This is a genomic window from Kitasatospora sp. NBC_01560 (genome assembly GCF_045208415.1).
Lineage (GTDB): Bacteria > Actinomycetota > Actinomycetes > Streptomycetales > Streptomycetaceae > Kitasatospora.
In genome coordinates this window covers 6,170,102-6,227,772 of record NZ_CP109364.1, presented here as the reverse complement: position 1 = coordinate 6,227,772, position 57,671 = coordinate 6,170,102, and the positions used below count along the sequence as shown (strand labels likewise).

Here is a 57,671-nt window from a genome sequence, read left to right as displayed (position 1 = left end):
ATCGACGGGTGGCGCTCGGCCAGCTCGCGCAGGCCGGGGCCGAGCACGTTCTCGCCGATGTGCTTCGCGTGCTCGACGATGCCCTCCTCCGCCATCGTGGTGATGGTGGCCACGGCCGAGGCGCAGGCCAGCGGGTGACCGGAGTAGGTGAGCCCGCCGGGGAACGGCCGCTCGGCGAAGGTGGCGGCGATCTCCGCGCTGATCGCGACGCCGCCCAGCGGCACGTAGCCGGAGTTGACGCCCTTGGCGAAGGTCAGCAGGTCCGGGGTGACACCCCAGTGGTCGGCGGCGAACCACTCGCCGGTGCGGCCGAAGCCGGCCATCACCTCGTCGAGGATGAAGACGATGCCGTAGCGGTCGCAGATCTCCCGCACCCCGGCGAGGTAGCCCTGCGGCGGGATCAGGATGCCCGCGGTACCGACCACGGTCTCCAGGATGATCGCCGCGACGGTCCCCGGCCCCTCGAAGGCGATCACCTCCTCCAGGTGCTGCAGCGCGCGCTCGCACTCCTGCGCCTCGTTCTCGGCGTGGAAGTTGGAGCGGTACGCGTACGGGCCCCAGAAGTGGACCACGCCGGACACCCCGGTCTCGTTGGCCCAGCGGCGCGGGTCGCCGGTGAGGGCGATCGCGTTGGCGGTGGCGCCGTGGTACGAGCGGTAGGTCGACATGATCTTCTGCCGGCCGGTGTGCAGCCGGGCCAGCCGGATGGCGTTCTCGTTGGCCTCGGCGCCGCCGTTGGTGAAGAAGATCTTGTCGAGGTCACCGGGGGTGCGCTCGGCGATCAGCCGGGCCGCCTCGCTGCGCGGCTCGACGGCGAAGCCGGGCGCGATGGTGCAGAGCTTCGCGGCCTGCTCCTGGATCGCCGCGACCACCTTCGGGTGCTGGTGCCCGATGTTGGTGTTCACCAGCTGCGAGGAGAAGTCCAGGTAGCGGTTGCCCTCGTAGTCCCAGAAGTACGAGCCCTCGGCGCCGGCCACCGCGAGGGGGTCGATCAGCGCCTGGGCGGACCACGAGTGGAAGACGTGCGCGCGGTCGGCGGCCTTGACGGCCTGGCCGGCAGCTGAGTCAGCGGTGGGGATGCTCATGCGGCAAGGCTAGGGAGTACCGCCCCTGAAATGCAGGTTCATCTTGTCAGGCGGTCACGCGAACGGCCGACAGGGTGACAAGACACAGGGCCCGGGTCGAGAAGACCCGGGCCCATTGTCAGATCACACGACTTACTACTAGTTAGTACTAGATCGCCGTCATACCCCGCTCGACGGTCACAACCTGCTAGATCGCCGTCATGACGTGCTTCACACGGGTGTAGTCCTCGAAGCCGTAGGAGGAGAGGTCCTTGCCGTAGCCGGACTTCTTGAAGCCGCCGTGCGGCATCTCGGCGACCAGCGGGATGTGGGTGTTGATCCACACGCAGCCGAAGTCCAGCCGGCGCGACATCCGCATGGCGCGGGCGTGGTCCTTGGTCCACACCGAGGAGGCCAGTGCGAACTCGACGCCGTTGGCGTAGTCGACGGCCTGGTCCTCGTCGGAGAACTTCTGCACGGTGATGACCGGGCCGAAGACCTCGTTCTGGATGATCTCGTCGTCCTGGTTCAGGCCGGAGACGACGGTCGGGGCGTAGAAGTAGCCCTTGTCGCCGACCTGGTGGCCGCCGGACTCGACCTTGGCGTGCGCGGGCAGCCGCTCGATGAAGCCGGCGACCTGCTTCAGCTGGTTGGCGTTGTTCAGCGGGCCGTAGAGCACGTCCTCGTCGTCCACGCCGCCGGTCTTGGTCTCGGCCGCGGCCTTGGCCAGCGCCTCGACGAAGGCGTCGTGGATCGACTCGTGCACCAGCACGCGGGTGGCGGCCGTACAGTCCTGGCCGGCGTTGAAGAAGCCGGCCACCGAGATGCCCTCGACGGCCTCGGCGATGTCGGCGTCCTCGAAGACCACGACCGGGGCCTTGCCGCCCAGCTCCAGGTGGACGCGCTTGACGTCCTTGGAGGCGGACTCGGCGACCGAGATGCCGGCGCGCACCGAGCCGGTGATGGAGGCCATCGCCGGGGTGCGGTGCTCGACCATGGCCCGGCCGGTCTCGCGGTCGCCGCAGATCACGTTGAAGATGCCGGCCGGCAGGTCCAGGTCCTTGAGCACGCCGCCGATGATCTCGGCCAGCAGCACGGTGGAGGCCGGGGTGGTGTCGGAGGGCTTCAGCACCACGGTGTTGCCCGCGGCGATGGCCGGGGCGAACTTCCACACGGCCATCATCATCGGGTAGTTCCACGGCGCGACCTGGGCGCAGACGCCGACCGGCTCGCGGCGGACGATCGAGGTCATCCCGTCCATGTACTCGCCCGCGGCCTTGCCCTCCAGCAGGCGGGCGGCTCCGGCGAAGAAGCGGATCTGGTCCACCATCGGGCCGATCTCCTCGGAGAGGGTCAGCGCGCGGGGCTTGCCGGTGTTGCGCACCTCCACGTCGACGATCTCGTCGGCGCGGGCCTCGACCGCGTCCGCGATCTTGAGGAGCAGCTTCTGCCGGGTGCTCGGGGTCGCGTCGCGCCAGGCCGGGAAGGCCGCGGCGGCCGAGGCCATGGCGGCGTCGACGTCGGAGGCGCCGGACAGCGGAGACGTCGCATAGGCCTCACCGGTGGTGGGGTCCACGATGTCGAGCGTGCGGCCGTCCGCCGCGTCGACGAACTCACCGTTGATGTAGTTGCGCAGCGTGCGAAGGTCGCTCACGGGTCTCTCCTCGGTCTGGGCCTGCGGCGTTGCAGATTCCGGCGCCATGGTACGTCGGCGGGTCCGACGGGCGAAGGGCGTCGAGTGGCCGTGCCGGTGGCGGCGCGGTCCACTGGTTTGGCGGAACGCGCGGTGCTGCGGGGCGGCGCGCGTACCGTGGCCAGGGTACCGGGATGACTGCCGTTATCGACAGGCCAACTCAACGAACACAATGAAATCCGCATGCGATTTCCAAGATCACGACGAAATCAGCAGCAACCTCGCTTGCGAACACGGGAACGATCAGGCACAGTTGCGGCGTGGCCAACCGCGACCGGAACGCCAGCGTTCCCCTCGACGCCGCCTCCAAGGCGATCATCGAGCAGCTCCAGGAGGACGGGCGTCGCCCGTACGCCGCCATCGGCAAGGCCGTCGGCCTGTCCGAGGCAGCCGTACGACAGCGCGTCCAGAAGCTGCTCGACCAGGGCGTGATGCAGATCGTCGCCGTCACGGACCCGCTCACCGTCGGCTTCACCCGCCAGGCGATGGTCGGAATCCGGGTCGAGGGCGACATCGAGCCCGTCGCCGACGCGCTGGCCGCCCTCGACGAGGTCGACTACGTCGTCTGCACCGCAGGATCGTTCGATCTCCTGGCCGAACTGGTCTGCGAGGACGACGAGCACCTGCTCGAAATGATCAACAAGCGCATCCGCGCGCTTCCCGGCGTGCGGAGCACCGAGAGCTTCGTTTACCTGAAGCTCCGGAAACAGACCTACACCTGGGGCACCCGATGACAGCCGACCCGGCGCAGAAGGACCTTTCCAAGACCGCCTACGACCACCTGTGGATGCACTTCACCCGCATGTCGTCGTACGAGAACTCCCCCGTGCCGACGATCGTCAAGGGCGAAGGCACCTACGTCTGGGACGACAAGGGACGCAAGTACCTCGACGGCCTCGCCGGCCTGTTCGTCGTCCAGGCCGGCCACGGCCGCGAGGAGCTCGCCGAGGCCGCTGCCAAGCAGGCCAAGGAGCTCGCCTTCTTCCCGGTGTGGAGCTACGCCCACCCGAAGGCCGTCGAGCTGGCCGAGCGCCTGGCCAACTACGCCCCGGGCGACCTGAACAAGGTCTTCTTCTCCACCGGTGGCGGCGAGGCGGTCGAGACCGCCTGGAAGCTTGCCAAGCAGTACTTCAAGCTGACCGGCAAGCCGACCAAGTACAAGGTCATCTCGCGCGCCGTCGCCTACCACGGCACCCCCCAGGGCGCCCTGTCGATCACCGGCCTGCCGGGCCTGAAGGCCCCGTTCGAGCCGCTGGTGCCGGGCACCCACAAGGCCCCGAACACCAACATCTACCGCGCCCCGGCCTTCCTGACCGGCCCCGACGGCACGGTCGACCCCGAGGCCTACGGCCGCTGGTGCGCCGACGAGATCGAGGTGGCCATCCTCAACGAGGGCGCCGAGACCGTCGCCGCCGTCTTCGTCGAGCCGGTGCAGAACGCCGGTGGCTGCTTCCCGCCGCCGCCCGGGTACTTCCAGCGCCTGCGCGAGATCTGCGACCGCCACGACGTGCTGCTGGTCTCGGACGAGGTCATCTGCGCCTTCGGCCGCCTGGGCACCATGTTCGGCGCCGACAAGTTCGGCTACCAGCCCGACATGATCACCTGCGCCAAGGGCATGACCTCGGGCTACTCCCCGATCGGCGCCACGATCATCTCGGACCGCCTCGCCGAGCCGTTCTACAAGGGTGACAACACCTTCCTGCACGGCTACACCTTCGGTGGCCACCCGGTCTCCTCCGCGGTGGCGCTGGCCAACCTCGACATCTTCGAGCGCGAGGGCCTGAACCAGCACGTCCTCGACAACGAGGCGAACTTCCTGGGCACCCTGAACAAGCTGCGCGACCTGCCGATCGTCGGCGACGTCCGCGGCAACGGGTACTTCTACGGCATCGAGCTCGTGAAGGACAAGGTCACCAAGGAGTCGTTCAACGACGACGAGGTGGAGCGCGTGCTCTACGGCTTCCTGTCGAAGGCGCTCTTCGACAACGGCCTGTACTGCCGCGCCGACGACCGTGGCGACCCGGTCATCCAGCTGGCCCCGCCGCTGATCTCCGACCAGTCGACCTTCGACGAGATCGAGCAGATCCTGCGGACCAGCCTGACCGACGCGTGGGCGAAGATCTGACGACCTGATCCTCCTTCCCCACCCTCCGCCGAAGGGCGGTCCCGCTTCCCGCGGGACCGCCCTTCGGTGTTTTCTGATGATCACCCCGAACAAACACGCCTGATTCCGGGTGATTTGCCCCTGATGGGCCAGTGCGCCGCAACCGCGCCCGGTCCCGATCGTTCTAATCTGACGACTGTCATATCCCTGCGGCCACCCAGGATGGAACCTCATGTCAGCGGCCCCGCCTGACAACGACGTGCTGTGGGCCCGGGGGATCGTCAAGTCCCATCACGGCACGCCCGCCCTGCGCGGTATCTCGCTCGGCGTCCGGGACGGCGAGGTGCTGGCCGTCACCGGCCCGCGCGGCTCCGGCAAGAGCACGCTGCTCGGCTGCCTCTCGGCGCTCCTCCCCGTCGACGAGGGCGAGGTGTGGTTCAACAGCGCCCCCGTCCACACCCTCGGCCGGGCCGGCCGTGAACGCCTGCGCCGGGACCGCTTCGGCTTCGTCGGCTCCGAACCGCACCTGGTGCCCGAGCTGACCGCCCGGGAGAACGTCGCCCTGCCGCTGCTGCTCGCCGGAGCCGGCAACAAGGCCGCCTACACCGCGGCCGACGAGTGGCTGGAACGGCTGGACGTCGGCGAGATCGCCCGGGTGCGGCCCGACCGGCTGGTCCAGAGCCAGCGGCAGCGGATCGCCGTCGCCCGCGCGCTCGCCCCGCTGCCGCCGGTCGTCTTCGCCGACGACCCCACCGCCCCGCTGCACCGCGAGGCCGCCGACCAGGTCCTGCGGATACTGACCAGCGCGGCCCGCTCCCACCAGCTCACCCTCGTCCTGGCCACCCACGACCCCGAGCTCGTCCGGTACGCGGACCGCGCCGTCGCCCTCGTCGACGGCCGGCTGGCGGCCCCCGCCGCACCCGTAGCGCGCGGCGCCGCGACCGGAACGGCCGGCGCCGCAACCGCTCCGGGCACCATCGCCCCGGGCTCCGCCGTGCCGGGCACCGCCGGGGCGTCCGCCGTGTCGGCCACCCGCCGCTGACGCCGCCCTGCCGCTGAAAGAGTCGACGTGTTCTATCTCCGTCTGGCCCGGGGCTACCGGGTGCTCGACCTCGGCCGCTGGCTGCTCACCGCAGCGGCGAGCGCCGTCGTCGCCGCCTTCCTCCTGCGGGCCCTCGGCCGGGCGATGAGCGCCCCGGCCGACGGTGCCGACACCGTCGCCCGTCTGCTCTGGTGCCTGCCCCCGCTGGCCGCGGTCGCGTGGTTCGCCGCCGTGGCCGCGCGTGCGGTGCCGGCCCGGCGCCCCGAGCGGATCACCGGCCTGACCACCGCGGGGGCCGGATCGGCCCGGATCCGGACGCTGATCGCCGGCGAGATCTCGCTGGCCTGCACGCTCGGCTCCCTCGTGACCCTGCTGCTCTTCCTCGTCCTGCGCAACGACATCGCCGGGCCGTCGCTCGCCGCCGACCTCGGCATGGGCGTGCGGCTGCCGGCCGCCGCACCGGTCACCCTGCTCGCCCTGGTGCCGGTCACCGCCGGGATCGCGGCGGCCGGCGCGGTACCGCTCGCCGAGACCCTGCCCGGTCGGGTCCGACCGGGCCCGACCGGCTTCGGCCCGCTGCGGATCGCGCTGCCGGTCGGCCTGGCCGTGATCGGGCTCGCGCTGGAGCTGATCGCGCTACGGCCCGGCGCCGCCGCCGACGGCCGCCCGGTCCACCTGCCCGCCGGGCTCGGCACCACCAGCACCGCCGCCCTCGGCGGCTGGGCGGCGAGCGCACTCGGCCTCGCCCTGCTCACCGGCCCGCTGCTCGCCTGGGCCGGGCGGCTGCTCGCCGTCGGCCGGCCGACCCCGCTGCGGCTGCTGGCCGGGCGCGGCCTGACCGCGCAGGCCCGTCGGCTCGGCCCGCCGCTGGCCGTGCTCACCCTGGCGCTGGCGCTGGCGCTCACCACCATCCGCTACTGGATCGGCACGCCCGACAGCGCCGACGCGCTGCCGGCGATCGAGGCCTGCCTGGTGCTGGGCTGCACGGCGGCCGCCGTGGCGTCCCGGCTGGCCGAGCTCCGCACCGCCCGCCGGGACGTCGCCGACGCGCTGCTGCGGCTCGGCGCCTCGCCGCGGCTGCTGGCCGGGGCGGTGGCGCTGCGGACCCTGGCGGTCGGCACGGTGCTGCTCGTCACCGGCGGGCTGACCGCCGTTCTGGCGGCCGCCGGGCTGCGCTGAGCCGGCCCGTAGCTGCACGCGCCGACGCGGCCCGGGCCGGGGACGTGCCCCGGGGCCCGGCCGCAGTCACGGTCGCAGTCACGGTCGCGGTCGCTGCCGCAGTCGCGGTCGGTCAGCCTGCTGCGGCGAGCTGACCGCAGGCGCCGTCGATCTCCTGGCCACGGGTGTCCCGGACGGTGGTCGGCACGCCGTGCGCCTGGAGCCGGCGGACGAACTCGCGCTCGTCCTCGGGCCGGGAGGCCGTCCACTTGGAGCCGGGCGTCGGGTTCAGCGGGATCAGGTTGACGTGCACCCGGTGATTCTTGATCAGCCGGCCGAGCAGGTCCGCCCGCCACGCCTGGTCGTTGATGTCCTTGATCAGCGCGTACTCGATGGAGATCCGGCGACCGGACTTCTCCGCGTAGTTCCACGCCGCGTCGAGCACCTCGGCGACCTTCCACCGGGTGTTGACCGGCACCAGCTCGTCGCGCAGCTCGTCGTCCGGGGCGTGCAGCGACAGCGCCAGCCGGCAGGAGAGGCCCTCGTCGGCGAGCCGGTTCATCGCGGGGACGAGACCGACGGTGGAGACGGTGATGCCGCGCTGGGAGAGGCCGAAGCCGTCCGGCGCCGGGTCGGTGAGCCGCCGGATCGAGGCCAGCACCCGGTTGTAGTTGGCCAGCGGCTCGCCCATGCCCATGAAGACGACGTTGGAGAGCCGCGCCTCGCCGCCCGGGATCTCGCCGTCCTTGAGCGCGCGCATGCCGGCGGCGATCTGCTCGACGATCTCGGCGGTGGAGAGGTTCCGCGTCAGCCCGGCCTGCCCGGTCGCGCAGAACGGGCAGTTCATGCCGCAGCCGGCCTGCGAGCTGATGCACATCGTGACCCGGTCCGGGTAGCGCATCAGGACCGACTCGACGAGCGTGCCGTCGAACAGCTTCCAGAGCGTCTTGCGCGTGGTGTCGTCGTCGCAGGACACGTGCCGGACCACCGACATCAGCTCGGGCAGCAGGCCCTCGGTGAGCTTCTCCCGGCTGGCCGCGGGGATGTCCGTCCAGCTCGCCGGGTCGTTCGACATCCGGCCGAAGTAGTGGTTGGAGAGCTGCTTCGCGCGGAACGGCTGCTCGCCCAGCTCGGCGACGGCCTCCTTGCGCTCGGCGGGGCTCAGGTCGGCGAGGTGTCGCGGGGGCTTGGCGCCACGCGGCGCGACAAAGGTGAGTTCTCCGGGCTTAGGCATGATTCATCCAGTGTCTCAGACCCCGCGGGGTGGACCGGCGGCGTGGACGCGCGACGTGGACCGACGGCGTGGACCGACGACGTCGACGCACGACGTGGACCGACGACGAAAGCCCCGGACGCCGGGCGTCCGGGGCCCCGTACGGGCCGTGCCTTGCTCAGCTCCCGACGAAGGCCGCCAGCAGCAGCCAGACCACGGGGGCGGTCGGCAGGAGCGAGTCGAGCCGGTCCATGATGCCGCCGTGGCCCGGCAGCAGCGTGCCCATGTCCTTGATGCCGAGGTCGCGCTTGATCATCGACTCGCCCAGGTCCCCCAGGGTCGCGACGACCGCCGCGCAGCCACCCAGGATCAGGCCCTGCCACCAGCTGCCGTCGTCGATGATCAGCTCCATCAGGAGCGCACCCGCCAGCATCGACAGGCCGATGCCGCCGGCCAGGCCCTCGCGGGTCTTGCCCGGGCTGATCGCCGGGGCCAGCTTGGTCTTCCCGAACTTGTAGCCCACCGCGTAGGCGCCGGTGTCGCTGCAGACCGTGACGATCAGGAACAGGACGATCCGCTGCGGTCCGTCGTCGGCCGCCAGCATCATCGCCACGAACGTGGCCAGGAACGGGACGTAGAAGGCGGTGAAGATGCCCGCCGTTATGTCGCGCAGGTAGTTCTCCGGCGGCTCGGCCATCCGCCAGACCATCACCGCCAGCCCGGTCAGCGCCAGCGAGGCCGCCGCCCACTGCACCCCGGACCAGTAACCGGTGGCGATCATCGCGATGCCGCCCGCGACCAGCGGGATCAGCGGCGCCTTGATCTGCTTGCGCTCCGCCAGCCGGCTCGTCAGCTCCCAGACGCCGACCGACACGGCCGCCATCACCACGACCAGGAAGAACGCCTTGACGACGAACAACGAGGCGATGATCACCGCGCCGAGGCCGACCCCCACGCCTATCGCGGCCTGGAGGTTGCGACCACCACGCTGCTTGCGCGGCTGCGGCTGCGGGTCGGGCTGGGCCACTGGTGTCTCCTGCCCTGGGTGGGACGACGGCACAGGGTGGGGCTGCCCGGCCGCCGGGTGGCTCTGCGGCGGCGCGGGGTACGCCGGGGCCCCCGGGTACGGCCGGCCGCCGGGGGCGGGGGTGGGTGCGGAAGCCGCGTCGTCGGTGATCGCGCGCAGCACGACCGTCTCGGCCGCGCCCGGCACCCCCGTCCGGGGCTGCTCGTCCCGGAACAGCGGGCCGCTCAGCCGGCCGGCCTCCCGGGCCTGCCCCTCGGCGGGGGTGGGGCCCGGGTCGGCCGGTACGGGACGCATGACCTGAGTCTCCTCCGCATCGCCGCCCCAGTACACCGGAGGCTGCTGCGAGTGACCCGTTCGGTGGCCGGGGTCACCCGCAGCGGCACCCGGCACGGGCTGCTGCCGCACCGGCGGCTGCTGCGGCTGCGGGTGCTGATAGTGCTGTGCCGGGGGCTGCTGCGGCTGCTGGTGCACGGGCTGGTGCGGTGCCGACGGCTGGTGCTGTGCCGACGGCTGCTGGTGGTGCTGTGGTGCCTGCGGCTGCTGCTGCACCGGCTGCGCGGGCCGGTACGGAGGGTGCTGCTGGTGCTGCTGGTACGGCGGGAACTGCTCGTCGGATGGGCCCCAGTAGCCAGGGGCGTCAGGGGCGTCGTTCATCAGACTTCGAGCAGCTCGGCTTCCTTGTGCTTCAGCAGCTCGTCGACACCGGCCACGTACTTGGCGGTGACGTCGTCGAGCTCCTTCTCCGCGCGACGGCCCTCGTCCTCACCGATCTCGCCGTCCTTGACCAGCTTGTCGATGGCGTCCTTGGCCTTGCGGCGCACGGAGCGGATCGAGACCTTGGCGTCCTCGCCCTTGCCGCGGGCGACCTTGATGTACTCGCGGCGACGCTCCTCGGTGAGCTCGGGGAGCATCACCCGGATGATGGAGCCGTCGTTGCTCGGGTTGACGCCCAGGTCGGAGTCACGGATCGCCTGCTCGATCGCCTTCAGCGCGGTCTTGTCGAACGGCGCGACGACCGCCATCCGCGGCTCCGGCACGGAGAAGGAGGCCAGCTGGTTGATCGGCGTCACGGCGCCGTAGTACTCGGCCACGATCTTGGCGAACATCGCCGGGTGGGCACGGCCGGTGCGGATGGCGGCGAAGTCGTTCTTGGCGACCTCGACGGCCTTCTCCATCTTTTCCTCGGCCTCGAGGAGGGTCTCTTCGATCACTGTGTACTCCCTGTCCGGTTCGTCTGCTGGTGTCCCGACCGGTGACGGCGTCGAAGCCGGTCGCGGTGTGGAGGGCGCCGGTCGCGCTGCCGGTGCCCTCCGGTACGGCTGACTGCTGCTCAGGCCCGGACAGAATCCTGGCTGATGAGTGTGCCGATCTTCTCACTCTTCACCGCGCGCGCGATATTGCCCTCCGCCAGCAGCTCGAAGACCAGCATCGGGAGGTTGTTGTCCTTGCACAGCGTGATCGCGGTGAGGTCGGCGACCTTGAGGTCGCGGGCAATGACCTCGGAGTACTCCAGCGCGTCGAACTTCACCGCGTCGGGGTTGGTCCGGGGGTCGGAGTCGTAGACGCCGTCCACGCCGTTCTTGCCCATCAGCAGCACGTCGGCGTGCACCTCCAGCGCACGCTGGACGGCGGTCGTGTCGGTGGAGAAGTACGGCATGCCCATACCGGCCCCGAAGATCACCACGCGGCCCTTCTCCAGGTGCCGGACGGCGCGCAGCGGCAGGTACGGCTCGGCGACCTGGCCCATCGTGATGGCGGTCTGGACCCGGGTCTCGATGCCCTCCTTGACCAGGAAGTCCTGCAGCGCCAGGCAGTTCATGACGGTGCCGAGCATGCCCATGTAGTCGGAGCGGGCCCGGTCCATGCCGCGGACCTGGAGTTCGGCGCCGCGGAAGAAGTTGCCGCCGCCGATGACCACCGCCACCTCGGTGCCGGCGCGGACGACCGTGGCGATCTCGCGGGCGATCGCGTGCACGACGTCCGGGTCGACGCCGAGCCCGCCGCCACCGGCGAAGGCCTCACCGGACAGCTTCAGCAGCACCCGGCGGCGCGAACCGCCCTGGGGGCCCTGCGCGGTCTCCTGCGTCTCCTGCATGGACTTCTCCTTCTACACCTACTGGTTCACAGACACGGGGGTGCGGAGCCCAGGCCTGCGCGTACACGCGAGGAGGCCACTGCCGCGGGAACCGGTACGGTGTCCTGCACGGCAATGGCCTCCTCGTCGTTCATGGTGCCGACGCGGCCCGCCCATAGACGGATGACGCTGGGTGAGCCCGTTCGGCGCGTCCCACCGCCCTGGTCAGCGGGCGGGGGCGGTTCCTCCCAGCCTAAGGCCGGGAGTCCGGTGGAACGTGGCTCAGGCGCCGACGCGGAAGCGGGCGAAGCGCTTGAGGGCGACGCCGTTCTCCTCGAGGACCTTGGCGACGCTCTTCTTGTTGTCCTTCGCGAAGGCCTGCTCCAGGACGGAGTTCTCCTTCACGAAGCCGGTGACGCGACCCTCGACGATCTTCGCCAGGGCGGCCTCGGGCTTGCCCTCCTCGCGGGCGGTGGCCTCGGCGACGCGACGCTCGTTCTCAAGCGCCTCGGCCGGGATCTCCTCGCGGGACAGGTACTTCGGCGCGAAGGCGGCGATGTGCTGCGCGACGTCCTTGGCGACCTCGGCGTTCTCCTTGTCCAGCTCGACCAGGACGCCGACGGCCGGCGGGAGGTCGGGGCTGGTCTTGTGGAGGTAGACCGCGACGAAGCCGTCACCCGAGAACTGGGCGAAGCGACGGAAGACGATCTTCTCGCCCAGGGTGGCGTTGGCCTCGTCCACGAACTGCTGGACGGTCTTGCCGGCCTCGATCTCGGAAGCCAGCGCGGCCTCCAGGTCGGCCGGGGCGGTCGCGGCGACGTGGACGGCGATCGCGTCGGCGACCTTGACGAAGTTGTCACCCTTGGCGACGAAGTCGGTCTCGCAGTTGAGCTCGACCAGCACGCCGGACTTCTTGTCCTCGGCGATCAGCGCGGCGACGGCGCCGTTGGAGGCGTCACGGCCCTCGCGCTTGGCGACGCCCTTCTGACCCTTGATGCGCAGGAGCTCGACGGCCTTGTCGACGTTGCCCTCGGCCTCGTCCAGAGCCTTCTTGCAGTCCATCATGCCGGCGCCGGTGAGCTCACGGAGCTTCTTGACGTCCGCGGCGGTGAAGTTCGCCATGGTGTGAATCTCTTCTCGCGTCTCGCGTGTCTGCGTGGGGTTGCGCCGGGACCGATGATTCGGTCCCGGCGCGGGAGAGAGGGGCACCTACCGGTGTCGTACCGGCGGGTGCCCCTCACCCTGGGTACGTCAGGCCTGCTCGGCCGGAGCCTCGTCGGCAACGACCTCGGCGGCCGGGGCCTCGACGGCCGGGGTCTCGTCGGCAGCAGCCTCGGCAGCGGGGGCCTCGTCGGCAGCAGCCTCGGCGGCCGGGGCCTCCTCGGCCTTCTTCTCGCCCTCGAGGATGTCCTTCTCCCAGTCGGCCAGCGGCTGGTCGGCGCCCGGCTCGGCCTTCGCGTCGCCCTTGGCGACACCCGCGCGGGACTTGAGGCCCTCGGCGACGGCGTCGGCGATCACGCGGGTCAGCAGGGTGACGGAGCGGATCGCGTCGTCGTTGCCCGGGATCTTGTAGTCGACCTCGTCGGGGTCGCAGTTGGTGTCGAGGATGGCGACGACCGGGATGTTGAGCTTCCGGGCCTCACCGACCGCGATGTGCTCCTTCTTGGTGTCCACGATCCAGACAGCGCTGGGAACGCGCTGCATGTCGCGGATACCGCCGAGGGTCTTCTCGAGCTTGGTGTGCTCGCGCTCCAGAACCAGGAGCTCCTTCTTGGTGAGACCGGAGCCGGCCACATCCGAGAAGTCGATCTCGCCGAGTTCCTTCATCCGCTGCAGACGCTTGTAGACGGTCTGGAAGTTGGTCAGCATGCCGCCGAGCCAGCGCTGGTTCACGTAGGGCATGCCCACGCGGGTGGCCTGCTCGGCGATGGCCTCCTGGGCCTGCTTCTTCGTGCCGACGAAGAGGACGCTGCCGCCGTGGGCAACGGTCTCCTTGATGAACTCGAAGGCGCGGTCGATGTAGTTCAGCGACTGCAGGAGGTCGATGATGTAGATGCCGTTGCGCTCCGTGATGATGAAGCGCTTCATCTTCGGGTTCCAGCGGCGGGTCTGGTGACCGAAGTGGACGCCGCTCTCCAGCAGCTCCCGCATCGTGACGACGGCCATAGCCGTACTCCTAAGGTGTTGCGCCCGGCTCCCGCGCAGCGGCTCTCGTGGTTCGCGCGGTGGCGCTCCCCGTCAGGGCGACTGCATGCGGCCGGGTCAGGCTCGGTTTTGTCCGTGGCAGCCAGGTGACAGCCACGCCTGACGCCCCGAACGTGCCGAGCCGCTTCGGCCCGAAGGGTCCGGAGACCGCGTCGGGCTCGGCGGACCGAGCGGCACTCGCACCTGGCGGGGGCGGCGGCTGAGCCGCTTCCGACCACCGGTGGCGGGGCGTGCGAAGTCGACCCGGCGGACCGGGTCGCGTGTGAAGTGTACGGGAAGCCCCGAGCAGCGGGCGACTCCAACGGGACGGGTGGGGCGGGGGTGGGGGTGGGAGCAGGGGTGGGAGCAGGGGTGGGAGCGGGGGTGGGGGGCTCGGGCGGGGCTTGGGTCGGGGGCCTTTGTGCGGGCTCGGGCTGAGTGCCTTGTGAGGGCGGGGCGGAGCTCGGTCGGGGCGCGGGTGTGGGGGTGCGGGTGTGGGGGTGCGGGTGTCGGGGTGCGGGTGTCGGGGTGCGGGTGTCGGGGCTCGGGTGCGGGTGTGCGGGTGCGGGTGGGTGTGGGGGTGGTTGTCCACAGGGGTCGAGTTGTCCACAGGAACAGGCGGCACGCTGGCCGGGGCGGCGCAGCGCGGGGAGCCTCGACCGCATGACTGCCTTTGCTCCCCCTCGAATCGCCCTCCCGGCGACGCTCCGCCCTGGGCACGGGTGCCGGTCGGTGGCTCCGGGATTGTCTGCTCCGATGGCACGTGTGGCACTGGCCACGCCGCTGGTGGCTGCATTGCTGGTGGCCGGACTTCTGGCGGCTCGACTTCTGGTGGCCGGACTGCTGGTGGCCGGCGTGCCGGGACCGGTGGGGCACGCGGCACCCGGGCCTGCAGCGGCCAGGCCTACGGCAACGACGGGACGGTCCGCGGTGGCAGGGCCGGCGTCCGGCTGGGTCACAGCGCGACGGGTGGCAGCCGGACGGGTCATGGTCGGGCGCCGTCCGGGGAGTACCTTCGCCATTGCCTCCGGGACGGCTGCTGGGACCGTCCCCGGTCCCGCTGCCGGGTACGGGTCCGCGCGGGCCTGGCCGGTGGGCGGGCCGGGCGGACTGGTCGCACGGTTCGAGGCGCCGCCGAAGCCGTGGGCCGCCGGGCACCGAGGCGTCGACCTGGCCGCCGCTCCGGGTGGGGAGATCCGTGCGGCCGCCCCCGGCGTGGTCACGTTCTCCGGCCTGGTGGCCGGCCGGCCGGTGGTCACCGTGACGCACACCGCGTCCGGCGCACCCCCGTTGCGGACCACCTATCTGCCGGTCACCGGCACCGTGGCGGTGGGCACCGCGGTCGCGGCCGGCGAGGAGATCGGCCGGCTCGCGCCCGACACCGGGCACTGCGCCGGCAAGGACTGCCTGCACTGGGGGCTGCTCCGCGGCGAGCGCTATCTCGACCCGCTGGCCCTGTTCGGCTCGGGCGCCGCACGACTGCTCCCGCTCGGCCGGCACCGGTGAGGCCGCCCTCCGCTCAGCTCCCGCCCAGGCCGTGCAGGGCGAGGGCGACGGCGGCGTCCGCGATCACGTCCGGCCCGGCGGCGGGGCCACCCGCGGCTCGCTGCTCGGCCTGCCGGACGGCGGCCTCCACGATTCCCTGGAGCAGCGCCGCCGCCAGACGCGGCTGCTCGTGGCCGAGGTCCTCCAACGCCTGGACGACCAGGCCGACCAGCTTGCCGTGTGCCGCCCGGATGCGCTCCCGTGCCGCCTCGTCCAGCTCCAGCGCCGAGATCGCCGCCACCGCCCGGTGACGCGGGTCCCCGGCGAGTGCGAGCTGGCCCCGGACGTACGCCTCGACCCGGCCAGCCGCGGTGTCGCAGCTCTCCATCCCCGCCTCGATCTCGGCTGCCCAGAGTGGGAAGTCGACCTCGCAGAGCACCTCGACCACCGCGCCCCGCGAACGGAAGTACTCGTAGACCGACGAACGCGCCAGCCCGGTGCGCGCCGCGAGGGCGGGGAAGGTCAGGGCCTCCATCCCTCCTTCGGTGAGGAGGCTGCGGGCAGCGTCGAGGAGGGCTGCCTGCTGCAGCTGGCGATGCTCGGCCAAAGTGGCCGCTCGGATCTTCGGCACCCTCCCACTGTACGGAGCCCTACACCTCCGCCGATACGGCGCCGCACCTCGGCGGAGGCGGGCAGGGGCGAACGGGGGTGCCGACGGCCGCGGCGGCACGGCCGGGAGCGCCTCCGGCGAAGGTAAACGGACGGCACAGGCCGAGACGGGTTGGACCGACGAGACACCGGGCGGGCGGGCGAAGCCCCTGTTGGGACATTGGGACAGGAGCGGGGCGGCGCAGGCGGCGTAGGGCGGCGCGGGGCGGCGCAGGACCAGGTAGGACGGAGCCACGTCCACGCCCGGCCGGGAGCAGCCGTCGCTACCGGATGTCGGACAGCTTGGCCCGCAGTTGCAGCACCGACTTGGTGTGGATCTGGCTGACCCGGCTCTCCGTCACCCCCAGGACCTGACCGATCTCGGCGAGGGTCAGCCCCTCGTAGTAGTAGAGCGTCACCACCGTCTTCTCCCGCTCGGGGAGCGTGTTGACCGCATGGGCCAGCAGCCTTCGCAGCTCCCGGTCCTCGGCCACCTCGACGGGGTTGTCCGCGCCGTGGTCCTCCAGCGTGTCCATCAGGCTCAGTCGGTCCCCGCTCTCACCGACCGGGTGGAGCAGTTCGTCGAGCGCGACCACGTTGGCGAGGGAGAGCTGGCTGAAGATCGTGTGCAGGTCCTCGATCGCGATGCCCATTTCGGCGGCGACCTCGGGTTCGTGCGGCGTCCGGCGCAGCCGCGCTTCCAGCGTCGCGTACGTCCGCTCGACCGCCTTGGCCTTCTGCCGCACCGAACGCGGGATCCAGTCCAGCGCCCGGAGCTCGTCGATGATCGCCCCGCGGATCCGGCTGATGGCGTACGTCTCGAACTTGATCGCGCGGTCGATGTCGAACTTCTCGATCGCGTCGATCAACCCGAAGACACCGGAGGAGACGAAGTCGGCCTGTTCGACGTTGGAGGGCAGGCCGACCCCGACTCGGCCGGCCACGTATTTGACGAGGGGTGAGTAGTGCAGGATCAGCTGCTCCCGAAGCCGCTGGTCACCCGTCTCCTTGTAGGCGCGCCAGAGCTCTTCGAGCGCCGTGCGCTCACGGCCGGCCGGCTCACGCCGCGGGGCAGGCGTCGCCGCGAGGGTTTCGGCGGGCGCCGCCGCCGAGGTCGCGGCGGGGGCGCTCGCAGGAGTGTCCACTCCTCCGGGTGGGGGGCGGTCGGTGTCGATGGATGCCGGGCCGGTCGGCGGGGGCACCGTACCGGCACCGGCCTCGGGTGCGCCGGGCTGTTCGGGGGCGTCCGGCGCACCGGGCGCGTCCGGCCGGTCGGCGTACGCCCCCGTGCTCCCCGGCCGGCCGCCCTGCCGGGCGAGGGCCCCCATCGCACCCGTCGCCTTGGGCGGGAACTCGGTCACGGGGCGCCGCTCGGTCCGCGGCCCGCCCGAGGACCGGGCGCCACCGGTCACTCTGTGTCCGGGAATGTGTGTGGGCATGCGTTGGTCTGCGCCGTTCTGCCGAGTCGTGTGCTGATAGGGAAGGCATGGCGAGCGTAGCGTGACCGAGTCACTGCAATGTGCTACCGCCACTCGGTCGTCCCCCGATCCGGTGGCGTTCGTGTCACCGGAACCGGGCGTCGGGGGCGGACGGGCCGCGGCCCTGATCACGCCACCTGCTCCCACTCGGAGGGTGCCGCGCCGTCACATGGCCCTCGGGCCGGCCCCTCCGCCGGTCCACCTTCCGTCCACGCCCCGCCACCCACGCCCCGCCGCCCACGCCTGCTGCCCGGCTTTCGTGGCGGACGTACTCAGTCGCCTCCCCTCCTGCGCACCAGCCGCCAGTGCGCACCGTGCCGTTCGACGTACCCGAGGGAGCCCAACTCGTAGAGCCGTTGCAACACTTCGTCCGGCGGGAGCCCCGACTGCCGGGCCAAGCGTTCCACCGGGGCTCCGTCCGGGGTGGCCGGCACGGCCTCCAGCACCCGCGCCGCCGCCGGTTCCAGCAAGTCCCTGGGCAGCACCGGACCGCTCCGCTGCGGTGCCAGGTCGTCGCCGATCGCTCCGATCAGCTCGGCGACCTCGGCCGCGTCGGTGACCAGGGTGGCCCCGCCGCTGCGGATCAGGGCGTGCACCCCGGCGGAGAGCTCGGACGTCACCGGGCCCGCAACACCCATGGTGTGCCGGTTGAGGTCACGGGCGCGTCGGGCCGTGCTGAGCGCCCCGCTGCGCAGGGCCGCCTCAACCACCACCGTGCCCCGGGTGAGTGCCGCGATGACCCGGTTGCGCAGGACGAACCGGAACCGGTTCGGGTGCTCCCCCGGCGGCAGTTCGCTCAGCAACAGCCCCTGGGAGACGATCCGCCGGATCAGATCGGCATTGCCGCGCGGGTAGGCCACGTCCACCCCGCAGGCGAGCACCCCGACGGTCATCCCGCCGACGGCGAGCGCGCCCCGGTGGGCGGCGGCGTCGATCCCGTACGCCGCACCGGAGACCACCACCCACCCCCGCTCGGCCAACTGGGCCGACAGCTCCCCCGCGACATGCGCGCCGTACGCCGTACAGGCCCGCGCCCCGACGACCGCGACCGACCGGAGTGCGAGCAGTCGCAACGAACCGGTGCCCGCCACCCAGAGGCCGGTCGGCCTGCCGTCACCCAGGTCGTCCAGCTGGCTCGGCCACTCCGTGTCGCCCGGAATGATGAAGCGCCCGCCGACGGTTCGCATTCGCTCCAGATCGGCGGCGGGATCGACGTCCACGAGTCGGGCCCGATAGGCCGCCAACCGGTCCGCGTCCAGCCCCGGGTGGTCGGGCACGGTACCGTCGCGGATCGCCCGGACCACATCGACGGCGGCGAGCCGGGACAGCCAGCGGCCCAGGACGGCGTCGCCCGGTTCGCTGAGCCGGCTCAGCACCGCTCGGGCGAGGCGCTCCGGCTCGACCCCGGGAGCCGTCCCGGGACTCGGACCAGTCCCGGGACCACCACCGGAGCCGGTGTCGGGACCGGCCGCGCGACTGCTACCGGCGGGCGGCTGACGGTGGTTCATCGTCCGGTTCACAAGCTCGTCCCCTCGTCTTCCGATCTGCTGTTCGGTCCGCTGCCCCGTCTGCTGTCCGGTCATCGGTCACCACCGCCCGGACGTGGTCCGATCCGCTCGTCTTCCTTGGACACGGCATCCGGGGAGGCCCGGCCGCCGGATCCGCCGAAGGCGCGGCCGGCCAGTGGCAGTCCCTGCTCGACGCCGGTCCGCAGGACCAGAGCCGTCCGCAGGTCCCGTTCGTCCGGCCGGTCCCGGCCTGCGAGATCGGCCACCGTCCAGGCGACCCGGAGCACCCGGTCCAGGCCACGGGCGGTCAGCAGTCCGCGCTCCAACTGGTGTGCGGCGTCGTTCAGCGCACCGGGCGCGAGCTGCCAGCGGGTGCGCAGTTCGTGGCCCGGCACCTCGGCATTTGTCCGCCACGGTGTGTCGGCCAGGCGGGTCGCCGCCCGCTCCCGTGCGGCCAGCACCCGGGCCGCGACGGTCTTGGTGGTCTCCGCGGTGCTGTCCCGCTCCATCAGCTCGACCCTGGTCACCGGGGCGACCTGGACCTGGAGGTCGACCCGGTCGAGCAGCGGCCCGGAGAGCCTCCCCTGGTACCGGCTGACCATCGTGGGCGTGCACTCGCAGCCCTCGCCCCGGCGCGAGTACCGCCCGCAGGGACAGGGGTTGGCGGCCAGACAGAGCAGGAACCTCGCCGGGAGCCGGAGCGACCCGGCCGAGCGCGCGATCACCACCTCGCCCGACTCCAGCGGCTGGCGCAGCGCATCGAGTACCCGGACCGGAAACTCCGGCGCCTCGTCCAGGAACAGCACGCCCCGGTGCGCCAGGGAGACCGCGCCCGGCCTGGGCAGGCCGCTCCCGCCGCCCACGATCGCCGGCATCGTGGTGGAGTGGTGCGGAGCGCAGTACGGCGGGCTGCCGATCAGCGGCCGCCCCGCCGGGAGCAGCCCGGCCACGGAGTGGACCGCGGTGACCTCCAGGGCCTCCTTCTGCGTGAGCGGAGGCAGCAGGGCCGGCAACCGCTCCGCCAGCATCGTCTTCCCGGCACCCGGCGGACCCTTCAGGTACAGGTGGTGGCCGCCGGCGGCGGCGATCTCCAACGCCCGCCTGGCCTCGTACTGGCCGGCCACATCGGCCAGGTCGAGCCGGGACGCCTTGTCGTCGGGGATCCCGCGCACGCCGGCGGTGGGGAGCATCAGCCCCGCCATGAGTGCGTCCGGGCGCCCTGCGACCGGGTCGGGCGGCTCCTCCGGCGCGGGGGCACCGGTGAGGATGGCGATCAGCTGGCGCAGGCTGCGCACCCCGATCACCGTGACGCCGGGGACGAGGGAGGCCTCGGCCACGGTCTGTTCGGCCACCACCACCCGCTGGTACCCGGCGTCGGCTGCGGCGAGCACCGACGGGAGCACCCCGCGTACCGGGCGTACCCGGCCGTCCAGGCCCAGCTCGCCGATGATCAGCAGATCGGCGATCGTGGACGGGTCCAGCCGCTCGGCGGCGGCCAGTACCGCGCAGGCGACGGCGAGGTCGAAACCGCTGCCGCTCTTGGGCACCGAGGCAGGGCTGAGTCCGACCGTCAGTTTCCGCTGCGGCCAGGCCTCTCCGCTGTTCACGAGAGCCGCGCGGACCCGGTCGCGGGCCTCGGACAGGGCCTTGTCCGGCAGGCCGACCAGGGTGAAGGCGGCGACTCCCGGCTCCAGATCGGCCTGGACCTCGACGATCACGCCGTCGACGCCGACGAGGGCAACGGAGCAGGTGCGGGCGAAGGCCATCTCAGACCACCCCCCGCAGGTGGTCCACCGAGGCGGCGCCGCGCACCCGGTTGATGACGGCCACCAGGTCGATCCGGACGCCGCCCGGCGGAACGGGTGGCCACTGCGGATCGGCGGGTGGCGGCTGGTATCCGGGGCCGGCCAGCCTGGCGAAGTGGTCCGGCCAGCGCTCGGCCATCCAGCGCTCGGCGAGGCGCTGCAACCGGGCTGCCTTGGCCCGGTCGATGGCTTCGCTGGGCTGCTGGAAGCCCCGCTCGGAGCGGGTCTTGACCTCACAGACCGCCAGCGTGTCGCCGTCGAGGGCGACGATGTCCAGCTCGCCCTCGACGCACCGCCAGTTGCGGTCCAGGATGCGGAGCCCGCTCTCGGTGAGCCGCCGGGCGGCCACCCGCTCCCCGTAGCGGCCGAGGCCGTTGTTGGTGTTGCGCCCGGAGCCGATGCCGGCCCGGGCCGGGCCCGAAAGGGCGGTCCCGACCGGACCGGTCCTGCCCTGCCCGGTCCCGGCCGACGGTCGGTCGGCGCCCGGGTCGGGCCGCTCCGGACGTGGTGATGCCGATCCCGCGGCGGCGGGCAGCCCGCTCTCGGGCCCCCGTACCGCCCTGCGCCGGGGCTGCCCGACCGTCCGGGCCTTCGGCGCCGCCGGCGGCTGCGGCTGCCGGGACTGCTCCTCCTGCTTGCGCGTGGTGCGCCTGGTACGCGTGGTGTCCTGCACGGTGACCACCTCCGCCGGGGAGGTTTCCGTGCGGCCCGGAACCGGACCAGCGGGTTGCCGATTCCTGTGGACAACTCGCCCCTGTGGATAACTTCTGTCACCCGCAGGAGTGAGAATCTCGAATAACTCGAAATTCCCCTGGACACCCGGGCACCGGGCGGTACAACGTCAGCTCCCGAAGCCGGACTCGTCCGAGGGCAGCTCAAGATCGCTCTTCGCGAGCTCCTCGATGTTCACGTCCTTGAAGGTCAGCACCCGGACCTTCCGGACGAATCGGGCCGGCCGGTACATGTCCCAGACCCACGCATCCGCCATCGACACCTCGAAGAAGACCTCGCCCTGGACCGAGTGCACCTGCAGCTCGTAGTCATTGGTGAGGTAGAAACGTCGCTCGGTCTCGATCACGTACTTGAACAGGCCGACGACGTCCCGGTACTCCCGGTAGAGCTTGAGCTCCATCTCGGTCTCGTACTTCTCGAGATCTTCGGCACTCATCCAGGCGTCCCCTCAACTTGTCACGTCCACCCATTGTGGACCACCGCACCCACCCTCAGAGCCTTACCGGGGTGACAGGCGGCCCCTCCGCCACCAGTTGCTCCAGGAAGTCCGCCAACCCGACCGGGTAGACCGTCTCGGCGGTTCCCCTCAGCTCCTCGATCGTCCACCAGCGCGCCGCGAGCAGTTCGGCGTGCTCGTCCGCCCCCATTCCCGAATGGTCGAGCAGCGTCTCCGTGGTCCGGGCCAGGTGGAACCACTGCTCCTGCTCGAACCGCTGTCCGCGAAAGGAGAACGAAGCCGTGCCGTACGCAACCACCGGCCCCAGCTCCACGCCGCGCAGTCCGGTCTCCTCCGAGAGTTCCCGGACCGCCGCCTCGCGCAGGCCCTCCCCCGGTTCCAAACCGCCCCCGGGAGTGAACCACCAGGTAACGTCCGGCACCGCCGGGTCGGAGCCCTGGAAGAGAAGAAGGCGGTCCTGGCCGTCCATCAGCAGGATCCGGGCGGCCCTGCGGCGCTGCGGCTCCATGACGGTTCTCCCCCCTCGCCTCGCTCGTTCCGTCTACGGTGCCGATCCTGCCACCCGGCACGACCGTCCGGGGCGATGTTCGGCAGAGCCGCGCGGCCGGAGGCAACGGCGCGGGGTGCGACCGCCCTGCGCCGGCCCGCCGTTCCGGCTGCGTCGACCGTGGTCGCGGTGCCCCTGGTGGTCAGGCCGCGCGGCGTCGGAGCCGGCGGGCCAGGCCCGTCACCCCGCCCACCGCCGAGGTGACGACGATCAGCGCCGCGCCCCCGACGGTGGCGTAGAAGGCCGGCTCCAGCGGACCGGGTCCGCCGGCCTTCGACCCGCCGATGGCGTCGAACGCCGAGGTCCGGGCGAACAGGCCGGTACGGCCGAACGGCAGGACGGTGGCCTCGACGCGGGCCTCCACGTCGGCGGCCGGGATCGTGCCGCCGTCGATCTCCAGGTGAAGACGGGAGTCCAGCGAACCCTGCCGGTTGTCGCCGAGCAGGAACAACCGGCCGGGCGGCACCTCGACGCTGAAGGCGCTGCCCTGCGGGCCCTGCGCAGCCAGGTAGGGCTCGTCCACCGGCCGGCCGTTGACGGTCAGCCGTTGATCGTCCCCGGTGGTGGCCACGGTGTCACCGCCGACCGCGACCACCCGCTTCACCATGAGCTCGCCGCCCCAGGCCTGGTCCCGGAAGACCACGACATCACCCCGGCCGACGCTCCCGCCGTCGATCTGGCGGGCCAGCACGGTGTCGCCGACCTTGAGCGTGGGGGTCATCGAGCCGGTCGGGATGCCGTACGGCCGGTAGTTGAGCGCCATGACGACGAAGCCGCCCACCAGCAGGGCCAGCCCGAGGCCGATCAGCACGCCCTGCAGTACCGCGGCGGGCCTGCGCCCGGGCCGCGTGACAGCAGCCGGGCGGTCCGTCGCCTCGTGCACGACACTGCTCATCGATACCGCCCAACCCCGGCCGACCCGGAAACGCTCGTGGTGCGCCGGGGCCACAGGCGGAAAACCCGGCGGGCCGTGGCACGTCCGAGCAGATTACTCGTCGGTACCACGGCCCGCGCAAGACCTGGGGGCGTCCCGGATGAGGTCAGGACCGGTTCGTGCGATCCGTCCGGTACCGGACTCGGCGCACCAGCGGGAGCAGCCCGACGGCGCCGACGGCACCGGCCAGCGGCGGCACGAGCGGCGCGGCCGCCGCCAGCCCCTTCTGGTCGAAGGTCTCCGGCACCGGGAGCGTCGACCAGTGGTTGACCGGCCAGGCCACCACGAACGCACGGCCGATCACGTCGTCCACGGGGACGGTGCCGCCACCGGGCTGGTCCATGTGGAAGCGGGAGTCGAGCGAGTCACCGCGATGGTCACCCATCACCCAGATCCGGCCGTCCGGCACCTTGACCGGACCGAAGTCCTTCACCTGACAGGGGGTGTTGCCCGGGTAGACGTACGGCTCGTCGAGAGCCACTCCGTTGACCTTCACCGGACCGTCGCCATGGCATTCGACGGTATCGCCGCCAACCGCGATGACCCGCTTGATCAGGTCCTTCTCGTTGTCGGAGGGCATCAGGCCGACGAAGCTGAGCACGTCCTGAACGCCCCGGACGAGGGCGTTGTTGCTCTGGTTGGTGGGCTCGTCGGCCAGCCAGCCGCCCGGGTCGTGGAACACCACGACCTCTCCGCGCTCAGGCTCGGCTCCGAACCACGGGGTCAACTTGTCGACCAGAACGCGGTCGCCGACCTGAAGCGTGTTCTGCATCGATTCCGACGGAATGGAGAACGCCTGGACGAAGAAGGTCTTGATCACCAGTGCCAGAACGAGCGCGATACCGATCAGGATCGGCAGTTCTTTCCAGAAGGAGCGTGGCTTGCGCTCGTCGCCGCCGGCCTTCTCCTCCGACTGCTCCGCCGGACCCGTCCCGTCGCCGAGGTCGTCCGAGGCGTCACCGGTGTCATTGCCCTGACCGTCCGCCGACTGGGCCGCCGCGTCCTCGACGGACGCCGAGGACACCGCGGACTCCGTGGACCGGGTCGCCCGGCCGCCGGAACCCTCGGGCTCTCCGGCGCCTGAGCGGGCGCCGATCACCAAATCCCCCACAACGTCTCCTCCCAGCTGTGCGGACGCCTGTACGTCCGCGTTCACAGTGCCGCACAGCGGGCACCACGCTCACCACCGACCGCGCACGGCTCAGGGGTGCCCTCCCGGGACCCGCCTGACACCAGCACAGCCGTGGGACACGGCCGTTGTCACACACCGGCCGCATCAGGACTTCTCTATCACTCCGAGGCATCCGGCCGACGCTCCCACACGCACGGCCCAGCCGATGCCCTACGGACCCGGCCTACTCCCGGGAGCGCTCCGGCCTGCGGCCGACGAACGGAAAGATGCCCAACACACCCATAACGAGCGGAGGTTCTTCCGGAAGCGGCCCAACCCCCATCGAGACCGGCGAAGTTCCGCGAGTCTCCGGGGCCCGCGCCACCTTGGAGAGTGAACCAGGCACATCGAGTTGATGCACCCGGTTCAGCGGCCACGCGATCACGAAGGCCCTGCCGACCACACCGCTCAGCGGGATGGTGCCCTGGCCCTCGTTACCCATGTGGAAACGGGAGTCGGCGGACACGTCCCGGTGATCGCCCATCACCCAGAGCCGCCCCTGCGGCACCTTCACCTTGAACGGCTGCCGGGACGGCGGATTGCCCGGCGACAGGTACGACTCGTCCACCGGCGTGCCGTTGACGCTGAGCCGGCCCTGCTCGTCACAGCACTCCACAGTGTCCCCGCCGACACCGACGACCCGCTTGATCAGATCCTGCTCGCTCTCGGACGGCAGCAGCCCGGCGAAAGTGAGGACCTGCTTGGCGCCATGCAGGATCGCCCCGTCCGTGGACGGCTTGTGGTCGGCCTCCAGCCAGCCGCCCGGATCCTTGAACACCACGACGTCGCCGCGCTCGGGCTCGGCACCGAACCAGGGGGTGAGTTTGTCCACCAGCACCCGGTCCCCGATCTGGATGGTCTGCTCCATCGAACCGGAGGGGATGACGAAGACCTGCAGCATGAAGGTCTTCATCACCAGGGCGACCACCAGCGCCACCAGGACGATCAACGGGAACTCACGCAGCACCGAACGCCTGCGGCGCCGGGCCGCCCGGCGGGCGGTGCGGCGGCGTTCGGCCCGGCCGCGGGTGGCCACCGACGGCTCGTGGCCCGTCGTCCCGGCCACGTCCCCCGCGGACAATCCGTCGGCGGGGTCGCTGGAATCCCCGACAGAGCCGCCGACCGGATCGCCGCCCGGTGCACCGGGCACACGGGCGGACGAGCGGTCGGACACACGGTCGGAGCCGCGGTCGGACGGGCGGTCGGTCAGCCGGCCCCTACCTCTGGTCCCCATGGCCACCGGTCCCCCCTGTAGCGGCGAACGCCGACGGCCGGTCCAGGCTGCTCCAGTGGCCGATCGGGAAGACCACCCACTCCGCCCGTCCGATCACCTTGGACTCCGGGACGAAGCCTCCACCGGGTTCACCGAGGTGGTCGCGCGAGTCCCGAGAGGCGCTGCGGTGGTCGCCCATCATCCAGAGCTTGCCTGCCGGCACCACCACGTCGAACGCCACGGTCGAGGGTTCGTCCCCCGGGGCGAGGTAGGCGGACTCGTCGACGGGCACACCGTTGACGGTGAGCTGCCCACCCGGGCCGGTGCTGGTCACCCGGTCGCCGCCGACACCGATGACGCGCTTGACGTATATCGAGTCACCCGCCGGGGCCAGACCAAGGCCCTGGCCGAGCTCGCGCAGTCCGTTCCAGAAGCCGGCCGGTGCAGCCGGACCGCGCCGGAAGGAGCCCGTCCCGTCGAAGACCACGACATCGCCACGTTGGGGGTGGCCGCCGAAGGAGTAGGCCAGCTTGTTCGCGATCAGGCGGTCACCCGTGCGCAGGGTGTCCTCCATCGAGGCGGACGGCACCGCGAACGGCCGTGCCACGAAGGCGTTCACGAGCAGCAGGGCGAGCAGGCAGATACCGGTCAGCAGCAGGAGGTCACGCGATCGGGAACGGAAGGGCCCGTCGGCATCGTCCTCGCCACCCTCGCCCACGGCATCGTCGGCGTCATCGGTGTCTCCGGTGTCATCCACACGGTCCGCGGCAGCCCCGGCATCGACCTGCCCCTCCGGCTCCCCGTCCGCCTCGGGGCGTGGCTCGGACTCGGGGCGTGGCTCGGGCTCGTCCTCGGGAGGGTCCTCGCCCTCGCGCCCGGCGGCCTCCCCGGCCACCGCCGCGTCCGCCTCCACACGTCCGGTGGAAACGACCGCGGACCGCGACGGCGAGTCCGCACCGGTGGGTGCGGGACTGCCGTCGCGGTCCGCGAATGGTTCGTGCGTGCTCATCGGGGGCTGAGCTTACCTTGCGGCAGCCGCGCCCCCCAGAGCGCTCCGAGCCCCCGGCAGAACCGGGAGCCGGTGGATCAGCGGTCGCGCTTCTCCTTGATCTTCGCGGCCTTGCCGCGGAGGTCACGCAGGTAGTACAGCTTGGCGCGGCGAACCGCACCGCGGGTCACGACCTCGATCTTCTCGACGACCGGGGTGTGCACCGGGAAGGTACGCTCCACGCCGACGTTGAAGCTGACCTTGCGAACGGTGAAGGTCTCGCCGACACCGGCGCCGTGGCGGCGGATGACGACGCCCTGGAAGACCTGGACACGGGAGCGGTTGCCCTCGATGACCCGGACGTGGACCTTCAGGGTGTCACCGGCGCGGAAGGCCGGAATGTCGCTACGCAGCGAAGCCGCGTCGACAGCAGCGAGCTTGTTGCTCATGTTGCTCTCCATCGCAGGCGCCACGGGCCGCCCACGGAAGTTCGTCACAATGGGGTTCGTTGCGGGCCGCATCGGCTGCCGGCGTTCCCCCCGTGGCGAGGGCACCGGACCACGTGACTCCTACGGGAGGAGCCCAGCGACAGACAACAGCGGCCTATTCTTCCACAGAATCGGCCACGGACCGAAATCGGCCGAGCTGCTCGTCCCAGGCCAGGCCGAGGATGCTGAGCGCCTCCCGGTCCTTCTTGTCGAAGGCGCCGTACTGCCAGCGGTCCACCAGGTCGGGCCGGTTGGCCAGCGTGCGGGCGAAGGCCTGCTCGCGCCGCCAGCGGGCGATCCGGCCGTGGTTGCCGCTCAGCAGCACGTCCGGCACGGTCCGGCCGCGCCACTCCGCGGGCTTGGTGTAGACCGGGCCCTCCAGCAGGTCGGCCATCGCGCCGGGCGCGAAGGAGTCGTCCCGGTGGGACTCCGCGTTGCCGAGCACTCCGGGGAGCAGCCGGGCGATCGCCTCGACCATCACCAGGACGGCGACCTCGCCGCCGGCCAGCACGTAGTCACCGATCGACACCTCGACCACCGGCATCCGGGTGGCCGCCTCCTCGATCACGCGCCGGTCGATGCCCTCGTACCGGGCGGGCGTGAAGGCCAGCCACGGACGCCCGGCGAGCTCCTGGGCGAGCTCCTGGGTGAAGGGGCGCCCGCTGGGAGTGGGCACCACCAGCGTGGGCACCTCCCCCGCCGGTCCCTGTGCGACGACGGCGTCCAGGGCCTCGCCCCAGGACTCGGGCTTCATCACCATGCCGGGGCCGCCGCCGTAAGGGCTGTCGTCCACGGTCCGGTGGATGTCGTACGTCCAGTCGCGCAGGTCGTGGACGTGGACGTCGAGCTGGCCGCGGGCGCGGGCCTTGCCGACCAGCGAGATGTTCAGCGGTTCCAGGTACTCCGGGAAGATCGTGACGACGTCCAGCCGCATCCCGTCCTGCACCGAGGCTCCGGCACGCCCGGACTCCACGGCCGGCCCGGACTCCACGGCAGGCCCGGAGGCCGCGGCAGGCCCGGACTCCTCCGCAGCCCCGGCCCCCTCCGCAGGAACAGCCGCGGACACGACGACGGCGGCCGCAGCCGCGGCCTGCTCCTCCGGCGACAGGTCTTCGGCGGTCACTCCGACTCCTCCGGCTCCTCGGCCGCGCCGCCCGCGACCTCGGCCTGGTCCATGTCGATCAGACCGGGCGGCGGGTCGATCACGGCCCGCTGGTTCTCCAGGTCGATGGTCGGCACGATGCGGGTGACGAACGGCACCAGCACCTCGGTGCCGTCCGGCCGTTCCACCGTGAGCAGGTCCTGGTAGGGCAGGTGGACCACCTCGGTCAGCTCGCCGACCGGAGTGCCGTCGAGCAGCACCACGTCGAGGCCGATCAGCTGGTGGTCGTAGTACTCCTCCGGGTCGTCCGGGCTCTCGTCCGGGTCGACCTCGGCGATCAGGACGGTTCCGCGCAGCGCCTCGGCGGCGTTGCGGTCCTTGACGCCGGCGAAGCGCAGCAGCAGCCGGCCGCTGTGCACCTTGCCGGACTCGACGGTCAGCGGTCCGGCCGACGCGGGGTCGGTCAGGACGACGGCACCGGGGCCGAGCCGGAGTTCCGGCTCGTCGGTGCGGACCTCGACACTGACGTCCCCCCTGATGCCGTGGGCGCGGCCGATCTTGCCGACGACGAGCTGCACGCTGATCGTTCTCCTGGATGAGTGCTGGGAAGGCCGAGTCCCGCACCACCCGGGAGCGGAGCGGTCCGCAGGCGGAGTGGAGCGGGAGAGGAATGCGGGTGCTGCCGGTGGTGCGCCGGCCCGGAGAGGACCGACAAGGTCCGGGGAGGGCCGGGAAAAGACAAGGCCGGCCGGGACGACATGCGTCCCGGCCGGCCTCGCGCCTGACGGCTGAACGAGCAGCAGCGTCAGCGAATGCTGTCCACGTCGACCAGGTCGACCCGGACGTTGCGACCGCCGAGGGCACCGACCACGGTGCGCAGTGCGCGCGCCGTGCGGCCGCCCCGGCCGATCACCTTGCCGAGGTCATCGGGGTGCACTCGCACCTCGATGGTGTTGCCCCGACGCAGGTTGCGCGAACGCACCTGCACCTCGTCGGGGTGCTCGACGATGCCCTTCACCAAGTGGTCGAGGGCGTCCTCGATCACGCTCAGGCCTCGACGGCGGCGTCGGCGTCAGCCTCGACCTTGTCCGACTTCTTGGCCTTGGGGGTGATGGCGACACCGGTGGTGGCGTCCTCGAAGCCGGCGACGGCCTTCGCGAACAGGTGCGAGAAGTCCTCGACCTTGGGCTCGGCGACGAGCAGCGGCGCCGGGGCCGGCAGGCCCTTGAACTTCTGCCAGTCGCCGGTCAGCTTGAGGATGGCGAGAACCGGCTCGGTCGGCTGGGCGCCGACGGACAGCCAGTACTGGGCACGGTCGGTGTCGACCTGAATCTTCGAGGGGTTGTAGGTCGGCTGGTAGATGCCGATCTCCTCGATGGCACGGCCGTCACGCTTGGTGCGGGCGTCCGCGACGACGATGCGGTAGTGCGGGGAGCGAATCTTGCCGAGACGCTTGAGCTTGATCTTGACTGCCACGGGAGTGGATTCTCCTGGTGTTGACGTGGGTGAGCGGCCTCATCACCGCGTGGGGTTGCGGGGTCGGCCGTTCAAGGGACACGCCAGCCGTAGGAGAGAGGGGTCCTGCTCGGCTGCCGAGTACTCAGCTGTCCATTGTGCCATACCGGCGCGAAACACCTTCACCGGCCTCCGACGGCCCGGAACAGGACACGGGAGCGCCGAGGGCGGCAGGAACGGGAGCCGGGGCCGGACAGGGATCGCCAGGAACCGGACAGGAAGCCGAACGGGGAGCCGGCCAGGGACCGGTCGGCAGGAGCCGGCACCGAACCCCGCCAGACACCCGCAGACACCCGCAGAACCCGCAGAACCCGCGAGGAAGCCTGACGGCACCCGCGGAGATCCGCCGGGCAGACGATCCACCGAGCAGGAGATCCGCCTGGCAGACGATCCGCCGGGCAGGGGACCTACCGGGGGGATCCACCAAGGGGGGACAGGTCCGACCGGGAGCCCCCGCTCCCGGTCAGCCCAACGAGTACCACCACCGATCGGCCGAGTGCCGATCGATCACCGCATCGCCCGCCGCTTCGGCCGGGCCCGCTGCCCGCACAGCTGCCGGCCGGTTGCGCGACGTCGGTTGCGCGGCACCGGTTCCCCGATGCCGGTCGAACGCCGGTTACGCGATCTTGAACGGCTGCTGGCAGGCGCCGCAGACGATGGACGCCTGCGCGAGCACCGAAGGCACCACGCGGACGTTGCGCCCGCAGCCGCAGACCGCCTTGACCCGGACGCCGCCCCCGGAGGAGCCGTGCCGGGCGGCCGGGCCGCGGAAGGCACGCGAGGCGCCGTCGCCGGCCACCGCCTCCTGGTGCGCGCCGAGCGCGAGGTCCAGGCGTTCGATGGTCTCGGCGTACCGGTCCCGCGTCTCCTTGAGCATGGTCACCTGGGAGAAGCCGCTGCTGGCGTGCGGTTCGACCGGGTGCGCCAGGCCCAGCTCCGAGGCGAGGAGCAGGAAGCGGCGGTTGTGGTAGCGGCCGGCCCGCGAGGTGTCCCGGATGTCCCGGGCCGCGGCAAGACCGTGGGCAGCCTCGTGGAGGAGCCGCTCGAAACCGAGCCGCGTACCACAGGCCGAGGAGGACTCTCCGATCAACGCCTCGGGCGAGGCGAGGTCGGGGAGGTCCTGATGGAAGGCCTGGATGTCGCTCCAGGCGGCGGCCAGTTCGGCCGCGAGAACGAGGGGCTGTGTCGTGCTCACGCTAGACCAACGATGGAGTGCGTGCCGATGTTCCGCATGTTCCCGTTCCCCGGGAATTCCCAGGAAACTCTCAGGAATGTACGACCGCGCGCGAAATGCGCGTTCCGGTTCCGATGCAAGACCAACCCCCTGCACGTTTTGGGCCCGTCGCAGTCGGCGGGCCTCATCCCTATTCCGACCGGGGAACGGGCTGTCGCGCCCCGGACGTACGTACGGCCCATGATCCTGTCGAGTTGACAGGGCCACGGGCCGTACACCGTACCGCTATTCCGTTAATACCGGGAGTTGACCGGTGAGTAGGGATGTCGACAGATGAGACGGCGACTGGACGGTTACCACCGGAATTCCCGGCGACTCCTGTCCGCCCCCGTCGCTACTCATCAGTACGCATCGGTACTCATCACTATCTGTCGATCATCTGTCGGTTTTCGGCGCTCACATGTCCCACAACGCTCACGCGTCCCGTGACACGAATGACACCCGGGGCACTCCATGACTCCGGTGGCACTCGCGAGTGTCGCGGTACTCGTGACGCCTGCGAACTGTCCGTGGGCGGGGAAACCGTCAGTAGGCGCGTGCGACGATCGCGATGTTGCCGTCCTGGTCGTCGGTGGCCGGCACCGAACCGTCGGCGGCCACGATGCAGCGCACCGAGACGCCCTGCTCGGCCAGCTTGGCCTCGCCCTCCGGGCCGAGCTCGGCCCAGGAGATCCGGCCCCAGCCCGTGGTAGCGGCCTCGACGGCCTCGTCGAGGTTCCTCACGTCGACGGTGCGGGCCTCACGACGCTCGCGGGACTGGCGCAGCAGCAGCGCCTGGTCCTCCTCCAGCACGCCGGGGACGAGCGCCGTCAGGGCGTCGATCGAGACCGGCTCCTTGCCGCCCGCGATGCGGCGGACGAGCATCGCGGTGCCGTTCTCCAGGTCGCGCGGGCCGACCTCGATGCGCAGCGGAACGCCCTTGAGCTCCCAGTCGACGGCGCGGCGGCCGAACGGGGTGTCGGTGCGGTCGTCCACGACCACACGGACGCCGGCGGCCTCCAGGGCGGCGCCGATCTCGCGGACCTTCGCGATCACCGCGTCGTCGCCCTTGATGGCCAGGACGACGGCCTGGACGGCGGCCAGTCGCGGGGGCACCCGCAGGCCGTTGTCGTCGCCGTGGGACATGATCAGGCCGCCGACCATGCGGGTCGAGACGCCCCAGGAGGTCTGCCAGACGTACTCGCGCTCGGCGCCCTGCAGCTGGTAGGTCGTGTTGAACGCCTTGGCGAAGTTCTGGCCCAGCTCGTGGCTGGTGCCCATCTGCAGCGCCTTGCCGTCGCCCATCATGCCTTCGAGGGTGAGGGTGTTGATGGCGCCGGCGAACCGCTCCTTGGCGGTCTTGCGGCCGAGCACGACGTCGATGCCGAGCACGTTGGTCATGAAGTCGCCGTAGACGTCGGTGTGGATCATCGACGCGTACTCGCGGGCGTCCTCGTACGTGGCGTGGGCGGTGTGGCCCTCCTGCCAGAGGAACTCGGTGGTGCGCAGGAAGACGCGCGGACGCAGCTCCCAGCGGACGACGTTGGCCCACTGGTTGATCAGGAGGGGCAGGTCCCGGTGGCTCTGCACCCACTTGGAGAAGTACTCGTTGATGATGGTCTCGGAGGTCGGCCGGACGACGACCGGCTCCTCCAGCTGCTTGCCGCCGCCGTGGGTGACCACCGCGAGCTCGGGGGCGAAGCCCTCGACGTGCTCCGCCTCCTTGGTCAGGTAGGACTGCGGGATGAACATCGGGAAGTAGGCGTTCTGCGCGCCTGCCTTCTTGATGCGGGCGTCCATTTCCTGCTGCATCCGCTCCCACAGGCCGTAGCCGTACGGTCGGATGACCATGGTGCCGCGCACCGGACCGTTGTCGGCCAGCTCGGCCTTGTTGATGAGGTCCTGGTACCAGCGCGGGAAGTCGTCCGCCTGGGGGGTGAGAACGGGTGCCTTTGCCATGGGGCGAATGGTACGGGGATCGGGGGCCTGACTTCGAATCGGTAACGCGCCGGCTGCCGGGGGGCGCACGCCCGCGACACGCGCGCACCACCCTGCACCCCTCTGGACGCCGCGCCCGAGCCGCTGTTCGCTGGAGTGGGGCGGGACTTTGGGGGAGTCGTAGCAGGACACCGAAGGACCGGATGGGAGGCCGCGATGGCTTCAGCTCGGACGACCGGCACAACCGAACGACCCGCGGGCGCACGATCGCGCGACCCGCAGCCCACGGGGGCGTGGCCCGCGCGGGCGCGCGACTGGGCGGAGATCCAGGAACGCATGCTCGTACCGCTCCACGAGGCCGTCTACGACCGCCTGGAGGTCGGTCCGGCGACCAGCGTGCTGGGCCTGGGCTGCCGGTCGGGCCTGGCCCTGCTGCTGGCCGCCGGGCGGGGCGCGCAGGTCGCCGGTCTGGAGCCTCAGGACGAGCTGCGCGAACTGGCCCGGGGGCGCCGGCTGCAGGTCGGCGCGAGCGCCCGGACGACGGCGGCCGTCCCCCGCTCGGCCTATTCGCTGGTCACCGTTTTCGAGCAGCTGCCGGGGGCGGCCGACCCGCAGCGCGTGGTGACCGAGGCGGCCCGGCTGACGCTCCGCGGCGGGCACGTGGTGCTGGCCGCCTGGGGACCGCCGGAGCGGTGCGAGAGCGCGCCCGTGCTGGACGTGGCCCGGCGGATGGCCGGGCGCACCACGGCACGCGACCCGTTCGGGCTGAGCTCGCCGGGCGCCCTGGAGGACCTCCTCGCCCCGGCCGGTCTGCGCCCGGCGGGCAGCGGCCGGGTCGGCTGCCCGTTCGCCTACCCGGACCTGGACAGCGCGGTCCGCGGGCTGCTCTCCACCGGACTGTTCGACGCGGCGGCGGAGTTCTCCGGGCTGCCGCTGGTGGCGAAGGAGCTGGCGGAGGTGCTGCACCCGTACCTGCGCCCGGACGGCTCGGTGCGGATGGAGAACGTCTTCCGGTACCTCGTCGCCGAGCAGCCCGGACAACCCGGGCAGCCGCGGTAGCCGGGGCAACCCGGGCAACCCGGGGCAGCCGGGGCAGCCGGGGCACCGCACGGCCCACGTCAGCACGCGGCCGGGAGGCTCACCCGCCTCCCGGCCGCAGCCTCCGCCACACCGCACCGCCCCGCCCCGCCGTACAGCCCCCGCCCCGCCGTACAGCCCCCGCCCTCACCCCCGCCACCGCGGCGCGGCGGTTCAGGCCCGGTCGAGCTCCTTCCGCGGCACCCCGGCGGCCCGGTAGGCCTCCTCCTCGTCCAGCGTCTCGGCCTCCAGCAGCGCCGCCGCCAGCGCGTCCAGCCGGGCCCGCTGCTCGGTGAGCAGCCGGATCGCCTCCTCGTAGCACTCCGCGACGATCCGGCGGGCCTCCTCGTCCACCGCGTCCAGCGTGGTCGGGGCGGCCGAGAGCCCGTACGCGCCCTGCGGGTCGGCGGGGACGGCGGTGAGCCGTCCGACCCGTTCGCTCATGCCCCAGCGGCCGGCCATGCCCCGGGCGATGTTGGTGACCTGCTCCAGGTCGCTCTCCGCGCCGGTGGTGATGACGCCGTAGACCACCTGCTCGGCGGCCATCCCGCCGAGTGCGCCGATGATCCGGCCGCGCAGGTAGGACTCGGTGTAGGAGTAGCGGTCGGCGTCGGGGGTGGAGAGGGTGACGCCGAGGGCCCGGCCGCGCGGCACGATGGTGATCTTGCGGACCGGGTCGGCGCCCGGCTGCAGCATGCCGAGCAGCGCGTGGCCGCTCTCGTGGTACGCCGTCCGCTCCCGCTCGGCCTGCGGCATCACCAGCGGCCGGACGGCGCCCAGCTGGACCTTCTCCAGCGCGTCGGAGAGGTCCCGCTCGTTCACGGCGTCCTGCCGGCGCTTGACGGCCAGCAGGGCGGCCTCGTTGACCAGGTTGGCGAGCTCGGCGCCGGTCATCCCGGGGGTGACCTTGGCCAGCTGCCGGAGGTCGGTGTCCCCGGCGAGCGGGACGGTCCGGGTGTGGATGCGCAGGATGGCGGCGCGGCCGTCCCGGTCCGGCGGGCTGACGGTGATCCGCCGGTCGAACCGGCCGGGCCGCAGCAGGGCCGGGTCCAGCACGTCGACCCGGTTGGTCGCGGCGATGACGATGACGCCCTCGGAGCCGCTGAAGCCGTCCATCTCGGTGAGGATCTGGTTGAGCGTCTGCTCGCGCTCGTCGTGGCCGCCCATGCCGCCACCGCCGCCGCGCTGGCGGCCGATGGTGTCGATCTCGTCGATGAAGATGATCGCCGGGGCGACCTTGCGCGCCTCGGCGAAGAGCTCGCGGACCCGGCTGGCACCGACGCCGACGATCATCTCGATGAACTCGGAGGCGGAGGCGGAGAAGAACGGGACGTCGGCCTCGCCCGCCACGGCCCGGGCGAGCAGGGTCTTGCCCGTCCCGGGCAGGCCGCTGAGCAGGACTCCGCGCGGCATCTTCGCGCCCAGCCGCCGGTAGTGGTCCGGGTTCTTCAGGAAGTCGACCACCTCGGAGAGTTCGGCCTCGACCTCGTCGATGCCGGCCACGTCGGCGAAGGTGGTGCGCGTACCGGTCTCGGCGGCGATCGGCTTGGGCGGGGCCTTGCGGCCGAGCGGGCCGGCGCCGAGGCCGCTGGCCATCCGCCGGGCGAGCAGCACCCAGACCAGGATCAGCAGCAGCATCGGGGCGAGCGAGATCAGCAGGTTCGCGAGGAAGCTGCGCTGCTGGACGACCGGCTTGGCGGTCACTTCGACGCCCTGCTGCTGGAGGGTGGTCCAGAGGCTGTCGTCGGCGAACGACGGCCGCTGGGTGTCGAACTCGGTGTAGTCGCCCTTGCCGCCGTCCGGTTTGGGCGCGGCGCTCTTCAGGGTGCCCTCGATGGCGTCGCCCTTGGAGTAGATCTTGGTGACGTTGCCCTTGTTGAGCTGGTTGTTGAACTCGGTGTACGAGATCGTGGTGGCGCCGCCGGTGCCGAAGAACGACAGCAGCAGGTCGGTGATCAGGAACACCACGAGGGCGGTGAGGACGAGACCCAGCCGGCCGCCGGGCATCCGGCGGCGCGGGGGCGGCGGGGTCGGGGCGCCCTCGGAGCGCCAGGGCTGGTCGGGGGTCCGGCGCGGCGGAACGGGTTCGGTCACCTTTCGGACCATACGGACATCCGCCGGGGTGATCCATCCGCCACCCCGCCGGGCCGGCAGGCTGCCCCGCCCGCCTCCGGCCACCCGTCGGCGCAGGTCACCCGGCCACGTCCGGCCGCCAGTCGGCTCAGATCACCCGCCCGTCGGCTCAGGTCACCCGGCAGCTCCGGCCACCCACCCGCCTCCGGTCACCCGTCGGCTCAGGTCACCCGGCCCCGCTGCGCCGCAGCGCTCGCCCGGCCCACCGGCCCCGGCCACTCCTCCGTGGTCAGCGCGAACCGCTCGTGGTCCCGCCAGCCGCCCTGCAGGTACAGCATCCGCGGGGTGAACCCCTCGTGCCGGAAGCCCAGCCGCTTGGCCAGGCCGATCGAACGCTCGTTGTCCGGCTGCACGTTGATCTCCAGCCGGTGCAGCCCGAGGCCGCCGGACGCCTGGGGGGCGAAGCAGCGGTCCACCACCAGTTGCATGCCCTCGGCCATCCGGCCGGTCCCGGCGAACGGCAGGTACGAGTCGTAGCCGAGCGCGCCGTTGCAGAACCGGCCCATGACGATGTTGGCCACGTTCACCTTGCCGACCAGTCCGCCGGTCTCCCGGTCGAGGATGAGGAAGGTGCGCAGCCCGGCGCCCTGCCGCGCCAGCAGGTCCGGGAGGCCGTCCGGCTCGACCGGGTTCCACCGCCCGATGTGGTCGGCGGACCGTCGGACCGCCTCGGCGTACACGGCCTCGTCCCCGGCCCGCGGGGCCCTGATCGTCACTCTCACCCCCTCATCATCGGACATGCCGACGGCCCGCCGGACCTGGACGGCCCGCCGGACATGCGGACGGCCCGCCGCCCGGGGGAACCGGGTGGCGGGCCGTCCAGGTGCGACGGGACCGCTCGGGCGGGCGCCGGGGCCGCTCTCGCGACCCGACGGGGCCTAGAGCAGGTCCTTGAACTCCTTCGGCAGCTCGAAGTCGGCCGGGCCCTTGCCCGCGCCGAGCCCGAACGCGCCGCCCTGGGCGGGAGCCTGCTCGGCACCCGGGCCGAGCGCGCGCCGCTCGGCGGCGGCCGCCTCCTCCTGCGCGCGCTTCAGCGGGTTGCCGCTCTTGCGCTTGCCCTTGGCCACCTGGGCCTTCTTGGCGGACTTCTTGGAGCCGCCGCCCATGCCCGGGATCCCCGGCATGCCGGGGATTCCCTTGCCGGAGGCCATCGCGGACATCATCTTGCGGGCGTCGAAGAACCGCTGGACCAGGTTGTTGACCTCGCCGACCTGGACGCCGGAGCCCTTGGCGATGCGCGCGCGGCGCGAGCCGTTGATGAGCTTCGGGTCGGTCCGCTCGGCCGGGGTCATCGACTTGATGATGGCGCCGACGCGGTCGACGTCCTTGTCGTCGATGTTGTTGATCTGCTCGCGGATCTGGCCCATCCCCGGCAGCATGCCCAGCAGCTTGGAGATCGAGCCCATCTTCCGGACCTGCTCCAGCTGGTCCAGGAAGTCGTCGAGCGTGAAGTCCTTGCCGCCGCCCTGCAGCTTGGAGGCGATCTTCTCGGCCTCGGCCTGCGAGAAGGTCTGCTCGGCCTTCTCGATCAGCGAGAGCATGTCGCCCATGCCGAGGATCCGGGAGGCCATCCGGTCCGGGTGGAAGGCGTCGAACTCGTCGACCTTCTCGCCGTTGGAGGCGAACATGATCTGCCGGCCGGTGACGTGCGCGACCGACAGCGCGGCGCCGCCGCGGGCGTCGCCGTCGAGCTTGGAGAGCACCACGCCGGTGAAGTCGACGCCGTCGAGGAAGGCCTGCGCGGTGGTGACGGCGTCCTGGCCGATCATCGCGTCGACGACGAACAGCACCTCGTCCGGATCGACCGCGGTCCGGATGTCGGCGGCCTGCTGCATCAGCTCGGCGTCGATGCCGAGGCGGCCGGCGGTGTCGACGATGACGACGTCGTACTGCTTCTGCTTGGCGTACTCGATCGAGTCCCGGGCGACCTGCACCGGGTCGCCGACGCCGTTGCCCGGCTGCGGGCCGTAGAACGCCACGCCGGCCCGGTCGGCGACGACCTGGAGCTGGTTGACGGCGTTGGGGCGCTGGAGGTCGCAGGCGACCAGCAGCGGGGTGTGCTTCTGCTGCTTCAGCCAGTGGCCGAGCTTGCCCGCGAGGGTGGTCTTACCGGCACCCTGGAGACCGGCGAGCATGATCACCGTCGGGCCGCTCTTGGCGAACCGCACCCGGCGGGTCTCGCCGCCGAGGATCGCGATGAGCTCCTCGTTGACGATCTTGATGATCTGCTGCGCGGGGTTCAGCGCGCCGGAGACCTCGGAGCCGAGGGCACGCTCCTTGACCTGCTTGATGAAGGCCCGCACGACCGGCAGCGCGACGTCCGCCTCCAGCAGCGCGATGCGGATCTCGCGGGTGGTGGCGTCGATGTCCGCCTCGCTGAGGCGGCCCTTGCCCCGGAGGTTCTTGAACGTCGCTGCGAGGCGATCGGAAAGGGTGTCGAACACGTCGTCGCGGGTCCTCTGCGGCATCGGTATCAGTACGGTCGTCGTCCCCAAGGGTATCCGGCCACCCCGCGAACGGTCTCCACCCCCGGGACGACCTCTCCCGGAACGGCCCCGGACCTCGCCGGATACCGCTCCGGAGCCCTCCCGGCCGCGCCCCCGGAGCTCCCCGGCGGCGTCCCGACCGCTGCCCGGGCCGCGAAGAACCGGGGCGCGGAGGGCCGGGCCGCGAAGAACCAGGGCGCGGAGGGCCGGGCCGCGAAGAACCAGGGCGCGGAGGGCCGGACGGGGGCGCGGAAGGCCGGTGCGGGCCGGTGCGGGCCGGTACGAGGTCAGCCCAGGGCGGCGCGGACCGCCGCCGCCACCTCCCCCGCCCGCTGGGCGGCGAGCGGCCGGCCCGCGTCGTCGGTCAGGTAGAAGGAGTCCACCGCGTCCGCGCCCAGCGTGGAGACGTGCGCCGTCCGGACGCGCACCCCCGCGCCGTCCAGCGCCCGCCCGATCCGGTGCAGCAGCCCGGGTGCGTCGTGGGCGCGCACCTCCAGCACGGTCGCCGTCGCCGAGGCCACCGCGGGCGCCACCGCGACCACCGGCGGGGGGGTCGGGATGCCGCGCCGGCGCGGGGCGGCCGCGTCGCGCTCGGCGAGCCGGCGCGAGACGTCCAGCGAGCCGTCCAGCGCCCGGCGCAGATCGGCCCGGAGCCGGGCCGCCTCCGGCAGCTCGCCGAACTCGGCGGCCACCGTCCAGGAGAGCAGCAGCACCGGGCCCGCCCCGATCGGGTCGAGCTCCCGCAGCCCGGCCGAGCGCACGGTCAGCCGGTGCAGGGCCAGCACTCCGGCGACGGTGCCGAGCAGCCCCGGCCGGTCCGGCACGGCGAGGGTCAGCCGGACGCCCATCGGCTCGGTGCCCGGCTCGTCCGCCGCGCCGGGCCGGGCGGACGCCTCGGCCTGCGCGGCCACCTCGGCCTGGGCCAGCAGGGAGAGCGCCGGTCCGCCCGTCCGGGCGGCCTCCACCGCGAGCCGCTCCTGTTCGGCGGTCGGCTCGTCGTCGGCCGGCCGGGGGTAGCCGCCGGCCAGCTGGGCGGCGACCCGGGCCGCCAGACCGTCCACCAGCGAGGCCCGCCAGCGGCTCCAGGCGGCCGGCCCGGTGGCGGTCGCGTCGGCCTCGGTGAGCGCGTGCAGCAGCTCCAGCTGCGGCACGGTGGCGACGACCTTGGTGATCGCCTCGACGGTGGCCGGGTCGTCCGGGTCCCGCCGGGTGGCGGTGTCCACCAGGGTCAGGTGGTGGCGGACCAGCATCGCCAGGGTCTCCACCGACTCCCGGTCGAAGCCCATCCGGACGGCTACGTCGCGGACGATCACCTCGCCCGCCTCGCTGTGGTCGCCGGGCCAGCCCTTGCCGATGTCGTGCAGCAGCGCGGCGACCAGCAGCAGGTCCGGCCGGGCGACCCGGCGGGTCATCCCGGCGGCCCGCACGGCCGTCTCGACCAGGTGCCGGTCGACCGTCCAGCGGTGCACGGCGTTGCGCTGCGGGCGGCAGCGGACCCGCTCCCAGTCCGGCAGCAGCCGGGTGATCAGCCCCTCGGCCTCCAGCGCCTCCCAGACCGGCAGGCAGGCCTCGCCCGCGCCCAGCAGGGTGACCAGCTGCTCGCGGGCCTCGTCCGGCCAGGGCACCGGCAGCGGGCGGCACTCGGCGGCCAGCCGCCGCACGGTCGCGTACGAGACGGTCAGCCCGTTCTGGGCGGCGGCCGCAGCGGCGCGCAGCGGCAGCACCGGGTCGGTGGCCGGGCGGGCGCCCTGGGCCAGCACCGCTTCGCCGTCCTGCTCCACCACGCCCTCGGCGAGCGGGCGGCGCTCGACGGCGCCGCGGGCCACCGCGCCCGCGCCGCGCCCGGCTCCGGTGAACGGGAAGGAGAGCCGGGGCGAGCGGCGGCCGCGACCGGAGCGGGCGGCCAGCACCCGGTCCACCGACCGCCAGGTGACGTCGCTCGCGTAGGCGATGGTCCGGGCGGCCTCGTAGACCTGGCGCAGCAGGGTGTCGGCGTCGAGCACCCCGAGCCGCTCGGCGACCTGGTCCTGCTCCTGGAGGCTGAGCCGTTCGGTGGCCCGGCCGGTGGCCAGGTGCAGCGCGTCGCGGACGTCGGCCAGCCGCAGCGCGGCGGCGTCCAGGCCGTCCCGGGGCGCGTCGGCCAGCCAGGTGGCGGCCACCGCGTTCAGCGCGACCACGTCGCGCAGGCCGCCGCGCGCCTCCTTGAGGTCGGGCTCCAGGAGGAAGGAGAGCTCACCGTGACGCTCGGCGCGCTCCCGGCCGAGGTCGCGCAGCTCGGGCAGGCGCTCGGGCGCCCTGGCTCGCCAGTCGGCGAGGACGGCCGAGCGCAGCCCGGCGGTGAGCGCCGGGTCGCCGGCGATGTGCCGGGCGTCCAGCAGGCCGAGCTGGGCCTTGAGGTCGGCGGCGGCGACGGCGCGGGCCTCGGCGGGCGTGCGGACGGAGTGGTCGAGGGCGGTGCCGGTGTCCCAGATCGGGTACCAGATCCGTTCCGGCAACGCGGGGTCGAGCGGGCCCTCGTGCAGCAGCAGGACGTCGAGGTCGCTGCGCGGGGAGAGCTCGCCGCGCCCGTACCCGCCGACCGCGACCAGGGCGACGCCGGCGGGGGCGCCGGCCGCCGCGAGCAGGCCGGTCAGCCAGCTGTCGGTAAGCGCGGACAGCGCCGCCCGGCGGGCGCTGCCGGCCGGGCCGGGGCCGTCCAGCAGCCGGGCGCGGGCGGCGCCGTGGTCGAGGGGGTCGTCGGTTCCGGTGGCCATGCGAAGTCCCCGTCCGTCGTGCGGTTGAGCGAAGCTGCACTGATGCGCCGTTGGCGGACCCGTGACCAGGAGTGGTCTCGGGCCCGCCTGCGGGTCGATCGAGCTGAATGCTAGAACCTGTCCGGTCTACAGGGCGTCGGGGCCGCGCTCGCCGGTCCGGACCCGGACGACGGAGTCGACCGGGACGCTCCACACCTTGCCGTCCCCGATCTTGCCGGTCCGGGCCGCCGTGACCAGGACGTCGATCAGCTGGTCGGCGTCGTCGTCCTCGGCCAGGACCTCGATTCTGACCTTGGGCACCAGGTCCACGGTGTACTCCGCGCCCCGGTAGACCTCGGTGTGGCCGCGCTGGCGGCCGTAGCCGCTGGCCTCGGTGACGGTCAGGCCGTGCACGCCGAAGGCCTGCAGGGCGGCCTTCACGTCGTCCAGGCGGTGCGGCTTGATGACGGCGGTGATCAGCTTCATCGGGCGTCGACCTCGGTCTTCTCGGTGCTCTTCGGAGCGGCGGCGGGAGCGGCGGGTGCAGCGGGTGGGGCCGCCAGGGTGGTCCGGGCCAGGCCGGCGCCCAGGGCGCTGAAGTCGTACGCGGACTCGGCGTGCTCGGCCTGGTCGATGCCGGCCACCTCGACCTCCTCGGCGACCCGGAAGCCGACCGTGCTGTCGATCGCCTTGGCCAGCAACCAGGAGAGCACGAAGGAGTACACGGCGACCACGGCCACGCCCATCGCCTGCTTGCCGAGCTGGTCCAGGCCGCCGCCGTAGAAGAGCCCCTTGGCGGTCTGGCCGACCGTGCCGGTGGCGAAGAGGCCGACCAGCAGCGAGCCGATCGCGCCGCCGACGGCGTGCACGCCGACCACGTCGAGCGAGTCGTCGAAGCCGAAGCGGTACTTCAGGCTGATCGCCGCGGCGCAGACGGCGCCGGCGATCAGGCCGATCGCCACCGCGCCGAGCGGGGAGACCGAGCCGCAGGCCGGGGTGATGGCGACCAGGCCGGCCACCGCGCCGGAGGCGGCGCCCAGCGTCGTGAAGGCGCCGTGCCGCAGCTTCTCGTAGATCAGCCAGCCGATCAGCGCGGCCGCCGTGGCGACCTGGGTGTTGATCAGGGCCATCGCGGCGACGCCGTTGGCGGCCAGGGCGGAGCCGGCGTTGAAGCCGAACCAGCCGAACCAGAGCAGCCCGGAGCCGAGCATCACCAGCGGCAGGCTGTGCGGGCGCATCGGGTCCTTGCGGAAGCCGACCCGCTTGCCCAGCACCAGGCAGAGCGCCAGGCCGGCGACGCCGGCGTTGATGTGCACGGCGGTGCCGCCGGCGAAGTCGATCACGCCGTTGCGGTCGCCCAGCCAGCCACCGTTGCCGCCGTCGAAGAAGAAGACCCAGTGCGCGACCGGGAAGTAGACGACGGTCACCCAGAGCGCGATGAACAGGCCCCAGGCGGTGAACTTGGCGCGGTCCGCGACGGCGCCGCTGATCAGCGCCGGGGTGATGATCGCGAACATCAGCTGGAAGGCGGAGAACGCGGTGACCGGGATCGTCCCGGCCAGGTCGTTCAGCCCGATGCCGCGCATCCCGAGGAAGTCCAGGTTGCCGATCAGGCCGGCGCCCGCGTCGGGCCCGAAGCTGAGCGAGTACCCGTAGAGCACCCAGAGCACACTGACGATGCCGAGCGAGAGGAAACTCATCGCCAGCATGTTGAGCGTGCTCTTGGCCCTGACCATGCCCCCGTAGAAGAAGGCCAGACCCGGGGTCATCACCATGACCAGGGCCGCACAAATGAGCACAAAGGCGGTATCGCCCGCGCTGAAGCCGTCCGGCATCGGCGTCTCCTCATGAATGGAAGCCGCTCCACACCCGGGATTACCTGTCCCGTGCCACCCGGGGTGTCGGCGATGAGAAGGAGAGTGCCGAAGGCTGGTTTCGGCCGATGCGGCCCGTTGTTTCGCGACCGTGACGCCGGCGACGCAGGGGTTACGCCTGCGTGAACCACGGCCGTGCCGCGCCGCCGAATGGGTTACCGTGCCGCCGCGCGGCACGGGGAGTACGCCGACCACCACCGACCGTGGCGGCGGTGGCCGTCACGGTCGGTGGAGTCCGGTGGAGTCCGGCGGGAGGCCCGGCGCGGTGCCACCGGAGGGGGCGGGGCAGCGCGGCCGGGCCCGGGCGGGCGGGGCGGAGACAGACGGGGCGGGGCGGACAGGCCGGCGGTCAGACCACCGAGACGTACTCGGGGATGTCCTGGACGACCCGCTCCTTGAGCCGGGTCACCGCGTCCACGCCCTTGAAGCGGGCGGCGGCGGCCTCCGTGGTCTTGCGCACCCGGGAGTTCAGGCGCTCCGAGCGGACCTTGGTGGCGATGTCCACCGCCTTCTCGGCGAAGACCGCCGCCTCCTCCGGCTCCCGCTGCAGCAGGTGCACGCTGGCCATGCCGACCAGGTTGAAGGCGTACGAGCGGACGTGGTCGCCGTCCTGGCGGAAGAGGTCGACGGCGCGCTCCATCACGGGGGCCGACATCGAGGCGTACAGCTCGGCCTGGTCGGAGTGGTAGGCGAGGTCGCGGAAGGAGTGCGCGTTCTCGGCGTTCAGCTCGGCCGGCGAGAAGAACTTCAGCCAGTCCGGGTCGCCGTCGCCCTCGCGGATGTCGGTGAAGGTGTCCTCGGCCAGCCGCACCGCCCGGGCGCAGCGGTTGATCTCGCCGATGGTGGCGTAGGCGCGCGCCTCCATCGCGTAGAGCAGCGACTGCTGGCGCGGGGTGGCGGTGTCGCGGCTGCCGTACTGGGCGAGGTGGATCAGCTCCAGGGCGTCCTCGCCGCGGTTGAGGTGGATCATCTGGCGGCTCATGTCGGTGAGGATCAGGGCGCCGAACGGGCGGTCGCCGGCCTCCTTTGCGGCGTGCAGCGCCAGTACGTAGTACTTCTGCGCGCTGGGGTGCATGCCGACGTCGTACGACATCCAGCCGGCCAGGTGGGCCAGCTCGGCGGTGAGCCGGAACAGCCGCCTGGTGGTCTGTTCGGGGTAGGTCTCCTGGAGCAGGTCGGTGACCTCGTGGAGCTGGCCGACGACGGCTTTTCGGCGCAGCCCGCCGCCGTTCTGGGCGTCCCACTGGCGGAACATGACGGTGGTCTGCTCAAGCAGTTCCAGCTCGGGCTCGGAGAGCCGGCCGGTGAACGGCTCGCCGCCGTTGGCCGCGGTCAGGATCGGGGTGGGAATGCCGGTCGGGCCGGGGGCGAGCCAGCGCTGCATCGGCTCGATCAGTGCCGCGCCGGCCGTCAGGGCGAGCGAAGTGCCGAGGAAGCCGCGCCGGTTGAGCATGAGGTCGCTGCGCGAGTAGTCGCTGATCAGCTGGACGGTCTGCGGCGCGCTCCACGGCAGGTCGACGCCGCCGCCCACGGTGGAGACCGGGACGGCGGCCCGCAGCCCGAGGTCCTCGATGGAGACCACCGAGCCGAAGCGCTCCGAGAACAGCTCCGACATGATCTTCGGGATGGGCTCGCGGGGCTGCTCGCCGTCGAGCCATCGGCGCACCCGCGAGGTGTCGGTGGAGACGTGGTGGGCGCCGATCTGGCGGGCCCGGCGGTTGACCTGGCGGGCCAACTCCCCCTTGGACCAGCCGCTGCGGGCGAACCACGTGGTCAGCTTCTCATTGGGTTGCTTCTCTGCCATGGGAACGTCCCCATCCCGCCCGGCCCCTGCTGCGGGGCCCCCGATCGTGACCGCCCGACGGTTGCGGGCTCTTGCCAGACGTGCCGTACCTGAGGTGCTGCCGAAACCGCCGAGCGGGATCGTTCGCACCGTTCACCGGAATCCCCGGCCCGGGATTCGCTCGTCGAACCGTTGGTCGTACTGGTGTGCCATCCTGGCGGACGATCCGTCAGTTCTCCCAACTCCCGTCCCCCGAGGGCCTGGAGTGGATTGTCCGACGGTACCCGTGTGCTGAACGTAGTGCCCTGTGCACTACCCGGGGGAGCGACCCTGGCGAAACGCCACCTTTCGCCACCCCCAGGAGTGAACCGATGCAAGTCCGCACACGCTTCACTGGGTAGTCCCGACGGTCCGGCATATGCGGGCCGCCAAGTCCCCCCGCCGGCACCCCGGCCCAGCAGGCAATCCGCAGCAGCCACCGGCGGATTCGCCACCCGCCCGGATCGACGACCCGCCCGCGTTCACGACGATCCGGCATCGGGCCCGCCCGCCACAAGGCGGCGCCCGAGGCGCGACCCCGCATCAGGCGCACGCCACGCGCTGCGCGCCGCCACCGCACCACGCACCACGCAACGGACAATCAACACAAAGTCACCATCCCGTAACCATCGGCAACGACAACCTGTTGGGGGAGGCATGGACAACCTGTTCGGCGAACTTCGACTGGGGCACCTGCGGTTGGCCCCGCTGGGCGCGCGCCGCCGCACCCGGGTCACCGTGTCCCGGGCGGCCGCGGAGTACACCGGCCGCTGGGGCTGGGCGGTCGCCGTCGGCAACCCGGCCGGCCCGGCCACCGGCCCGGCCCGCTGCCCCTGCGGCACCCCGCGGTGCGCCGCGCCCGGCCTGCACCCCGTTCCCGGGAGCGAGCCCGCCGGCCGGTCCGGCGCGGACGCCTCGGTGCTCTTCCCCACCGGCCGCGCCTTCGACGTCCTGGACGTCCCCGAGCAGGCCGGCCTCCAGGCCCTGGTCCGGCTGGAGCGGATGGGCACCCAGGTCGGTCCGGTGCTGGCTGCCCCCACCGGCCGGCTGCAGTTCCTCGTCGCCGCGGGCACCGCCCGCCGGCTTCCCGACCTGCTGTACCGGATGGGCTGGGACGACGCCGCGCTCGACCTCGCCTGCCACGGCGAGGGCAGCTACGTCGCCGCTCCCCCCACCGTGCTCGGCGGGCTCGGCCCGGTCCGCTGGCTGCGCCGGCCGACCCGCGACAACGCCGGCTGCCCGCCCGAGGCCCGCCTGCTCCTCGGCACCCTCGCCTACGCCTGCCACCGCGGCCGCGAACGCACCGCGGAGCCCGCCTGGCTCGCCTCGTGACCCGCACTCCGTAGCCCGCCGGCCCCTCGCTCCCCCGCACCCGGTCCCTCCCGCTCAGCCCGGGCCGCTCGGTTCCGGCCCGCCCCCGGGCCGGTACGCCGAAGGGCCCGCCCCCCGAGGGAGCGGACCCTTCACCTGAACCGCCGGTTCACCGGAACCGCGCCGGATCGCCGGCCGGCCGGGGTCAGTCCCCGATCAGCGCGTCCACGAACGCACCGGGCTCGAACGGCGCCAGGTCGTCGGCGCCCTCGCCCAGACCGATCAGCTTGACCGGCACGCCCAGCTCCCGCTGGACGGCGACCACGATGCCGCCCTTGGCGGTGCCGTCCAGCTTGGTCAGCACGATGCCGGTGATGTCCACCACCTCGGCGAAGACCCGGGCCTGGACCAGCCCGTTCTGGCCGGTGGTGGCGTCCAGCACCAGCAGCACCTCGTCCACCGGGCCGTGCTTCTCGACGACCCGCTTCACCTTGCCCAGCTCGTCCATCAGGCCGGTCTTGGTGTGCAGCCGGCCGGCGGTGTCCACCAGCACGGTGTCGGCCCCCTCGGCGATGCCCTCCTTGACCGCGTCGAACGCGATCGAGGCCGGGTCGCCGCCCTCGGGGCCGCGCACGGTCCGCGCGCCGACCCGCTCGCCCCAGGTCTGGAGCTGGTCGGCGGCGGCGGCGCGGAAGGTGTCGGCGGCGCCGAGCACCACCTTGCGGCCGTCGGCGACCAGGACGCGGGCCAGCTTGCCCGTGGTGGTGGTCTTGCCGACGCCGTTGACGCCGACCACCAGGACGACCGCGGGGCCCTCCGCGTGCTTGGTGGAGTGCACGGTGCGGTCGGCGTCCTTGCCGACCAGCTCGACCAGCTCCTCGCGGAGCAGCGCGCGCAGCTCGTCCGGGGTGCGGGTGCCGAGCACCTTCACCCGGGTGCGCAGCCGCTCGACCAGCTCCTGGGTCGGGGTCACGCCGACGTCGGCGATCAGCAGGGTCTCCTCGATCTCCTCCCAGGTGTCCTCGTCCAGGTGCTCGCGGGAGAGCAGCGAGAGCAGGCCCTTGCCGAGCGAGTTCTGCGAGCGGGAGAGCCGGGAGCGCAGCCGGACGAGACGGCCGGCGGTCGGCTCGGGGACGTCGAGGGCCGGAGCCTCCTCGACGGGCTCGACGACCTCGGGGGCCTCGGCGGTCGCGAGGGCCTCGGCCTCCGGGAGCTCCACCTCCTCGACGGTGCGGCGGGGCTCCTCGGTCGGCGGCGCGGCCTCCTCGCCGACGGCGGGCTCGCGCGGGGTCGGGGGCGCCGTGATGACCGGCGCCTGCGGCTTCGGCGGCAGCTCCCGGCGTCGTCTGCCGGACACCACGAAGCCCGCGATCGCGCCGACCGCGAGCACGGCCAGCACGACGGCAAGGATCACGTATTCCACATCAATCTCCTTCACTGGATCCCACGGCAGAGTGATCCTTCGGTCACCGACGCACGGAGCGCCGCCGCCTCCCTTACGCTGACCGCGGCGCCGTCCGGCACCGGTCAGGGCTTGGCCGTCATGAGGTCGTCAAGCGGCTGAGTGAGAAGCCCCCTCGCACGCGAGGGGGAGGAGTCACAACCTGTCCAGTATCCGTGATCGGGCCCTCCGGGGGCATCCGCCCCGGCGCGGACCGACGGATCAGTCCGCCGGCCCGGCGGGCGCGGCCTCCACCTGCCGCCGCGGAGGCGCCACCGCCGCCTTCCGCTCCCCGGGCCCTCCCCCGGCCCGCCGGCCCGGAGCCGCCCCCTCGCGCAGCCGCTGGCTGATCACCTGCGAGATGCCGTCGCCCTTCATGGTCACGCCGTAGAGGGCGTCGGCCGACTCCATGGTCAGCTTCTGGTGGGTGATCACGATCAGCTGCGAGCTCTCCCGCAGCTCCTCCATGATCCCGACCAGCCGGCGCAGGTTGGTCTCGTCCAGCGCCGCCTCGACCTCGTCCATCACGTAGAACGGGCTGGGCCGGGCCTTGAAGATCGACACCAGCAGCGCCACCGCCGTCAGCGAGCGCTCGCCACCGGAGAGCAGCGAGAGCCGCTTGACCTTCTTGCCCGGCGGGCGGGCCTCCACCTCGACGCCGGTGGTCAGCATGTTCTCCGGGTCGGTCAGCACCAGCCGGCCCTCCCCGCCGGGGAAGAGCCGCGAGAAGACTCCCTCGAACTGGGCGGCCGTGTCGTGGTAGGCCGAGGTGAACAGCTGCTCGACCCGCTCGTCGACGTCCTTGACGATGTCGAGCAGGTCGCGCCGGCTCCGCTTCAGGTCGTCCAGCTGCTCGCCGAGGAACTTGTGGCGTTCCTCCAGCGCCGCGAACTCCTCCAGCGCCAGCGGGTTCACCTTGCCGAGCTGCTGGTACGCCTTCTCGGCCGCCCGCAGCCGCTGCTCCTGCTCGGCCCGGTCGTAGGGACGCGGCTCGCCGGGCTCCTGGCCCTCCTCGGGCGGGGCCGGCGGTACCGGCCGGTCGGGCCCGTACCCGGCGAGAAGTTCGCCGCCCTCGATGCCGAACTCCTCCAGCGCCCTCCCCTCCAGCTGCTCGATCCGCAGCCGCTTCTCGGCGCGCAGCACCTCGTCCCGGTGTCCGGCGTCGACCAGCCGGTCCAGCTCGGCCTTGAGTCCGCGGCCCTGCTCGCGGTGGGCCCGGAGCTGCACCTCGCGCTCCTCGCGCGCCTGTTCGGCGGCGGCCCGCCCGGCGTCGGCGCGGGCGAGCGACACCTCCAGACAGGCCAGCAGCTGCCGGGCGCCCGCCGCGACGGCGTTCGCCACCCCGGCGTCGTGCTCGGCGCGCCGGCGGCGCTCGGCCGCCCGGGCACGCGCCTCGCGCTCGGCGCGGGCGGCCCGGTCGAGCTGGTCGGCGCGCCCGCTCAGCGCGCGCACCCGCTCCTCGTGGGTGCGCATCGCGAGCCGGGCCTCCAGCTCGTTCTGCCGGGCGGCGGTGGCGGCGCCGGCCAGGCGTTGCTGTTCGGCCGTGTCCGGTTCGTCCTCGCCCGCCTCCGCCGACTCCTCGGCGGCGGCCAGCCGCTCGGCCAGCTCCTCGGCGGTGGCGTGCAGTTGGGCCAGTCCCTGTTCGGCCCGGCCGGCGGCGGCGGTGAGCCGCTCGGCCTCGCCGGCCGCGGCCCGGGACTGCCCGCCGAGCCGGCCGAGCGTGCCCGCCACCTCGGCCCGCTGCTTCTCGGCCTGCCGCCGGTGGGTGGCGAGTTGCTCCAGGGCGGCGGCCGACTCCCGGCGCAGCCCGGTGAGTTCGGCCAGCCGCTCGGAGGCGTCGGTGCAGCGGAGGGCCAGCAGCCCGAGCGCCCGGGCGGCCTCGTCGACCGCGGCCCTGGTCTCCAACTGGCTCGGCGCGCCCGCCGAACCGCCGTGTGCGAAGCCCGCGCCGAGCCGGTCGCCGTCCGCGGTGACGGCGGCCAGCGCGGGGTGCGCGGTGACCAGCGCCAACGCCTCGTCGAGCGAGCCGACCACCGCGACGCCGGCCAGCGCGGCCCGGACGGCGGGCAGCAACTCGGCGGGCCCGTCGACGAGTTCGACGGCCCAGCGGGCACCGGCCGGCAGCTCCGCGGTGGCGGGCGCCGGCTCCGGGGCGCCCGCGATCAGCAGGGCGGCCCGGCCGGCGTCCGTCCGTCGCAGCAGCCGCAGCGCCTCGGCGGCGGCGCCGGGCGAGTCCGCCGCGACCGCGTCCGCCGCCGCGCCGAGCGCCGCCGCGACGGCGCTCTCGTGGCCGGGGGTGATCCGCAGCAGCGCGGCCGCCGGGCCGAGCAGTCCGGCCGGCCGGTCACCGCCCGCCAGCAGCGCGCCGCTGCCGTCCTTGCGGCGCAGTCCGAGCGAGAGCGCCTCGTGCCGCGCGGTGAGCCCGGCCCGCTCGCGCTCGGCGGCGCCGGCCTCGTCGCGGGCGGCGGCCAGGTCCCGCTCGACGGCCGCGAGCCGCTCGCGCGCGGCGTCGTTCGCGGCGTCGGCCCGCTCCTCGTCGCCGGCCGAATCGCCGACCTGGTCGCGCAGTTCCTCGTACTCCTGCCGGGCGGCCCCGGCCCGCAGCAGCGCCTCGTCCCGGGCCTCGGCGAGCCGGCCGATCTCGGCCTCGGCGGCGGCGGCCTCGGAGCGGGCGGCCGCGGCCTGCCCCTGCAGACGGGCCAGGCCCTCCCGGCGATCGGCGATGGCCCGGGCGGCGTCCTTCAGCCGGCGTTCCTCCGCGGCGAGCGCGCGTTCCAGCTCGGCCCGGGTCTCGACCGCCTCGGCCAGCGCGTACCGGGCCTCCTCCAGCGCCTCGGTGAGTGCGGCCTCCTCCTCCCGGACTCGCTCGGCCTCCTGCTCCAGCTCCTCCGGATCCCGGCCGCGGCGCTCCTCCGCCTGCCCGCCGACGGCGGCGTGGCGGGCCCGTGCCCCGGCCAGTCCGACGGTGCCCCGGGTCCGTTCGGCCAGTGCGGAGAGCCGGTACCAGGTCTGCCGGGCCGACTCCAGGGCCGGGCCGAGCTGCTGGACCTGCGCCTCCAGGACGGCTTCGCGCTGCACTGCCCGGGCCAGCTCCTGCTCGACGGTGGAGCGCCGCAGTTTCAGTGCGAGCTCGTCGGCGATCTCGGCCTCGACGGCCCGGCGCAGGGTGAGCAGGTCGTCGGCGAGCAGCCTCAGCCGGGCGTCGCGCAGGTCGGCCTGGATGCCGGCGGCGCGGCGGGCGATCTTCGCCTGGCGGCCCAGCGGGCCCAGCTGGCGGCGGAGTTCGGCCACCAGGTCCTGGACGCGGTTGAGGTTGACCTGCATCGAGTCCAGCTTCCGAAGCGCCTTCTCCTTGCGCTTGCGGTGCTTGAGGACGCCGGCGGCCTCCTCGATGAAGGCCCGGCGGCCCATCGGGTCGGCGTGCAGGACGGAGTCCAGCTGCCCCTGGCCGACGATGACGTGCATCTCGCGGCCGATGCCGGAGTCGGACAACAGCTCCTGGATGTCCAGCAGGCGGCAGGTGTCGCCGTTGAGCGCGTACTCGCTGCCGCCGTTGCGGAACATCGTCCGGGTGATGGTGACCTCGGCGTACTCGATCGGGAGTGCGCCGTCGGTGTTGTCGATGGTGAGGCTGACCTCGGCGCGGCCGAGCGGGGCGCGCCCGCTCGTCCCGGCGAAGATGACGTCCTCCATCTTGCCGCCGCGCAGGGACTTGGCGCCCTGCTCCCCCATCACCCAGGAGAGCGCGTCGACGACGTTGGACTTGCCGGAGCCGTTGGGGCCGACCACGCAGGTGATGCCGGGTTCGAACCGCAGGGTGGTGGCGGAGGCGAAGGACTTGAACCCGCGCAGCGTCAGGCTCTTCAGGTGCACGCGCGGGCCTCCTCGTCGCTACGCGGGGCCGTCGTTCCGGGGCCCCAGCGGCGACTGTATCGGCGGCGGGCGGCGCGAACGCCCTCGGACACGGCCGCGTCCGACCCGGTCCGGCGCCACGGCGGTCCGACGCCGCTGCGGGCGGCTCCGGACTGCCGGGGGCGGCTCCGAGCCGGTACGGACACGACGAAGGGACGCCACACGGGCGTCCCTTGCAAGCTGCGTCCCTTAGGGGGGCGGCTCAGTGCACAGCGGCGTCGATCTGCGAGGACCGGGCGGGACTCAGGTGAGAGCCGGCTCCCGCTGATCCAGGTCGATACTGCGGAGCAGCGAGTGCTCGTCAGCGACAGCGGTGAGAGCGTCGTTCTCAGCCTGCATCCGAATGAGCTCGGACTCCAGGTCCTGGACGCGCTGCTGAAGCCGTCGCACCTCGGTGAGCATTCGCGGGTCGGGGCCGCCGACGTACCCGAGAAGCGCCTTTGCCATGATGAATGGTCCTCCACGCTGAGTGACCGAACCGGAACGGTGTGGTCTAGGGGGAAGGGGGACGCACGCGCGTCGCGCCACCGGCAGTGCTGGCTGGGCACCACGGCACAACCACCGTGAGCTGGGCCCACGGGGTATACGCCTACCGGATAAACGCGGTCGTGTGCGCGGGCTTCAAGCGTCTCACCAAAGACGGAAAGGGTCAACACGATCACCGCACGCTACCGCGCCCCTGTCACCTGCCTGGCGGTGTGGTCACGTCAGGCGGTCTCGGGCCGGTCTCCACCAGGTGCTCGTGGATCATCGTTCGATGCGGAGTCAACCACGAGTCTGCCCCGATGGCAACCGGACGACACCGGCAGTTGCCGATCTTTTCGCGACCGCACCCGGGAAGTCGGCCCACCACCCGTCCCAGCAGCGGGTTCAGCGGATCGCGAAGCCCTCGTACCCGGTGCCGACGGCCGTCCAGATCTCGGTCACACCGGAGACGGCGCCGGGCGTGTCGGGGCCCCTCAACAGGGACAGCAGCTGCTCGCAGTCGGGGGCCGGCCCCTCGGCCACCACCTGGACGCGACCGTCGCCGAGGTTGCTCGCGTACCCGGTCAGGCCGATCTCCAGCGCCCGCGCCCTGGTCCACCAGCGGAAGCCCACCTGCTGGACCCTGCCCCGCACCCAGGCGGTCGCCCGGACCGGCTCCTCGCTGTGTGCGTCACGACCGTGCATGTCCCGACCCTATCCGGCGCGGGAACGGCCTGCCGCCCGCCCGGGGTCACGGCCCGGTGGGCCCCTCCCTCGTCCAGCCGGGGCTGCGGATCTCCATCCGGAGGTCCTCCCGGTGGCCCTCCTCGCCGCAGCTGCGGCAGACCCAGGCCGGGTCGTACGGGTGCGGGGGGTGCCCCTCGGAGGTGTGCTCGAAGCCGACCGGCCGCTCGGGCAGCAGCCAGCGGTCGCCCCAGCCGAGCAGCGCGTGGGTGAGCGGCGCGAGATCACGGCCGGCCTCGGTCAGGTGGTACTCGTAGCGCGGGGGCCGCTCGCTGTAGGCGCGGCGCTCGACCACCCCGGCCTCCTCCAGGGCGCGCAGCCGGGCGGTCAGCCGGTCCCGCGGGGCGCCGGTGTTGCGGGCGATCCGGTCGAACCGGTGGTTGCCGTAGAACAGCTCGCGCACGGCGAGCAGCGCCCACTTCTCGCCGACCACGTGCAGGGCGGCCGCGATCGAGCAGGGCCGGCCGGGCAGGGCGGGCGGGGGCGGGGGCGGCTGGGAGGTCACCCGACCAGCCTGCCACACAGGGTTGCGTTCTCAAACCCTGCCACTCGGGGCGGCCGGCCCGCACGCACCGCGGCCCCGCCGGTCGCCCGGCGGGGCCGCGTGCCGATCACCAGCTCGGCGGGTCCGGCGACGTGCCGGGCCCGGTCAGAACCCTCCGCCGAAGTCGCCGCCGCCCCCGAAGTCACCGCCCCCGCCGAAGTCACCGCCGCCCCCGCCGTCGCCGAAGCCGCCGCCGAAGTCGGAGGAGTTGTAGTCGGCGCCGGAGAAGTCGCCGCCCTCGGAGCCGTCGTAGCCGGAGCCGCCGTCGACCGGGGCACCGTACGCCGGGGTGCTCATCATCGAGCCGAGCATGGTGCCGACCAGCAGGCCCGGCAGCAGTCCGCCGCCGCCGAACCCGCCGAAGTACCCGCCCGCCCAGGGCCCGTACGCCGGGCCGGCGTTCCAGTACGGCTGCGGGCCGTGCTCGGTCGGGACGGTGCGGATGTCCGGGTCCTGGCCGGCGGCCAGCCGGTCGGCGTCCGCCCGGCAGACCGGGACGGTGCGCGCGGCGCCCTCGGCCGGGGCCCAGTCGGCGTCCTGCACGGACGGGCCGTGCCGCGGGTCGAAGAAGCACGGCGGGCGCCGCTCCGGCAGCGGCCGCTTCTCGCGCCGGGCGGCCAGCGTGGCCAGCGCGAACCGGCCGTCCTCCAGCGCCTCGGTGACCGGCTTGACGTCCTCCGGCCGCTTCGCCTCGTCCATGCTGCGCTTGGCCCGCTCGTACGAGTCGAGGGCGTGCGTGTAGTCGGCGCGCTGGACGTCGTCGGCGTCGGGTGCGCCGGGGCTGAAGTCGAGCCGGTCGAGCTCCTCGCCGAAAGCGGTGATGTCCTCGTCCACGACCGTGCGCAGCTGGGCCAGTTCGGCCCGCCGCTGCTCCTCCTTGCGCTTCTTCGCGTGGCGGAACAGCAGGAAGACTCCGGTGCCGGCCAGCGCCAGCAGGGCGAGCGGGACGACGATCGCGGCGGTGGAGACACCACCCGCCGAGCTGTTCACGCCGTGGCCCTTGACCTGCGGGGCGGCGGTGTCGACGAAGTCGTTCAGGGTCGCGGCGAGGTCGCCGGGGTGGGAGCGGAACGAGGCGCCCGCGATCCGCTCGGCGCTGCCGGCGGGCAGTGCTCCGCGGTCGGCGTGGGCCTGGAAGGCGTCGCCGCGCCAGATGCCGTAGGCGCCGGTGATGCCCACCTTGGTGCGCAGGTCGTTGAAGACGGTGTTCTCGCCGTACGGGGCCGCTGCCGGCACCACCGCGAGGAAGATCGCCTTGTCCGCCTTGCGGATCTTCTCGGTCAGGGCGTCGGCCTGGCTCTGGCTGAACCGGTCGGTCATCGCCGGGTCGACGTAGACCCGGCCCTGCTTGAGGGTCGAGGTGGCGTCGTCCAGTCCGCCGGCCGCGGAGGCCGCCGGGGCCAGCAGGAGCAGCAGCCCGAGGAGCGCCACCACGAGGGCCAGCGGCCCGGTGCCCCGGGACGGTCGTCGAGCGAGGGTTCTCATGGCACCGACGCTACCGCCACCGGAGCCCCGACCCGGCATACCCTTCGCGTACGGGCACCCCCGGCCACCCCCACCGTCCGCCGGGGTCGCTCCCCTCCTCCGGGATGATGTTTCCCCGGGCGCCCCGGAAGCCCGCCGACCGCGGGAACCCGGCCCCCGGCCCGCACGTACCTTCCGGCGCGGGCCCGGCACGGGCCGCCACCCGCACCGCACCCGCACCGGGGCAGTACCCGGGGCGGAACGGGGGCACCTCCCGGGCGGGCCGGCGCCGGACCGCGACCGGGCATAGTGGTGGCCGTACCGCCGCCCCTCGACCTTCTCCTGATCACGTCTCTCGAACGGAGCACTGGGTGTTCATCGGCCTCGTCACCGCCGTGGCGGCCTCCGCCTGCTACGGCACCGGTTCGGTCCTGCAGGCCGTCGGATCACGGCGCTCCGCCCGGGAGGAGGCCGCCGCCGGGGGCTCCTCGGCCGGCACCACCGCGCACGGCGGACCGAGCCTCTCCTCGACCGCGAAGGCCGCCGTCACCTGGGAGTTCATCCTCGGCACGGTGCTCGACTTCATCGGGTTCGGGCTCGGCGCGCTGGCCGCCCGGCTGCTGCCGCTGTTCCTCTCGCAGACCATCATCAGCGCCAACCTGGTGATCACCGCGGTGCTCAGCATCAAGCTGCTCGGCATCCGGCTCAAGCAGCTGGAGTGGGCGTCGATCGGCGTGCTCTGCTCGGCGCTGGTGCTGCTGGCCGTCTCGGCCGGGCCGGAGGGCGGCCACGAGGCGGCGATGGAGTTCCACTGGTGGCTGCTGCTGATCACCACCGTGCTGCTGGTCGGCGGTGGCCTGCTGGTGCGGCGGATGGGCGCCAACGGCGCGATCGTCGCCGGTCTGCTCTCCGGCCTCGGCTTCGGCGCCCTCGGCGTCGGCGTGCGGATCCTGAACGGCGTCCAGCCGTTCGACCTCGGCAGGCTGCTCTCCGACCCGGCGCTGTACGCGATCCTGGTCGGCGGCATCGGCGGCATGTACGTGCACACCGTCGCGTTGCAGATCGGCTCGGTGAACGGCGCGACGGCCGCCCTGGTGGTCGGTGAGACGGTGCTGCCCGGCGCGGTCGGCGTGATCTGGCTCGGCGACTCCTCCAAGGAGGGCCTGGCCTGGCTCGGCGGGCTCGGCTTCGTGCTCGCCGTCGTCTCGGCGGTCGGCGTCGCCTACTTCGGCCAGGACACCCACGGCGGCGGCGGCGCGGACAGCGCCCGCCCCGAGCCCGAACTCACCAAGCGGTAGGGCGGGTTCAGCCCCCGTTGCGGGCGCGCGGGACGCGCTGGCAGCGGGGGCAGAAGTAGCTGGAGCGGTTCATCCAGGCGGCCCGGCGGATCGGGGTGCCGCAGCGGCGGCAGGGCTCGTCCTCGCGGCCGTAGGCGTCGAGGTCGCGGGAGAAGTAGCCGCTCTCGCCGTTCACGTTGACGTAGAGGCTGTCGAAGCTGGTGCCGCCGACGGCGAGCGCCGCGCTCATCACGTCCCGGGCGTTGGCCAGCAGCACGGCCGCCTGCGGGCGGGTCAGCGAGCCGGTCGGACGGTCGTAGTGCAGCCGGGAGCGCCAGAGCGCCTCGTCCGCGTAGATGTTGCCGACGCCGCTGATCAGGGTCTGGTCCAGCAGGGCCCGCTTGACCGTGGTGCGCCTGGCGCGCAGGGCGGCCACGAAGGCGGTGTCGTCGAAGCGCGTGTCCAGCGGGTCGCGGGCGATGTGCGCGAGGGAGAGCGGCGTGCCCTCGGGGTCACCGTCCTCGGCCTCCTCGACCGCGAGGCCGCCGAAGGTCCGCTGGTCGACGAAGCGCAGCTCGCGCCCGCCGTCGGTGAAGCGGAGCCGGACCCTCAGGTGCGTCTCGTCCGGCACCGTCGGGTCCTGGACGAGCAGTTGGCCGCTCATCCCGAGGTGGCCGAGCAGCGAGAAGCCCTCGCCCCGGCCGGAGAGCGGCACCCACAGGTACTTGCCGCGGCGCTGTGCGCTGCCGAGCGTGGTGCCGGTCAGCCGCGCGGTGAAGTCGGCGGCGCCGGCCGGCTGGCGGCGCACCGCGCGCGGGTGCAGCACCTGGACGTCGGCGACCGTCCGCCCGGCGACCCAGTTGGCCAGACCGCGGCGGACGACCTCTACCTCGGGGAGTTCGGGCACCTCAACAGCCTCCAGCACGCAGGGACGGGCAGGAGGAAGGGTACTGCCTGCTCAGGCGGCGCTGCTGGGCAGGCGGTCGGCGTACTTCTCCTTGATCGCCCGCCAGGCGCTCTCCGCGGCCTTCTGCTCGGCTTCCTTCTTCGAGCGGCCGACGCCGCTGCCGAAGTCCTCGCCGGCCACCCGGGCCGCAGCGGTGAAGGTCTTCTCGTGGTCCGGACCGGACTCCTCGACCACGTACTCGGGCACTCCGATGCCCACCGAGGCGGTGAGCTCCTGGAGGCTGGTCTTCCAGTCCAGGCCGGCGCCCAGCTGCGAGGACTCCTCGATCAGCGGGTCGAACAGGCGGTGGACGAAGTCCGTGGCCGCGTCCAGGCCCTGGTCCAGGTAGACGGCGCCGATCACGGCCTCGACGGTGTCGGCGAGGATCGACGACTTGTCACGGCCGCCCGTCCCCTCCTCACCCTTGCCGAGCCGGATGAACACGCCGAGGTCCAGGCCCCGGCCGACATCGGCGAGCGCGCGCGAGTTGACCACTGCGGCGCGCAGCTTGGCGAGCGTGCCCTCGGGGACGTCCGGGTGGACGCGGTAGAGGGTGTCGGTCACCACCAGGCCCAGCACCGAGTCGCCGAGGAACTCCAGGCGCTCGTTGGTGGGCAGCCCGCCGTTCTCGTACGCGTACGAGCGGTGGGTCAGTGCGCGTA

At 72.8% G+C, this 57,671-nt stretch carries 49 protein-coding genes (2 of these 49 running past the window's edge); 8 read left to right on the top strand and 41 right to left on the bottom strand.

Annotation, left to right across the window (positions count from 1 at the left end):
* Both OH807_RS27175 and OH807_RS27170 read right to left on the bottom strand, forming a co-directional pair.
* A protein-coding gene (locus tag OH807_RS27175; RefSeq protein ID WP_406203572.1) for an aspartate aminotransferase family protein crosses the window boundary here: on the bottom strand, positions 1 to 1,085 show its 5' portion. It extends 274 nt beyond the left edge of the window; 1,085 of the gene's 1,359 nt are visible here — the first part of the coding sequence; the start codon lies at positions 1,083 to 1,085; the stop codon falls past the left edge of the window.
* A 187-nt stretch (positions 1,086 to 1,272) separates the two neighbouring features.
* The gene (locus tag OH807_RS27170) at positions 1,273 to 2,766 is read right to left on the bottom strand and encodes a gamma-aminobutyraldehyde dehydrogenase (protein WP_406203569.1); all 1,494 of its coding nucleotides are present in this window, start codon (positions 2,764 to 2,766) and stop codon (positions 1,273 to 1,275) included.
* Between the two features lie 251 nt (positions 2,767 to 3,017).
* Here OH807_RS27170 and OH807_RS27165 point away from each other — a divergent pair, with 251 nt between their 5' ends.
* The 4 genes from OH807_RS27165 (at position 3,018) to OH807_RS27150 (ending at position 7,082) form a co-directional block, all read left to right on the top strand.
* Entirely contained in the window at positions 3,018 to 3,491 is a 474-nt protein-coding gene (locus tag OH807_RS27165; protein WP_030306695.1) for an Lrp/AsnC family transcriptional regulator, read from the top strand.
* The gene (locus tag OH807_RS27160; RefSeq protein WP_406203566.1) at positions 3,488 to 4,882 is read left to right on the top strand and encodes an aspartate aminotransferase family protein; all 1,395 of its coding nucleotides are present in this window, start codon (positions 3,488 to 3,490) and stop codon (positions 4,880 to 4,882) included. Before OH807_RS27165 ends, OH807_RS27160 begins: the two co-directional genes overlap by 4 nt.
* 211 nt (positions 4,883 to 5,093) lie before the next feature.
* Entirely contained in the window at positions 5,094 to 5,903 is an 810-nt protein-coding gene (locus OH807_RS27155; RefSeq protein WP_406203563.1) for an ABC transporter ATP-binding protein, read from the top strand.
* A gap of 27 nt (positions 5,904 to 5,930) precedes the next feature.
* The gene (locus OH807_RS27150; protein WP_406203560.1) at positions 5,931 to 7,082 is read left to right on the top strand and encodes a hypothetical protein; all 1,152 of its coding nucleotides are present in this window, start codon (positions 5,931 to 5,933) and stop codon (positions 7,080 to 7,082) included.
* Between the two features lie 112 nt (positions 7,083 to 7,194).
* Here OH807_RS27150 and rlmN read toward each other — a convergent pair whose 3' ends face one another.
* The 6 genes from rlmN to rpsB all read right to left on the bottom strand — a co-directional run bounded on the left by rlmN (position 7,195) and on the right by rpsB (position 13,541).
* Positions 7,195 to 8,295: a 23S rRNA (adenine(2503)-C(2))-methyltransferase RlmN gene (gene rlmN, locus OH807_RS27145; protein ID WP_406203557.1), complete on the bottom strand. Its 1,101-nt coding sequence runs from the start codon at positions 8,293 to 8,295 to the stop codon at positions 7,195 to 7,197.
* A gap of 157 nt (positions 8,296 to 8,452) precedes the next feature.
* Positions 8,453 to 9,595, bottom strand: coding sequence for a phosphatidate cytidylyltransferase (locus OH807_RS27140; RefSeq protein ID WP_406203554.1), 1,143 nt, complete (start codon positions 9,593 to 9,595; stop codon positions 8,453 to 8,455).
* 359 nt (positions 9,596 to 9,954) lie between these two features.
* Entirely contained in the window at positions 9,955 to 10,512 is a 558-nt protein-coding gene (gene frr / locus OH807_RS27135) for a ribosome recycling factor (RefSeq protein ID WP_406203551.1), read from the bottom strand.
* A 119-nt stretch (positions 10,513 to 10,631) separates the two neighbouring features.
* Positions 10,632 to 11,396, bottom strand: coding sequence for a UMP kinase (gene pyrH / locus OH807_RS27130; RefSeq protein ID WP_406203548.1), 765 nt, complete (start codon positions 11,394 to 11,396; stop codon positions 10,632 to 10,634).
* A gap of 261 nt (positions 11,397 to 11,657) precedes the next feature.
* Complete coding sequence (tsf, locus tag OH807_RS27125) at positions 11,658 to 12,497, bottom strand: translation elongation factor Ts (RefSeq protein ID WP_406203545.1); 840 nt, start codon at positions 12,495 to 12,497, stop codon at positions 11,658 to 11,660.
* A 129-nt stretch (positions 12,498 to 12,626) separates the two neighbouring features.
* Complete coding sequence (rpsB, locus tag OH807_RS27120; protein ID WP_406203542.1) at positions 12,627 to 13,541, bottom strand: 30S ribosomal protein S2; 915 nt, start codon at positions 13,539 to 13,541, stop codon at positions 12,627 to 12,629.
* Between the two features lie 987 nt (positions 13,542 to 14,528).
* Here rpsB and OH807_RS27115 point away from each other — a divergent pair.
* Complete coding sequence (locus OH807_RS27115) at positions 14,529 to 15,065, top strand: murein hydrolase activator EnvC family protein (RefSeq protein ID WP_406203540.1); 537 nt, start codon at positions 14,529 to 14,531, stop codon at positions 15,063 to 15,065.
* Positions 15,066 to 15,078: 13 nt separating this feature from the next.
* Here the strand turns inward: OH807_RS27115 and OH807_RS27110 are convergent, their stop codons facing one another.
* The 18 genes from OH807_RS27110 to proS all read right to left on the bottom strand — a co-directional run bounded on the left by OH807_RS27110 (position 15,079) and on the right by proS (position 32,802).
* Positions 15,079 to 15,651, bottom strand: a complete 573-nt coding sequence (locus OH807_RS27110) for a TetR/AcrR family transcriptional regulator (protein ID WP_406211215.1) — start codon at positions 15,649 to 15,651, stop codon at positions 15,079 to 15,081.
* A gap of 325 nt (positions 15,652 to 15,976) precedes the next feature.
* On the bottom strand, positions 15,977 to 16,837 hold the full coding sequence (gene whiG, locus OH807_RS27105; protein WP_406211213.1) for an RNA polymerase sigma factor WhiG: 861 nt from the start codon (positions 16,835 to 16,837) through the stop codon (positions 15,977 to 15,979).
* A gap of 605 nt (positions 16,838 to 17,442) precedes the next feature.
* Positions 17,443 to 18,678, bottom strand: a complete 1,236-nt coding sequence (dprA, locus tag OH807_RS27100; protein WP_406203537.1) for a DNA-processing protein DprA — start codon at positions 18,676 to 18,678, stop codon at positions 17,443 to 17,445.
* A 71-nt stretch (positions 18,679 to 18,749) separates the two neighbouring features.
* Positions 18,750 to 20,444 carry a YifB family Mg chelatase-like AAA ATPase gene (locus OH807_RS27095; protein ID WP_406203534.1) on the bottom strand — a complete coding sequence of 565 codons (1,695 nt, stop codon included), beginning with the start codon at positions 20,442 to 20,444 and terminating at the stop codon, positions 18,750 to 18,752.
* Between the two features lies 1 nt (position 20,445).
* Positions 20,446 to 20,883: a YraN family protein gene (locus OH807_RS27090; RefSeq protein ID WP_406211211.1), complete on the bottom strand. Its 438-nt coding sequence runs from the start codon at positions 20,881 to 20,883 to the stop codon at positions 20,446 to 20,448.
* Positions 20,884 to 21,324: 441 nt separating this feature from the next.
* Positions 21,325 to 21,651, bottom strand: coding sequence for a DUF2469 domain-containing protein (locus OH807_RS27085; protein WP_188301739.1), 327 nt, complete (start codon positions 21,649 to 21,651; stop codon positions 21,325 to 21,327).
* A 55-nt stretch (positions 21,652 to 21,706) separates the two neighbouring features.
* Positions 21,707 to 22,180, bottom strand: coding sequence for an NUDIX hydrolase (locus tag OH807_RS27080; RefSeq protein WP_406203530.1), 474 nt, complete (start codon positions 22,178 to 22,180; stop codon positions 21,707 to 21,709).
* 181 nt (positions 22,181 to 22,361) lie between these two features.
* Positions 22,362 to 23,114 carry a signal peptidase I gene (lepB, locus tag OH807_RS27075; protein ID WP_406203527.1) on the bottom strand — a complete coding sequence of 251 codons (753 nt, stop codon included), beginning with the start codon at positions 23,112 to 23,114 and terminating at the stop codon, positions 22,362 to 22,364.
* A gap of 145 nt (positions 23,115 to 23,259) precedes the next feature.
* A complete protein-coding gene (lepB, locus tag OH807_RS27070) occupies positions 23,260 to 24,264 on the bottom strand; it encodes a signal peptidase I (RefSeq protein WP_406203524.1) in 1,005 nt (334 codons plus the stop codon).
* Between the two features lie 244 nt (positions 24,265 to 24,508).
* Positions 24,509 to 25,498, bottom strand: a complete 990-nt coding sequence (gene lepB, locus OH807_RS27065; RefSeq protein WP_406203521.1) for a signal peptidase I — start codon at positions 25,496 to 25,498, stop codon at positions 24,509 to 24,511.
* 43 nt (positions 25,499 to 25,541) lie between these two features.
* A complete protein-coding gene (lepB, locus tag OH807_RS27060) occupies positions 25,542 to 26,546 on the bottom strand; it encodes a signal peptidase I (protein ID WP_406203518.1) in 1,005 nt (334 codons plus the stop codon).
* 77 nt (positions 26,547 to 26,623) lie between these two features.
* The gene (rplS, locus tag OH807_RS27055; protein ID WP_063347674.1) at positions 26,624 to 26,974 is read right to left on the bottom strand and encodes a 50S ribosomal protein L19; all 351 of its coding nucleotides are present in this window, start codon (positions 26,972 to 26,974) and stop codon (positions 26,624 to 26,626) included.
* 154 nt (positions 26,975 to 27,128) lie between these two features.
* Positions 27,129 to 27,947: a tRNA (guanosine(37)-N1)-methyltransferase TrmD gene (gene trmD / locus OH807_RS27050; RefSeq protein ID WP_406211209.1), complete on the bottom strand. Its 819-nt coding sequence runs from the start codon at positions 27,945 to 27,947 to the stop codon at positions 27,129 to 27,131.
* Between the two features lie 185 nt (positions 27,948 to 28,132).
* On the bottom strand, positions 28,133 to 28,693 hold the full coding sequence (gene rimM, locus OH807_RS27045) for a ribosome maturation factor RimM (RefSeq protein ID WP_406203515.1): 561 nt from the start codon (positions 28,691 to 28,693) through the stop codon (positions 28,133 to 28,135).
* Between the two features lie 227 nt (positions 28,694 to 28,920).
* Complete coding sequence (locus tag OH807_RS27040; protein WP_030306741.1) at positions 28,921 to 29,160, bottom strand: RNA-binding protein; 240 nt, start codon at positions 29,158 to 29,160, stop codon at positions 28,921 to 28,923.
* 2 nt (positions 29,161 to 29,162) lie between these two features.
* Positions 29,163 to 29,591: a 30S ribosomal protein S16 gene (gene rpsP / locus OH807_RS27035; RefSeq protein ID WP_406203511.1), complete on the bottom strand. Its 429-nt coding sequence runs from the start codon at positions 29,589 to 29,591 to the stop codon at positions 29,163 to 29,165.
* A gap of 655 nt (positions 29,592 to 30,246) precedes the next feature.
* Entirely contained in the window at positions 30,247 to 30,825 is a 579-nt protein-coding gene (locus OH807_RS27030) for a hypothetical protein (protein ID WP_406203508.1), read from the bottom strand.
* A gap of 564 nt (positions 30,826 to 31,389) precedes the next feature.
* The gene (proS, locus tag OH807_RS27025) at positions 31,390 to 32,802 is read right to left on the bottom strand and encodes a proline--tRNA ligase (RefSeq protein WP_406203506.1); all 1,413 of its coding nucleotides are present in this window, start codon (positions 32,800 to 32,802) and stop codon (positions 31,390 to 31,392) included.
* Between the two features lie 195 nt (positions 32,803 to 32,997).
* Between proS and OH807_RS27020 the strand changes: the two genes are divergently transcribed.
* Complete coding sequence (locus tag OH807_RS27020) at positions 32,998 to 33,840, top strand: class I SAM-dependent methyltransferase (RefSeq protein WP_406203503.1); 843 nt, start codon at positions 32,998 to 33,000, stop codon at positions 33,838 to 33,840.
* 192 nt (positions 33,841 to 34,032) lie between these two features.
* Here OH807_RS27020 and ftsH read toward each other — a convergent pair whose 3' ends face one another.
* From ftsH to OH807_RS26985, 7 genes are all read right to left on the bottom strand, one after another.
* On the bottom strand, positions 34,033 to 35,964 hold the full coding sequence (ftsH, locus tag OH807_RS27015; protein WP_406203500.1) for an ATP-dependent zinc metalloprotease FtsH: 1,932 nt from the start codon (positions 35,962 to 35,964) through the stop codon (positions 34,033 to 34,035).
* Positions 35,965 to 36,152: 188 nt separating this feature from the next.
* Positions 36,153 to 36,731: a GNAT family N-acetyltransferase gene (locus OH807_RS27010; RefSeq protein WP_406203497.1), complete on the bottom strand. Its 579-nt coding sequence runs from the start codon at positions 36,729 to 36,731 to the stop codon at positions 36,153 to 36,155.
* Between the two features lie 138 nt (positions 36,732 to 36,869).
* The gene (gene ffh / locus OH807_RS27005; protein WP_406211207.1) at positions 36,870 to 38,435 is read right to left on the bottom strand and encodes a signal recognition particle protein; all 1,566 of its coding nucleotides are present in this window, start codon (positions 38,433 to 38,435) and stop codon (positions 36,870 to 36,872) included.
* Between the two features lie 329 nt (positions 38,436 to 38,764).
* Entirely contained in the window at positions 38,765 to 41,230 is a 2,466-nt protein-coding gene (locus OH807_RS27000; RefSeq protein WP_406203494.1) for a [protein-PII] uridylyltransferase, read from the bottom strand.
* A 126-nt stretch (positions 41,231 to 41,356) separates the two neighbouring features.
* Positions 41,357 to 41,695, bottom strand: a complete 339-nt coding sequence (locus tag OH807_RS26995; protein WP_406203491.1) for a P-II family nitrogen regulator — start codon at positions 41,693 to 41,695, stop codon at positions 41,357 to 41,359.
* Entirely contained in the window at positions 41,692 to 43,044 is a 1,353-nt protein-coding gene (locus OH807_RS26990; RefSeq protein ID WP_406203488.1) for an ammonium transporter, read from the bottom strand. The genes OH807_RS26995 and OH807_RS26990 overlap by 4 nt, the downstream gene beginning before the upstream one ends.
* A gap of 388 nt (positions 43,045 to 43,432) precedes the next feature.
* Positions 43,433 to 44,887 carry a hypothetical protein gene (locus tag OH807_RS26985; RefSeq protein WP_406203485.1) on the bottom strand — a complete coding sequence of 485 codons (1,455 nt, stop codon included), beginning with the start codon at positions 44,885 to 44,887 and terminating at the stop codon, positions 43,433 to 43,435.
* A gap of 675 nt (positions 44,888 to 45,562) precedes the next feature.
* On the opposite strand from OH807_RS26985, the gene OH807_RS26980 reads away from it, so the two are divergent.
* Positions 45,563 to 46,237, top strand: a complete 675-nt coding sequence (locus OH807_RS26980; RefSeq protein WP_406203482.1) for a bifunctional DNA primase/polymerase — start codon at positions 45,563 to 45,565, stop codon at positions 46,235 to 46,237.
* Between the two features lie 184 nt (positions 46,238 to 46,421).
* Here the strand turns inward: OH807_RS26980 and ftsY are convergent, their stop codons facing one another.
* The 6 genes from ftsY to OH807_RS26950 all read right to left on the bottom strand — a co-directional run bounded on the left by ftsY (position 46,422) and on the right by OH807_RS26950 (position 54,807).
* Positions 46,422 to 47,639, bottom strand: a complete 1,218-nt coding sequence (gene ftsY / locus OH807_RS26975; RefSeq protein ID WP_406203479.1) for a signal recognition particle-docking protein FtsY — start codon at positions 47,637 to 47,639, stop codon at positions 46,422 to 46,424.
* 240 nt (positions 47,640 to 47,879) lie between these two features.
* Positions 47,880 to 51,530 (bottom strand): chromosome segregation protein SMC, encoded by a 3,651-nt coding sequence (gene smc / locus OH807_RS26970; RefSeq protein WP_406203476.1) that lies wholly within the window; start codon positions 51,528 to 51,530, stop codon positions 47,880 to 47,882.
* Between the two features lie 282 nt (positions 51,531 to 51,812).
* On the bottom strand, positions 51,813 to 52,016 hold the full coding sequence (locus tag OH807_RS26965) for a hypothetical protein (RefSeq protein ID WP_406203473.1): 204 nt from the start codon (positions 52,014 to 52,016) through the stop codon (positions 51,813 to 51,815).
* 423 nt (positions 52,017 to 52,439) lie between these two features.
* The gene (locus tag OH807_RS26960) at positions 52,440 to 52,739 is read right to left on the bottom strand and encodes an acylphosphatase (protein WP_406203470.1); all 300 of its coding nucleotides are present in this window, start codon (positions 52,737 to 52,739) and stop codon (positions 52,440 to 52,442) included.
* A gap of 46 nt (positions 52,740 to 52,785) precedes the next feature.
* Complete coding sequence (locus OH807_RS26955; RefSeq protein ID WP_406203467.1) at positions 52,786 to 53,283, bottom strand: winged helix-turn-helix transcriptional regulator; 498 nt, start codon at positions 53,281 to 53,283, stop codon at positions 52,786 to 52,788.
* Positions 53,284 to 53,427: 144 nt separating this feature from the next.
* Positions 53,428 to 54,807, bottom strand: a complete 1,380-nt coding sequence (locus OH807_RS26950) for a hypothetical protein (RefSeq protein WP_406203464.1) — start codon at positions 54,805 to 54,807, stop codon at positions 53,428 to 53,430.
* Between the two features lie 350 nt (positions 54,808 to 55,157).
* On the opposite strand from OH807_RS26950, the gene OH807_RS26945 reads away from it, so the two are divergent.
* The gene (locus OH807_RS26945; RefSeq protein ID WP_406203461.1) at positions 55,158 to 56,084 is read left to right on the top strand and encodes a hypothetical protein; all 927 of its coding nucleotides are present in this window, start codon (positions 55,158 to 55,160) and stop codon (positions 56,082 to 56,084) included.
* Positions 56,085 to 56,091: 7 nt separating this feature from the next.
* Here OH807_RS26945 and mutM read toward each other — a convergent pair whose 3' ends face one another.
* Positions 56,092 to 56,970 carry a bifunctional DNA-formamidopyrimidine glycosylase/DNA-(apurinic or apyrimidinic site) lyase gene (gene mutM / locus OH807_RS26940; RefSeq protein WP_406211205.1) on the bottom strand — a complete coding sequence of 293 codons (879 nt, stop codon included), beginning with the start codon at positions 56,968 to 56,970 and terminating at the stop codon, positions 56,092 to 56,094.
* Between the two features lie 51 nt (positions 56,971 to 57,021).
* Positions 57,022 to 57,671 carry the 3' portion of a ribonuclease III gene (gene rnc, locus OH807_RS26935; RefSeq protein ID WP_406203458.1) on the bottom strand. Its footprint extends 142 nt past the window's final position, so only the last 650 of its 792 coding nucleotides appear in the window; its start codon lies beyond the right edge, outside the window; it ends in the stop codon at positions 57,022 to 57,024.

Coding starts and splice junctions, on each gene's coding strand:
- rlmN (WP_406203557.1), bottom strand. CDS start 8,295: ATGCCTAAGCCCGGAGAACTCACCTTTGTCGCGCCGCGTGGCGCCAAG.
- rplS (WP_063347674.1), bottom strand. CDS start 26,974: ATGAGCAACAAGCTCGCTGCTGTCGACGCGGCTTCGCTGCGTAGCGAC.
- OH807_RS27000 (WP_406203494.1), bottom strand. CDS start 41,230: ATGGCCACCGGAACCGACGACCCCCTCGACCACGGCGCCGCCCGCGCC.
- OH807_RS27140 (WP_406203554.1), bottom strand. CDS start 9,595: ATGCGTCCCGTACCGGCCGACCCGGGCCCCACCCCCGCCGAGGGGCAG.
- dprA (WP_406203537.1), bottom strand. CDS start 18,678: ATGAACCACCGTCAGCCGCCCGCCGGTAGCAGTCGCGCGGCCGGTCCC.
- lepB (WP_406203518.1), bottom strand. CDS start 26,546: ATGAGCACGCACGAACCATTCGCGGACCGCGACGGCAGTCCCGCACCC.
- OH807_RS27160 (WP_406203566.1), top strand. CDS start 3,488: ATGACAGCCGACCCGGCGCAGAAGGACCTTTCCAAGACCGCCTACGAC.
- ftsH (WP_406203500.1), bottom strand. CDS start 35,964: ATGGTCCGAAAGGTGACCGAACCCGTTCCGCCGCGCCGGACCCCCGAC.
- OH807_RS26995 (WP_406203491.1), bottom strand. CDS start 41,695: ATGAAGCTGATCACCGCCGTCATCAAGCCGCACCGCCTGGACGACGTG.
- proS (WP_406203506.1), bottom strand. CDS start 32,802: ATGGCAAAGGCACCCGTTCTCACCCCCCAGGCGGACGACTTCCCGCGC.
- trmD (WP_406211209.1), bottom strand. CDS start 27,947: ATGCGGCTGGACGTCGTCACGATCTTCCCGGAGTACCTGGAACCGCTG.
- OH807_RS26985 (WP_406203485.1), bottom strand. CDS start 44,887: ATGGCAGAGAAGCAACCCAATGAGAAGCTGACCACGTGGTTCGCCCGC.
- OH807_RS27020 (WP_406203503.1), top strand. CDS start 32,998: ATGGCTTCAGCTCGGACGACCGGCACAACCGAACGACCCGCGGGCGCA.
- tsf (WP_406203545.1), bottom strand. CDS start 12,497: ATGGCGAACTTCACCGCCGCGGACGTCAAGAAGCTCCGTGAGCTCACC.
- OH807_RS27010 (WP_406203497.1), bottom strand. CDS start 36,731: ATGTCCGATGATGAGGGGGTGAGAGTGACGATCAGGGCCCCGCGGGCC.
- rpsB (WP_406203542.1), bottom strand. CDS start 13,541: ATGGCCGTCGTCACGATGCGGGAGCTGCTGGAGAGCGGCGTCCACTTC.
- OH807_RS26990 (WP_406203488.1), bottom strand. CDS start 43,044: ATGCCGGACGGCTTCAGCGCGGGCGATACCGCCTTTGTGCTCATTTGT.
- OH807_RS26980 (WP_406203482.1), top strand. CDS start 45,563: ATGGACAACCTGTTCGGCGAACTTCGACTGGGGCACCTGCGGTTGGCC.
- lepB (WP_406203527.1), bottom strand. CDS start 23,114: ATGAGCAGTGTCGTGCACGAGGCGACGGACCGCCCGGCTGCTGTCACG.
- OH807_RS26960 (WP_406203470.1), bottom strand. CDS start 52,739: ATGCACGGTCGTGACGCACACAGCGAGGAGCCGGTCCGGGCGACCGCC.
- OH807_RS26965 (WP_406203473.1), bottom strand. CDS start 52,016: ATGGCAAAGGCGCTTCTCGGGTACGTCGGCGGCCCCGACCCGCGAATG.
- OH807_RS27080 (WP_406203530.1), bottom strand. CDS start 22,180: ATGGAGCCGCAGCGCCGCAGGGCCGCCCGGATCCTGCTGATGGACGGC.
- OH807_RS26950 (WP_406203464.1), bottom strand. CDS start 54,807: ATGAGAACCCTCGCTCGACGACCGTCCCGGGGCACCGGGCCGCTGGCC.
- OH807_RS27085 (WP_188301739.1), bottom strand. CDS start 21,651: ATGAGTGCCGAAGATCTCGAGAAGTACGAGACCGAGATGGAGCTCAAG.
- OH807_RS27170 (WP_406203569.1), bottom strand. CDS start 2,766: ATGGCGCCGGAATCTGCAACGCCGCAGGCCCAGACCGAGGAGAGACCC.
- OH807_RS27155 (WP_406203563.1), top strand. CDS start 5,094: ATGTCAGCGGCCCCGCCTGACAACGACGTGCTGTGGGCCCGGGGGATC.
- OH807_RS27095 (WP_406203534.1), bottom strand. CDS start 20,444: ATGGCCTTCGCCCGCACCTGCTCCGTTGCCCTCGTCGGCGTCGACGGC.
- pyrH (WP_406203548.1), bottom strand. CDS start 11,396: ATGCAGGAGACGCAGGAGACCGCGCAGGGCCCCCAGGGCGGTTCGCGC.